Origin of the sequence: Microcoleus sp. ARI1-B5 (assembly GCF_036705795.1) — a bacterium.
GTDB lineage: Bacteria > Cyanobacteriota > Cyanobacteriia > Cyanobacteriales > Microcoleaceae > Microcoleus.
Genome location: NZ_JAUBVK010000008.1, coordinates 1 through 57,671, shown reverse-complemented (window position 1 = coordinate 57,671; position 57,671 = coordinate 1). Strand labels below are relative to the sequence as shown.

Genomic DNA, 57,671 nt, shown 5'->3' with positions numbered 1-57,671 from the left:
GATCGCCCGTCCATTGCGCAGGGCCCGCCTAGAGGCCAAATCCAAAACTAAATCGCCAAACCTCAATTGTTCGTTGCTGCCGTTATCCGGCTGCAAATACAAGCGCACCAACTGCAAAAACTCCTCAGTGCGGTAAGGTTTGAGAAAATAATCGTCCGCGCCAGCTTCTAGACAAGCTACGCGATCGTCAACTGTATCGCGACCGATCAATAGCAGCACCGGCACCCGATTGCCACTACTTCTGAGGTGAGAACACAGTGACAGCCCCGACTCTGGCCCGAGTATCCGGTCAATTACAATCAAAGCTGGGTGCAATTCACGGGCTAAATGTTGGCCGGTGGCGGTATTAGAAGCCACTACAGGTTCGTAGCCGGAGGATTTTAAGTCGAGACTCAAGTGTCCGGCGAGAACTTCGTCTGTTTCAACCAGCAGGACACAGGGATTGCGATCGAGAGTAATTGCAGCCATTGAATTGACCTGTGAAGACCATAACTGTTCTAGCACGTTTGAGGCTTGTTGGCGGTTGGCGGTTGACAGTTGGCTGTTATTAGACTTCTCCTAAAAAGCAGATTTTGAACAGGCAGGATGCCTGTTCCACGATAATTATGGGAGATGTCTATTCGTTATGGGTTATTTGCGAGTTGCTACCCATTACCAATTCCCAATTCTACAATGCCCCATGCCCCATGCCCAATTCCCGATGCCCCATGCCCCATCCCTCCGCTTCGCTCCGCCCAATTCCCAATTTAAATTATGACAATCATCGTATTCGGCAGTATCAACATCGACCTAGCAGCAAAAACTCCCCGGTTGCCCCAACCTGGGGAAACAATCATCGGTAGCAATTTTTTCACGGCCGGCGGCGGCAAAGGAGCAAATCAAGCCGTCGCGGCCGCCCGTCTCGGCACTTCTACTAACATCATCGGCCGCGTCGGTAACGATAAATTTGCTGAAGAATTATTGACTAATTTACAATCTTATGGTTTAAGTACAGATAATGTATTAATAGACCAAAACACTCATTCAGGTGTGGCAATTATCGCCGTAGACGAGACAGGTCAAAATAATATTATTGTGATTCCGGGCGCGAATAACAATGTCGGTGAAGCAGATATAGAACGTCTCAAAAAACTCTTAACAGCAGCTACATCTTTGCTGTTACAGTTAGAAATTCCCCTGGAAGTTGTCCAAAAAGCTGCGAAAGCTGCTCGTCAAGCGGGGGTGCGAGTTATTCTCGATCCAGCACCGGCTAGGGCGGATTTGCCGATCGAACTTTATCCGCTAATTGACATTATGACGCCGAATGAAGTGGAAGCGGGTCAGTTAGTCGGTTTTCGGGTGAATGACACGGAAACCGCGATTGTAGCTGCCAAACAGTTGCAGGAGCGCGGTGTCAAGAATGTTATTGTCAAATTGGGCGATCGCGGCGCTATTGCTGTTACTGCAGAAGAAACCTTTTTTGTACCGGCTTTTGCTGTGGAGGCGATCGACACTGTGGCTGCTGGCGATGCTTTTAACGGCGGGTTGGCCTCTGCATTAGATGCCGGTCTGTCCTTGTCAGAGGCGGTGCGGTGGGGCGCAGCAGCGGGCGCTCTGTGCACAACTAAAGTGGGTGCTCAAGGTGCTATGCCCGATCGGGCAACTTTTGATAATTTTTTGCAGAATTTAATTTGAATTGGTCAGGTGCGCGTTAGTTGAATTTGTCAGGTGCGGAATGCGCGCCCTACTTTGACTTGTAAAGCGCGCATTAGTTGAATTGGTAATTTGTCAGGTGCGGAATGCGCACCCTACTTTAACTATTTTTATTTAATCGCCGTCTTTGAATTCTTTGGCTAGGCGATCGAGTCTGTCGTTATTTTCTTTCGCCAACATGACCAGCAAGCTAACAATATTTGTTGTTAAGCCGCTAGTGGCGGTAATTGTTCCTTCTGGAACTTTGCCAAAAAACAACAATCCGATGCCTAAAATATTGACAAAAGTGCTGGCAATGATGAGTACAAGAGTTGCGTGAGAAATCAAAGGCGCTTGTTGATGCCCACTGTCTGGAATAATCTTGCGATCGAGCTTGGCAGAGTCATCGGAGGATGGTGCTTGCTTGGGAGGTAATTTATTGTCCGACATTTGTCTAAATTCCACTCTACAATCCTATTAAAAATCAAGCAAGGTTGAGTTCAGAGTCGATCGCGAAGGTTGAGCGAGTTGACTTGTTGGTTGACTTGTAGTTGAGATTAAATCTATAATTCGACTTAGTAATTTTCTGTAGAGGCATCATGGGGCGATCGCTCAAAGTTTCTCCAGGGTGGATCGAACAAGTCAAATCGGCTTTAGGACGCAACGGCTTTCCGAGTCAGAAGGCTTTGGCTGAAGAATTGGACATTGGGCTATCCACAGTCAAGAAATTTCTGACGGGACAACCTGTTGATTACTCATATTTTCTGGAAATTAGCGGAAGATTGGGGTATGAATGGAGAAATATCGTATATATAGACGAAACTATCCCTAAGCCTCTCTTCGAGGAAACCTCAGCTTTCATCACTGGCACTCCCATCACTCATCCGCGCTACTTTTTCGGGCGGCAAAAAGAACTAAAACGCCTATTCGACTTACTCAAACGCCGTCCCCTGCAAAATGCTGCCATTATCGGCAAGAGGCGCAGTGGCAAGACTTCTTTGCTGCACTACTTGAAAAATATTACCACCACCCCAACAGAACAGTTGCGTTCCGGTCAAAAATCTGACTGGTTGCCCTCTCCAGAAAACTATCGTTGGATTTTCGTAGATTTTCAAGATGCGCGACGGCAGAGTCGGGAAGGGCTGCTGCGCTACATTTTAGAATCCCTAAAAATGCCAGTACCTAACCCTTGCGACTTAGATAGATTTATGGATGCGGTTAGCAGTAATTTACGTCAGCCTACAGTCATCCTATTAGATGAAATTGGGGCAGGATTGCAACGCTGTCCCGAATTAGATGATGGGTTTTGGGAGAGTTTGCGCTCTTTGGCGACTAACCAAACCAATGGGAATTTAGGCTTTGTCTTGGCAACTCCAGAATTGCCGATCGACTTAGCGCGCAGCACCGGGCATAGTTCGCCTTTTTTCAATATCTTTGGATATACCACAACTCTGGGAGCTATGACTGAAGCTGAAGCGCGCGAGTTGATAGCCAGTTCGCCCATTCCTTTTCCGGCTGAGGATGTCGAGTGGATTTTGACTCAAAGTAAATGCTGGCCTCTGCTGCTGCAAATCCTTTGTCGAGAACGATTATTTAGTCTGGAACATGGGGAAATGGGGGATAAGTGGCGTGAAGAAGGGTTACAACAGATGCAGCCCTTCACTCATTTATTTTAGAAACTTGTCTAGCAATACTCCGGACAGTTTTTGGAACGATACTACAAGTTTTACAGGGCAAGGATCATAAAAAAGTCGAATTAAATGTAAGTCAGGGGTGGAGCTGACATTGATTTAATTATCCACAGTGGCTCAAAGTCAAGCGAGCATAAGCCATTGGGCCATATAAAAACAGTCCGGACTATTGGTCTAGGGCTCGTTATATTTATGAAACTACTCAAAATTAAGTAAGTAAAGCAATTTGATCGCAAGCCCTCGCATTTATCTGTGGGCTCAATCTAAAATCTAAAATCTAAAATCTAAAATCGGATGACCTCCCCAAATGTGCCGCGCAACGCCTACACGAATGCACCGGAAAAGCATCCCAACCTAATTCTGGGTAGCTTGCAATTGCTGTTCTGGCTTTTCTTTCGTCCCTCGGCTTGGCGAAACTATCTCAAGCGCAATCCAGCTTTGGGGAAATTACTAATAGAAGTATTCCTAGTCGTGCCTGTTCTAGCCAATTCAATTGTTGTTGCCTTCGTACTTTGGTTATTAGGTGCGCCAGTAGAAAAGATTGCGTCGGGCGTAGTGTTAGGTGTGGTGTCGAGCGTGGTGTCGGGCGTGCTGTTGACCAGCTTGGGGTTGATCTCACGAAAGGACAAGAAGTTGAACGTGGCGCTCGGCATAGCGTCGGGCATGTTGTTGGGCATGTTGTTGGGCGTAGCGTGGGGCATGGCATCGCACTGGGTGTGGGGCGTGGCATCGAACTTTATGGGGGGCGTGGCATCGCACTGGGTGTGGGGCGTGGCATCGAACTTTATGGGGGGCGTGGCATCGAACTTTATGGGGGGCGTGGCATCGAACTTTATGGGGGGCGTGGCATCGCACTGGGCGTGGGGCGTGGCATCGGACTTTTTCTGGGGCTTGGTGCCGGACGTGAGGTCGGAGCAGTGCCCCGTGATGTTCGAGTGGAAGAAAGAAAACTTGCGCTGGTGGCTCGGGACGTTGAGCCAGTGCCGCGTGATATGGGAGTGGAAGAGATGGGACTGGAGCTGGTCTATCCCGGTGGATGGGCGGATGCTGGTGTGGTTGCCAGTAGTGTGCAGCGCGGTGTGGGGTACGATCAGGTACCTGTGGGGCGTGGTGAGGAACGTGGTTTGGGGCGTGGTGAGGAACGTGGTGTGGGGCGTGGTGAGGAACGTGGTTTGGGGCGTGGTGAGGAACGTGGTGTGGGGCGTGGTGGTCGTGGTGTGGGGCGTGGTGGTCGTGGTGTGGGGCGTGGTGGTCGTGGTGTGGGGCGTGGTGAGGAACGTGGTTTGGGGCGTGGTGGTCGTGGTGATGGGCGTGGGCTTGGTGGTCATAGCCTTATGCCTGCCAGTGGCACTGTATCCCTTCCTAACAGGATGGAATATTCTGCTCTACCAACTCGATAAACAACCCACAGCTACTAAACCCAGTTTCTTACGTCGGCATTCTGCTTTCTGGTATGAGTGGCAGGGCCTTCCCCTACAAGGCTTAGACCAGCACATTCTCTTAGTAATGAGGCGGAATCCAGAAGAGGGCCAAGCTGCACTCAAGTATTTAAACACAAGCCGCCAGCGTTGGGCTGCACAAGCTGTAGAAATTGAACTTAATGCACCGAAATTAGAATGTTGTAAAGATGTAGCTGCTATCGGTAACGCCTACCGCAATCTAGTCCTTGTAGAACTGAATAGTCCAGTTAGTCCTCTCCTAAGTAGGTTTAGTCGCATCAGCGAGGATGTAGCAGCAGCCCTCAACCAAAATAGTGCTTACAACCAGCGTTTAGCCCTCAGTACTGTAGCAGAAAGATTAAATGGTTTAATTTTTCAAGAATTGACCCGCAGTGGTGACAAATATGCAGTACGTTTTCGCCCTATTGCACATAGTTGGTATGAAATTGTCACCAACGAGGTACAATTTGGACTTGATGCACGGGAATTAGAACGTTGTACGGATGTAGCTGCTATCGGTGACGCCTACCGCCATCTAGCCCTTGGAGAACTCAATAGTCCAGTTGATTCCCTCTTAAGTAGCTTTAGTCGCATCAGCCAGGACGTAGCAGCAGCCCTCAACCAAAACAGTGCTTACAACCAGCGTTTAGCCCTCACTGCTGTAGCAGAAAGATTAAATGGTTTAAGTCGAGAATTGACCCGCAGTGGTGACAAATATGCAGTACGTTTTCGCCCTGTTGCAAATAGTTGGTATGAAATTGTCACCAACTATGTGCAAGAACAGGCGAAAGCAGTTGAACTACGACAAGAAATCAACAACCCTTATATCATCGGCGTACCCCTGACAGAACAACAGGAAATATTCACCGGACGTACTGATATTGGCACGCGCATGGAGCAATTACTGCTAGACCGCCGCCGCCCTCCTTTGTTACTCTACGGTCAGCGGCGCATGGGCAAAACTTCCCTACTCAACAACTTGGGGCGCTTGCTACCCAGCAATATCATTCCCATGTTTGTAGACTTGCAAGGCCCAGTTTCATCAGCAAGTGATTCTGCTGGGTTTCTCTACAATATCGCTAGGAGTATGGCAGACTCAGCCAAGCGCCAAAGTGCGTTAACTGTTCCATCTCTTAAGCGCGAAACACTGCAAGATGATCCTTTCACCCGCTTTGATGAATGGCTGCGCGAAGTAGAAAAAGCGCTACAACAAAATATTGCCCTGCTTGCCTTCGATGAATTCGAGGCGCTAGATAATGCCATCACAAAAGGACGCTTTGATGAGGAGGATGTTCTGGGAATGTTGCGTCACCTGATTCAACATCGTCCCCGCTTCAAAGTGCTGCTAGCTGGTTCCCATACAATAGAAGAATTTCAGCGTTGGGCTAGCTATTTAATCAATGTCCAAGTCGTTCACATCAGCTACCTGAAACAACCCGAAGCGCGTCAACTAATTGAGCAACCCGTCCAAGATTTTACCCTGCGTTACGAACCCAATGCGGTCGATCGAGTTTTGCAACTCACCCGCTGTCACCCTTTCCTAATCCAACTCCTCTGCGCTGAAATTATCGCACTAAAAAACGAGCAAGATCCATCTATCCGCCGACTCGCAACTTTAGCCGATGTCGAAGCAGCAATCCCAGAGGCTTTAAGTGTTGGGAGTTTCTTTTTTGCAGATATTCAAAACAACCAAGTAGATGCCGCAGGATTAGCTATTTTGCAGTTTTTGGCAGCACGAGGAGAAGGGGCAACAGTCAGCCGACCAACTATTTTGCAACACTTTCCCGATAAATCCGATGCTCTCAATTTACTTTTGCAACGCGAATTGATTGAGGAAGTTAGTGAGGGCTACCGTTTCCAAGTAGAATTAATTCGCCGCTGGTTTGCATCATCCTAATTTTTTTGATTAACCGCAGAGAACGCAGAGGACACAGAGTTTTTATTCTTAGAGATTTTGTCAGGTGCGCTAGGCGCACCCTACTTTAACTTTAAAAATCAACCCTTCGGTCGCTGAATAATTGTTTCAACTACCCTGCGCTTGACTTTTGGATCGATACCAATCAGCCGCACGTATTCGCCGCCGTGTTCCGCCAAACAATTTTCTAAAGATGCAACCACATCTTTTTCCTGTGCTGTTTGAATCGTCGCGCAACTTTGCCAAGAACCAGTTTTAAATCGGCGATTATCTGCATATTCCATGCCTATTTTGCAGCCTCTTGCTAACAACTGCTTTACTTGTTCCAATACCTCGGAACTCAGCCGCGCTGCATGACCGTTACCCTCTTCAGAACTTGGCTCGACGTAAGCTTTATAATATTTGGACGACGGGTCGTTTAATTGACTTGGCGTTGGCGCAGCAGCAGCAGCATTGGGGGTTCCTTTAACGTTGAACAGGCGCGATTGGTTGTATTCATCTACTAAGCGCATTTCCTGAATCCGCTTTTGTTGGCCCACCATCAAACTGCCCATTTCTATTAAATGAGCGAGGCTGAAATTCGGGTTCGGAAAATCGGGCGCTGCTTCCACAGTGTTTACCAAACGCTTGGAAACTCGCTCGATTCCTATTTGGTGAATGAATTCGCGGACTTGTTCGTCGTAAATGCGCGATCGCAAAGCGCTAAAAAAGTCGATCGCCTGATCGGGAAAATTATCGACTAACCCCACAATCTCAGTTTTTGACAATTTGTCAGACTCAAAAATTCCCCCAACAATCCCAATTTTATCATCCCGGCTCGGTTCCCAATAATACTTTTCCATCCGCCCGTCGCGAATCAGCGGCGCGTACAGCGTAGAAAAATCATTTCCCGTGACAATAATCGGCACTCTGTGCAGCGGCGTGCTGTCATAACTTCCCGGTAACTGCACGTTAGTTGGATTATCAGCAATATTCATCAGAGTGGCATTGACCATCTGAGTATTGACAGTATATTGAGTAGTAGAATCGAACCTGCCAGCACCAGCATCCAAATCGTTAATAAAGATGGCGCACATCTCGCCGCGCACGCGAATTTGCTCCGCAGCTTCCCGGTAGCGCAAGCGAATTAAACGCGCCGGATCTCCTGCATCCGGGCTTTCTAATTCGCCGCCAGATATCATCACCGGTTCAAAGCCCATCCGCCGAAAAACCAGTTCGGTTTGAAAAGTTTTGCCTTCTCCTTTGCGGCCGTGAATTCCCAAAATTAGGGGTACTCTTACTCCGGGCAAATTTAAAAAGTTTTTAGTAATGTGCACCGCAACGCGATCGAGAAAGTCAGGAGAAATGTAATAACTCATCAGTAGATTTGTCAGGGATTAATTGCTGTTACTGTTATGATTTTATGACAAAAGTAACAGGCTGCACCGCTAACCTGGATTTTTACCGTACAATCGAGGTCTGCATATTATTTGTTAAGGAGCGATTCGTGAGTCCAGAAACCTTACTAAAAGAACCGATCGTGCAAGCCGAAGCCAGTCCCTTCAGTTCTGAGAGCTTCGACAGCTATGTAATGACAACTTACGGGCGTTTTGCGATCGCCCTGGAACGGGGCCTCGGCTGCCGCGTTTGGGATACCGAGGGTCGCGAATATCTCGATTTTGTGGCGGGTATTGCTACCTGCACTCTGGGACACGCCCACCCGGCAATGATTGCAGCGGTAACTAAGCAAATTCAGACCCTGCACCACGTTTCTAATCTTTATTATATCCCCGTACAGGGCGAGCTGGCGAAGTGGCTTGTAGACCATTCTTGCGCTGACAGAGCCTTTTTTTGCAACTCCGGCGCGGAAGCTAATGAAGCGGCAATTAAACTCGCTCGCAAGTACGCTCACGAAAAATTACATATCTCGAATCCGACAGTCATTACCGCTGTTGCTAGTTTCCACGGGCGGACTTTGGCGACAATTACGGCGACGGGACAACCTAAATATCAGAAGGGTTTTAGCCCGTTGGTGCCGGGATTTCACTACGTGCCTTACAACGATATTAGTGCGATCGAACAAGCGATCGAGGAACTCGACAAAGACGAACGCCAAGTGGCTGCAATTATGCTGGAAGCGCTGCAAGGTGAAGGCGGAGTTCGCCCGGGAGATATCGCCTATTTCCAGCGGATTCGGGAAATTTGCGACGAAAAAGGCATTTTGCTGATTCTCGATGAAGTGCAAGTCGGAATGGGACGCAGCGGCAAATATTGGGGTTACGAAAACCTGGGTATTGAACCGGATATCTTTACCTCGGCGAAGGGGTTGGGCGGCGGTATCCCGATCGGCGCTATGCTGTGCAAGTCTCACTGCGATGTATTTGAACCGGGAAGTCACGCTAGCACTTTCGGCGGCAATCCTTTTGCTTGCGCTATAGCTTTGTGCGTGTGCCAAACTTTGGAACGGGAAAACCTTCTGGAAAACGTCCAGCAGCGCGGAGAACAGTTGAAAGCAGGCCTCAACAAGCTGGCGGCGGCATATCCGCATTTGATTGCTGAAGTGCGCGGCTGGGGCTTGATTGTCGGGTTGGAATTGCAGGCTGATATTGAACTGACATCGGGCGATATCGTGAAATCTGCGATCGCCGCTGGTGTGCTGTTGGTTCCCGCCGGGCCGAAAGTGCTGAGGTTTGTTCCGCCTCTGATTGTCTCTGCTGCTGAAGTCGCTCGGGCTTTGCTTGCAGTTGAGGAAGCGCTGCGCTCTCAAGCGGTACATTAAATCTACTGGGTTGATTTTTGTGAGCTGTAGCGCTGCAACTTGCACAATATGCAGAGGCGCTATTCCTGAGAAACCCGGTTTCTTTCGAGATTTCTCGTTACTAAACCCGATAGTTTCCCAGAAACCCGGTTTCTTAGCCTCATATTGTGTTCGATCGATTAACCGCAATCTATCAGATGCGTCCGCAAAAGCGGACTTCAGTCCGCAGCGTTTTGCGGACTGAAGTCCGCTTTTGCGGACAAATCCGGCAGATGCGTCCGCAAAAGCGGACTTCAGTCTGCAGCGTTTTGCGGACTGAAGTCCGCTTTTGCGGACCTTTTTTGTGATGGTAATCGACGGGACATGATATCAGTCCCGATCGGGATAAAAGTAAAGCCGCTCCGCTGCAAGTCAGTCGGGGCGGGTTTTATCCAGTTTAGGAATTGCCCGGAAACCTGTTTTTTTAGGCAAATGCACTGCGTTATGGCGATGTGTGTGCTGGAAAAACCCGGTTTTTTTAATCTTTCTAGGTAAGTCTTAAAGTTAATAGACTCCCGGTTGGGATTTTTTCACCGCTCCCGAATGCCGATCGACTCCAATATATCAAGATAAAATTGAGTTTTATCCTCGACTCGAATATTGTCTGTGAAACCCGCCCCGAAAGACTGACGGCGCCTTTGACCGGGATTTTACCCTCATCCAACGCGCAAAATAATAATACTATTAGCGATTGTAGGCGCTAGTCTCGCTATCTGCCTGTCCGTTGCGACTTGTGAATCCAGGTTTAACTGATTCCATCCTTTAAGCTCTATAATCCGTCCCAGACTCGTACCTCGGGTTCGGGAGCCAAATTTAAACAGTTCCTGATTTAATTGGCTGCACGGAAGCAGCAATCCTATCGTTAATAGTTCGGCGGAATGCACGATGGACGAACAGCGTCGCGAAACTGATGTTAATATGCTCCGAGCGCTGCTGGAAAATCCTGTGGACTCAGGAATAAATTGGATTTTGAGGACTGACTCAAAGTCGATCGACTTTGGGATCGTGCAAACGCTTTACTTGGAAGAGCCGGCACTGACGCGAGACAGTTTGCTCAAAGCTGCCAAATTTTTCCAAAGGGCGATCGCACCCTTAGAATCTGCCAAGGGCAATGCTAAATTATCCGCAACCGGGGCCGCATATCTGACTTTTTTAGCAGAAGTATTGCAGGCAGTGGCGCGCAGCCCTGATTCGCAGCACGTGTACGCGCTGCTGAGAAACAATTTAGACAAACTCGACCAGAATTTTGCACAACTGCTGCGCCGCTGGGCAACTTTGGTACTCCCTACTGCCACAGAATCGGAGGCTAGGCGCATTGCAGCCCTCATCGGCAATCTGAGCAACAAAATTGGGCGGTTTCCCCTCGGCACCAAGGCGAATAACTTGGAAATCGAAATTGCCGGTTACGAAACGGTGGCTAAGGTTTTTACTCGCAGAGAATTTCCCCAAGAGTGGGCGACGCTGCAAAACAATCTGGGCAACGCTTATACCGATCGCCCCAAAGGCGATAAGGCTCAAAATATCGAACTTGCGATCGCTTGCTTTGCAAATGCCCTGCAAGTGCGCACTCCCGAACAGTATCCGGAACAGTGGGCGACGCTGCAAAACAATCTGGGAAACGCTTACAGCGAGCGCCGCAGGGGAGATGCGGGAGACAATCTCGAAATTGCCATCGCCTGCTATCAAAACGCGCTGCGAGTTCGCAACCGCGAGGCTTTCGGGGGAGAGTGGGCGAGCACTCAAAACAATCTCGGCCGCGCTTACAGCCGCCGGCTGCGGGGCGACAAAGCTCAAAATCTGGAACAGGCAGTCGTTTGCTACCACAATGCTTTGCAAGTCTACAACCGCAAGACTTTTCCCCGGCGCTGGGCCACGACTCAAAATAATTTGGCAAATGCTTACTGTGAGTTCCTGCGGGGCAACCGAGCCGAAAATCTCGAATACGCTGTCAACTGCTACCAGAGAGCTTTGCAAGTGCGGACTAAGGAAGCTTTTCCGCTGCAGTGGGCGACGACTCAAAGAAATTTGGGCCGGGTGTTTGTCGATCGCATTAAAGGCGATCCGGTGGAAAATCTGGAAATGGCGATCGCCTGCTATCAAAATGCTTTACAAGTCTACACCCGCATCAAATTTCCCGAAGCCTGGGGTTCGATCCAAACTTACCTCGGCAGGATCTACAGCCTGCGGGTGAAAGGGGAAAAAGCCGAAAATATCGAACTGGCGATCGCCTGCTATCAAAATGCTTTGCTCTTTTGCAACCGCCAAAAAACTCCCGAACGCTGGGCAATGCTCTGCGCCTACCTCGGGCGCGCTTTCTGCCAACACGTGAAAGGGGAAAAAAACCGCAACCTCAAAAGCGCGATCGCCTGCTATCAAAATGCCAGCCAAGTCTACACCAGGCAGGGTGCTCCCAACCGCTGGGCAATGCTGCAAATTTATCTCGGGCGGGCTTTTTCGGAACTGACTGAGACGGAAAAGTCGTCTCACCTCGAAAGCGCGATCGCCTGCTATCACAGTGCCGGCCAAGTCTACACTCGCGAAACCTATCCCCACAGATGGGCGCAAATTTTATTTTATTTGGGTGAAGCTTACCGAGTTCGAGGCGACTTGCTTGGCGCCTACGGCGTTTTTAGTGCTGCTGTGGATACTGTTGAATTCTTGCGCAGCGAAGCTGGGGTTGATGCGGCCGATTTGGGCGATCGGGCAAGTACCGCCAAAGTCAAGTTAGCCCCCACCTGGACAGGCCTCTATAAATGCCTGGTGCAAGTTTGCCTGGAACTCGGCAAAACCCAGCCGGAATATGGCGCTAAAGCCCTGGAATACGCCGAACGCCACAAAAATCGGAATTTGGTAGAACTGCTGGTTAAATGCCACCTGACGCCGAAAGGCGACATTCCCGCAGCGGTGCTCGGCGAGTTGGACTCGCTGCAACTGGAAATCGCTCTGGAACAGCGGCACCAAGAACAGCGAGAGTCCGATCCGAGCACTACCTTGATTTCTGAGGGCGACAGCCAAGGTTTGAACAGCGGTTCTCTGCTGCCGAACTCGGACTTTATGCACTTAAATCAATTGTGGCGGCAGTTTGATGGGTTGATTGCTCGCTCGGTGCAGCCAAATGACCCTTTCTTCAGCTTAGCTCGCAAAGTTGAACCCATTGCTTTCGAGCAAATTCTCCAATTGTTGCCTGATGCCAATTGCGCTGCTGTGGTGTGGGCGAGTTTCGGGGATTTGCTGGTGGCTTTTGTGGTGGTTGCTGGCGCGCAATATCCCGCCGTTCACCTGTGTTCGGCCCAAAATGCTTTGGCTGCCGAAACTTGGGCCCGAGAGTACAAAAGCGCTTATTCTGAGCAAAAAGGTCGCTGGATCAATCATCTCCCGGGTCGCCTCAAACGCTTGGCGGCGCTGCTGGAAATCGATCGAGTGGTGGCGCTGATTCCGGAAAATTGCGATCGGCTGATTGTTGTGCCGCACCGATTTTTGCACGCTTTGCCGCTCCATGCTTTGCCTCTGTTGGCCAGAGACGGGTTTGAGGACACCGGGGGAATTTTCCGATCTCACTGGGGCGATCGCAGCGGTTTCGATCTCGATACCCACAACGGTTCGGATTTTTCTCAAAGTTCGGCTTTTGGGGAGGTTTCATTCCCTGCTGGTTATTTGAGCGATCGATTTCCGGGAGGAATTAGCTATGCTCCTAGCTGTCAGCTCTTGCGGTTGAGACAAATCGCGCGCAGCGCAGCTATTGGCAGGTACAGGCCGCGTTTGCAGCACCTGTTGGCAGTTCCCACTTTTACCAGAGATGCGCTCTACAGCAACCTTGAAATCGGCAATATTTCCCAGTATTTTTCCAGTGCAGAAGTTTTGCGCCACAAGCAGGCAATTAAAGAGGCTTTTTCCCTAGCAATGTCTGCTAATGATGGGGATTTACCCCGGGAAATAGGGCATTTGCAGCAGAAAAAATGCGCTCACTTTGCTTGTTTGAGTGTGCTTAATTTGGCGGATTCGCTCAAATCCGGCGTGTTTTTGAGGAATGATTTTCTGAGTTTGGAGGAAATTTTTAATCTGGATTTTCGCGAATACTTTTTAGTGACTTTATCGGCTTGCGAAATTGCTGCCGGCGAAGAGGGCGGTGCTGAAGATTTTGTCGGTTTGTCGGCGGGTTTGTTGTATGCTGGCACGTCTAGTGTTGTCAGCAGTCTTTGGAAGGTGAACGATGTTTCGACGCTGCTGCTGATGAGCAGGTTTTATGAAAATCTCGGACGGTTTCCTCGGTTGCAGGTGGGAGATGTGGCGCGAGCACTTTCGGATGCTCAAAGGTGGCTGCGGGATTTGACTGGCGAGGAATTGGAGGTGTTGCTGGCGGATTTTCAGCCTCAAATTTCGCAAATGTTTGATCGGCTTTCTCAAAGTTCTCGCCTGATTGCTGAAGCATCTTTGCAGCAAATTCGCAACCGCAAACCCTGTCCTTTTGCCAATCCCTATCACTGGGCTGCTTTTACGGCTGCTGGGGTTTAGTCAATTGACCTGTGACAGTTGACCTGTGACCTGTGACAGTTGACCTGTGACAGTCGTAGGGTGCGGAGCCATTGAAAATACCTCGCATCCCATCGAAAATTTGATGGCTCCGCACCTGACACTAAATCCCGGTTAGCTACCACCAGAATGATTTCACCGTAGGGTGTGTCGCCACCAATGATTATCGGTATAAACCAAGATTAAGCTCGCGACGCACCAGACAATTCATAACGGGGATGAATAACCAGGATTTGGTATGAAACGATAGTTAAGCAAACAAGACAAACAGTTGTTTTGTTTGCAGTCTGCTCGCTATGGCTGGTGCGGATCTGTCAGATTCTCGGTTTGTATTGAGGGATTTTCCTTTCTTCGACGCACCCTACGGCCATTGCTGAGATTAATTGGTAATTAATCTTCCTTCTTCCTTCTTCCTATCCGTTACATCCGCTACATCCGCTACAAAATCCGTTGCCGAACTTCCTTCTTCCTTCATTGAAAAACCCGACACTGACAACAGATTTAAAATTGTCAGTATCGGGCACAAAATCAACAAATTACCAGCAAAAATTTAGGACTTTTTGCCAAAAACTTGTTCTTTCAAAGCTTGAATTTCTTGACCTAATTGTTGGCGGTTGGAAGAGCGCAACAAATAGCGGTAGACAAACCACGCGGTGTATCCGATACCTATTAGCTCGAATGTAGGTGCTAGCAGGGGAATGTCGTTGAGTTCGTCTACTACGCCCAAAAGCACTTTCAAAGAGACAATCGACGCTAAAATGACACCGACAACTGTCAGGGGACTTTTGTACTGCTCGTAAAAGCTGCCGATGTAAGCGGGAAACTCGGACAAAATTGAGATAATTTGTTCTTTGATTTGCTGGGTCTGATTTGGCGGTTCTTCGGTAATTATGACTTTTGTTGTACCGATCGAACTGTCTGCTTCATCCCCTGCAGGAATTTCGGTGATGATAACGGTTGTTTCTGGTTCGTTTGATGAAGTCATTTCTCCACTCGCAATAGTTTTTTGCTGGTTGGCGGCAGGTATTTCAACTGCTGCTGCGGCTGTTTCAACTGCCGAAATATCGACTGCTGAAACCTCCGTTCCGACTGTTGAAACAGCCGGTGTTTCGACTGCTGTAACTTCCGCTGCTGTTTCAACAGTCGGCGTTTCGACTGCTGTAACTTCCGCTGCTGTTTCAATAGTCGGCGTTTCGACTGCTGTAACTTCCGCTGCTGTTTCAATAGTCGGCGTTTCGCCTGCTGTAACTTCCGCTGCTGTTTCAATAGTCGGCGTTTCGACTGTTTCAATAGTCGGTGTTTCGACTGCTAAAACCTCTGCTGCTGCTGGTTCAATAGTCGGTGTTTCGACTGCGGAAACCTCTGCTGCTGGTGTTTCAATAGTCGGCGTTTCGACTGTTGAAACCTCGACTGCTGGCTGTTCGAGCGCGGGAGTTTCGGCGGGAGTTTCGGCTTTGGGTTGTTCTGGGGTAGGATTTTCGGCCGCGACACCAACTGCCGGCAAATTCAAGTTGCTAATGGCATCAAGCAAGCGGGTTTTAGCCGTCCCCCGCTGGTGAAGGATTACCCAAGATTCTATCAGGTCGGGGCCGTGCATTGCACCTGTCAGAGCGGCTCTGAGCGATCGCATAATCAGCCCTTTGTTAAGATTTTTCTCTTTACTGAGCTTTTTAGTGATTTTCTGAGCTTCTGCTGATGTCAGGGTGGAATGAGTTTCGAGAACTTCTAGAACTGCTTGCAGGGCCTGTGCAGCCCCTGATTGCTGCAACTGTGCGAGTGCTTCTTCTTCGTATTCCACCGTCGTGGAGAAGAACACCTTGCACATACCGACAGCATCGGTTAAGCGAACGAGACTCGGGCCGATTAAAGCAGCTATTTGTTCGAGCCAAGGGCGATCGGCCTCGGAGTCAAACTCGTAACCGGCTTTCTGCCAATAAGGTACCAGCAAATCTGTCAATTGCGGCACAGGCATCTTGTGCAGGTATTGACCGTTGAGCCAATTCAGTTTATCCCAATCAAATTTTGCACCGGCTTTGTTGACTCGATCGAATGTAAATACTGCGGCAGCTTCCGACAATGTAAATATTTCTTGCGTAGAATCCGGCGGAGTCCAACCCAGCAAAGTCATGTAATTGACTAAAGCTTCGGGGACGTAACCCATATCTTTGAAGTCAGAAATCGAGGTTACGCCGTCGCGTTTAGAAAGCTTTTGCCCCATCGAGTTTAAAATCAGCGGCGTGTGGGCAAATTCTGGGATTGTCGCGCCCAAAGCTTCGTAAAGTAATATTTGTTTCGGAGTATTGCCGATGTGATCTTCGCCGCGGATGACGTGGGTGATGCCCATGTCGATGTCATCGACAACTACGGCGAGGTTGTAGAGGGGTTGGCCGATGGCGCCGCCGCTGGATGCCCGGGCAATTACCATATCGCCACCGAGGTCGCTCGCTTTCCAGGTTACGGTGTCGCGTACCATGTCGTTCCACGCGATCGTGCGATCGTCCTCAATGATAAACCGAATCACAGCTTGTCGCCCTTCGGCTTCAAAAGCTGCGCGCTGTTCAGGAGTCAGGTTGCGGTGGCGGTTGTCGTAGCGGGGGGCTTGTTTGTTGGCTTTTTGTGCTTCCCGCATCTCGTCGAGTTCTTCCGACGTGGTGTAGCAGCGGTAGGCGAGTCCTTTGTCTAGAAGGGTTTGGACTGCTTGGCGGTATATTTCCAGACGCTCGGACTGAAAACTCGGGCCTTCGTCCCAGTTCATACCCAGCCATGTGAGTCCTTCGAGGATGTTGTCGGTGTATTCGCTTTTAGAACGTTCGACATCTGTGTCTTCTACCCGCAGGATGAATGTTCCGCCTTGGTTGCGGGCAAACAGCCAGTTAAATACGGCGGTTCTGGCGGTACCGATGTGTAGGTTTCCGGTGGGACTGGGGGCTAGACGGACTCTGACATTCATGTAGATTTTTGCTTTGAGATTGGGGGCAATTTGCTGGTTGGGGGAATAGCTGATGTTTAAGACTTCAAATTTTATTATATTTTGTTGCCGGCTTAAAAGTTGTGCTTGGCAGTTGGTTTGCCTGGAATTACCCGATAACAGGCCGTCGAGCGAGCGGGCGAAAGTGTCGGGTCTTGCACCAGACCGCATCTTGACGATATTAGCACTGCAGGCGCCCAAGACTGGATTCACCTTTGGGCCTATTTTTTAAAGTACCAATAACTGCAGCAGGGGTGTTCGAGACGCGCCCGATAATTATTAATTCTTGTAAAATGTGTGTGTGCGATCGCAATTAAAATATATTTCCCTATGTCTGCTCCTAAAACTGAGTTTCCCGAATCTGTTGAGGTTAAGCCGTCTTGGCAGATTGAGCTGCTGTACGACGGTGAATGTCCCCTGTGCGTGCGAGAGGTCAATTTCTTGAAAAAACGGGACGCGGGGCGAGGTTTGGTGTCGTTTGTGGATATTGCGGATGATAGCTACAACCCGGAAGCCCACGGCGGAATCGACTACTACACGGCGATGGGCCGGATTCACGCGGTGTTACCCGACGGTACGACGGTGAAAAATGTTGAGGTTTTTCGCCGGATTTATGAGATTTTGGGAATGGGCTGGATTTATGCAGTTACTAAATTGCCCGTGATTGGGGCGATCGCCAATTGGCTGTACGGAATTTGGGCCGATTGGCGGCTGAGGTTGACCGGAAGGCCGGATTTAGCAAGTATTATGAGCGATCGAACTGCGCGGAGCGAGTGCGACACTGAAGGCCGCTGTCGGTCTAACTGAAAATGAGTCATATTGAGTAAGTGCGATCGACCGATTTGCAGATGTCAACAGAAACAGACTGCAACTAACATTAAAGATTGATATTGAAAGCAGGAAAAAAAATGGAAGATGCAGGATATACAGTCTTCATAGGCTTCGGCGCTCTCTGGGTAATTATGGGAATTTTCGCAGTGACTTTCCTGTTCAAATCTGACGGTCAAAAGCTGAGGTTTGGCAAATGGGGACTGCTAGTAGCTATTCCGATCCTCGTGCCGATCGCCCTAGTGTTACTTTATCAAATAGCCCGACCGTTGATTGTCTCGCATCTTTGAGGTACTGAATGTCAGAGAATATCTAGGATTTAAGTATTATTGCTCAGTTGTTTCGGGCGATCGCAACTTCTCTCTGACCCATACTCGCAAAGCATCAATTATCGTCATATCATCCTCCGTCTCGGCCATCTGCAAAAACTGATTGATTATTTCTGAAGAAACAATCGGAAAAGTGCTACTATATTCACAGATTACATATTCTCCCTTCTGAAGTTGAAAAATTTGTATAGCTTCTCCGAGATATCTCCATATTTCAGGAACGCCCAGGTTTTGGTAGATAACAAACCGATTAGTAGATGGAGTGGTGAGCTCGACTTCAATGATTAAATCTGGTGGCGGATCGTTTGATAAGTTAATTTTTCTGCCGCGAATGCGCTCGACATTTTGGATATAAAAACACGAATCTGGTTCTGCACCTTGTTTTAAATCTTCACGGTTGAGAGTCGTCGAACCAAATCCCTTACGTTTCAATTTTAATTCGTCACTTAACGTCGTCACAAACTGTTTGAGCAAACAGTTAACAGTTTCATGCAAGTCTGATGGCATGATAATTTCTAAGACTCCTTGAGAATATGAAAATCGCGAGGATCTCTTGTCTCCTGCTTCTGCTAATAAGCTTTCGTAAGTCTGCCAACTGATATTAGATAATACTATCCGTTGTGTAGTTGTTTCCGGTGACGGCTTAATGGGTGTAACGAGCATATTTTCCCACTCCCCAGACAATTTTTGATTTTTGATTTTAGATTTTAGATTGGAGAATTGAAAAGGACTGAAAGCGTTTGGAGTTTGCTTACAGTTTTACCGCAGATTACAAATCAACCTACTACAGAAAGATGTCTATCAAAAGCTTAGACTATCTATTTACGAGAGAACGGGACAGACGGGGCTCGAACCCGCAACTTCCGCCGTGACAGGGCGGTGCTCTAACCAATTGAACTACTGTCCCTCGTTTTGCCTTTGTTTCAGGCACAATTTCTATTATGCCTATAACCTCACCCTTTGTCAAGAGGTTTTTTGAACTTTTATTTGGAAGCCCAAAATTTGAGTCTCTTGCAGGGGACTGAAGTTGTTGTCGCTCACCAAAATCAGCGCTCTGCTAGCATCCGCTAACTCGGGGCCAAATGTCAAGCCCTCAATGTTGTCCAGGGGAATTTTCAGGGTTTCCAAATCTAGCAGCAGCCGTTTTTGAGCGGGAGAAACTTCGCTGATACGGCTTTTGAGGCTTTCGAGTGCTTCAATTCGATCGGCTTTTTCCAAGGAAATCTCAAAAATTCTGATAGTCGTGCCGGTTTCGAGGGAGAAACCGCGCTCTAAACTCAGCAAGCGCTTGTCGTCGATCGCCAGCAAATCCACTAAACCGTTGCTAGTTAATTTTCCCACAGGATTCGCGCCGGCGGGTAGCGGTTCCGTGAGGTAGAGAAAAGAGGCATCTGGATTGCCGCTTACCGCATCGTACCGCAGAATCCGGCACGGGCTGCCTTTTTCCAGGGAAGGTACGGCGCCATCTTGAACTGTAGCGTTTTCGGTGGCGGTGAATAGGTATTTGCGATCGCCAGTTAAAGTCAAACTTTCAAAAGCGAGATTGTTGCGGATGCCTTTACTGCCTTTGTCGTCGGGCAAAAATAAGTCAGGAATTAACAGCGTTTTCAGCAGTTTACCATCAAGGGAGAATTCTTTGATGAAAGGAGCAATGTGGCGATCGACATCTCCCTCCGAAGAAACAAACACGCTGTTGCCCGTAAAAGCTATCCCTTCCGGATCTAAACTAAATTCAGGAAAACTCTTGCCGTTTTCATCCAATAAAGTAGTTACACCAGTAAAAGCCATATTTTCTTTTTCCAGTTTACCAGATTGCCAGTTAATTTTGAGAGTGTAGAAACGCGCCGGAGCCTTGCTGCTGCGGTCATCAGAAATGGCATAATAAACTTGTTTTGTGGCATCGTAAGTAATTCCCGAAAGCCCCCCAATTTCCGTCCCCTGAAACGGAGAACCAGTCGGAAATATTGCTCTACCGATAAAATCTATTTTAGTGACAGCAAAAGATTGGGCTGACAGGTGGAGCGAGATAGCAACAGTTGCGGCCATCAAAAAACAGGCAATAAATATAGTTGCTTTTGCTAAATTTCGCATTTTACTTAAGAATTAATGGTTGAATTCGATCGCGCGTTTCCCCATAGTCCGGCAGGGGTTTAAACCCCTGCCGAGAGAGCGAAAGTCGGTTTTAACCGACTGTGGAATTTGACATAAATTGTTGTCGGTGGAATGTGACGAAAAATGTGAGTAATCTTAGTCCTCTTTTAGAGGACTTTCGCTATGAGACAGGGGTTTTTAACCCCTGTCGGACCATCGGACAAGCGCGAAATTTATGGCGGTTTTGGATCGTTAAATCCTGTCTAACAAGCGTCAACCTTCCCATTTAACTATCAACTATCAACTATCAACTATGTTCGATCCAACAAAAAATTTGTCAACCAATCTTTAACGACGTAAGTAGCACGACAGTCGTCCTCATTGTAACGGACGATCGCCTCCAAGATCGATCGATCGCCCGTTTTGAGCCAATCATCGTACCAGCAGACACACTGAGCACCGTTAGCCTTAGCATCACGCCAATCAAAACCCAGCCAGCGCGCAATTGGCTTAAGCGCGTAACTTTCCACCGGCATAATCGCTTGTTGCGTCACTTGTTTGTGAATATCTACAAACCGTTTCAGCACCGGTTTCCACAAATATGCTGGAGTGTTGTAAAGTTTAGCCAGCCGCTTAAAAGTCTTGACTTCGTAGTCGCAAAAGTGGAAAATAGGAGCAATGGGATAAGCCCACATTAGTTCTAAAAACTGCTCCCAGATTGCACCTTCCTCGGCTGCTGATTCTGCCAGGAAGCCGTGGAATTTTTCAGTATTGTTGTACCTATCCACAACTAAGACTCCGTGGAGGTAATCTAGGTTTAACTCGGGTTCCGCTTCGATGTCAAAGTAGAGTTCGATTGGGGCGATCGGCAAAAACACCGATTGAGAATAAGGAATTGGTTTGCTGCGGAGAATTGGGGCAGGCTTGGCAGGTGCAGCCGGCTTATTTTCTGTAGTCTTGACAGGCTCAATTTTAGCTATTACTAAACTATTTCCTGCAACTTCTGGTATTCTGATAAACTGATTAACTGCTTCTGCCGCCGAACCTACATCCGTTACCTCCGTTACATCTCGTAAAGTGCTCGCTGCCGAATTTCTATCCGTTACATCCCCTACAAAATCCGTTGCCGAACTTCCTTCATCTCGCAACAGCGGTTGATTAAGCAAGTGCGATTGAGCTTGCCGCACCACATCAAAAGCCACTTGATCGGGAAATTCTGGATAAATACCTAGCAATTCGGAACTAGCATTAGCGAGAGATTCAACATCAGTAATTTCGAGACTTTTTAGTCTTGCATAGCGACCCGCAGTAACTCCCGGCAATAACGAAAGATGTTTGATTGATTCGGCTTCTGCATGACAGACAGTATACCAACCGCAAAGATTGCACTTTTGCCGGGAAATAAAAACCTCCGGTTTATCCCGATTTTCTATCATCTGAATGCAGCTATCCAATATCTCGAACATCTGAGGAGTTCGCTGGTGGAGATTCACCTGCCACAGACCTTTTTTGCGCAGCATCAACCACGCAGTCTCGGGCATAGTTCCCTGTACGGAAGCTAACACTTGTGCGTGAAAAGCTGCGATAATTTGATAGTCTAGTTTTGGCCGCTTGCTGAGCCAAATATCCGCAGTAGCATAACTCCAATCGCCAAATTTGGATTGTCCGGGCTGTTTGATTAATAAATGCGGGCGGCTGACAAGGGTAATGTTTGAAGAGTGAAGGGTGCAGGAGGAAAGATGCACGGGAGTTTCGGGAATTTCGCCAAATTCGGGCAAATATTGACTGTCAATTCCTACCAAAGAATCTGTTGCGTCACTGGTTTTGCCCAATTCGCCCCGGACAAGAACTCCTCGATAAATGCGATCGACTCCTTGCTGCATTAAACTCAAGGTAGCGGCCGCCCCAGATTCCCAATCCCCTCTAGGATATGATGGTTGTTGGTAAGTCTCGTGTTCTAAAACCTGCTGCTGATACGTCCCGCTGTCGCGCATCAGTTTCAGCAAAAAGTCGCTGGGGGGGTCTAGTTGTTTCCAGTCTCCGCAGGTGTCTAAAAATGCTCGGAGATTGCATCGCTGATAGGAAAGTAGCAGTTTCTCGGTTATTAACATTTAGTGTACGCAAGGCATAGAATAATTAGAAGTCATTAGTCATTGGTCGTTAGTCATTAGTCAGGAGCATTTCTGCGGCATCCAAAAAGTATGTTTCACGACGACTTACTGTCCTCAAATAGCACTACAAATGCCCAAAAGAGATGCTGCCGGAGGAAAAAGGAAGAAGAAACCTTTTTTAGAGAGGTTTTTGACGATCGACATTTATGCAATATTAACGCTATCAATAATTCCCCAGAAAAGTATGACAAAGGACAATCACCGGCAACAATTCCCAGCTTTGGCCAATAAAGCTTATTTTAACTACGGCGGACAAGGGCCGCTCCCTGAGCCTGCTTTAGAGGCGATTTATGAGGCTTACAAGCGGGTGCAGCTTGGGGGGCCGTTTTCGGGGGAGGTGGGGGCTTGGGTGGTTCAGGAGGCGATGCTGACGCGACGGGCGATCGCATCTGAGTTGGCCGTACCTGCTGAAACCATCGCCCTGACTGAGGATGTCACCGTGGGCTGCAATATTGCGCTGTGGGGCATTGACTGGCAAGCGGGCGATCGACTGCTGCTTTCTGATTGCGAACATCACGGCATCATTGCTAGTGTAATGGAACTTCAGCGCCGTTTCAACATTGAGGTTGATGTTTGTCCGCTGGCGGCAACTTTGAATGAGGGAGATCCGGTGCAGGTAATTGCTAATTGTTTGCAGCCAAATACTCGCTTGTTGGTAATCAGTCATATTTTGTGGAATACCGGTCAAGTTTTGCCTCTGACTGAAATTGTGAAAGTCTGTCATGAACCCCCCCTAACCCCCCCTTGCCAAGGGGGGGGAGAAGAGAGTTTTAATGCTAAAAGTCGCAAAGTTAGAGTGTTAGTTGATGCGGCTCAATCTGTGGGGGTTTTGCCTTTGAATTTGATTGAGTCGGGGGTTGACTTTTATGCTTTTACTGGTCACAAATGGTGGTGCGGGCCGGAAGGTTTGGGCGGGCTTTATGTAAGCGCTTCAGCTTTGGCAGATTTGCATCCGGTGTTTATCGGTTGGCGGGGAATTGTGACGGATTCTAGTGCTAAAGTGCTTGGATGGAAGCCTGGATCTCAACGTTACGAGATTGCGACTTCGGCTTATCCTTTGTATTCTGGTTTGCGAAGTGCGATCGCGCTGCAACACGAATGGGGTACGATCGAGCAAAGGTATGCAGAAATTTGTCGTTTGAGCAAGTATCTCTGGGAGCGTTTGTCGGAACTTGCCGATGTGGAGTGTTTGCGGAAATCTGCACCGGAAGCGGGTTTAGTTTCGTTTCGATTGACTAATGGGATGCCGCACAAGCAGCTAGTTGATTTGTTGGAAAAACAGGGGATTATGGTAAGGACTATTCTGAATCCTGATTGCGTGCGGGCTTGCGTTCACTATTTTACCACTGAGGCGGAGATTGATAAGTTGGTTGGGGAAATAGCCATTCAATTAGTATAGCCGGAGCTGGTTTATCTATAGTCCTGGCCGCACGGGTAGTCAGAAACCGGGTTTTGGCGATAATACTTGGTTACAGCCCTTTAACCGGGCAAAAAACCCGGTTTATGCAGGTTTTGATGCGGAAGTTTCGTTACATTTAGTTAAACAGTGATGCTAGCCTAGATTTCGCAGGCGACTGAGCTGTATACTAAAAGCAGACCGTATTCGGATACCACTAAATTACGGAGGAAAACAAACAATGAATTTAGAGCAAGCTGTTTTAGATAAGTTGCGGACATTGCCCCCGGATAAGCAGCAAGAAGTTTTAGATTTTGCTGAATTTCTTCAAAAAAAAATTCTGCCTAAACGAGCGCTAAAGAGTGTCAAAGGGTTGTGTGCTGACTTAAAAGTAGATATTACGGAAGAAGACATCGCCCAAGCCAGACAAGAAATGTGGGGAAATTTTCCCAGGGAGATTGTTTGATGCCCTCAGTCGTAGCAGATATCCATACCCTAATTTGGTACATTTTTGAACTGCCAAGATTGTCACCAGCAGCATTAACGGCATTAGAACAAGCGGTTAATGAAGGAAATTTTATCTACTTTTCGGCAATTTCAATTGTAGAAATTTCTTACTTGATTGAGCGAGGGCGTTTGGCAGGCGAGGTGCTGACACGAGTTTTAAATGCTGCGGACGATCCAAATGTGGGGATTCTGCTAGCACCTTTGGATCGCAATATCTCGGCAACTATTCAACAAATTGACAGGGCAACAGTTCCTGATATGCCAGACAGGATTATTGCGGCTACTGCTTTATCTTTGAGTCTGCCGTTAGTCACCCGCGACGCGAAAATTCAAGCGTTAACCACTATTCAGACAATTTGGTGAGTATGAGTGGAATTTACCATGCAAGAGATTGAGTGGGAGTTTGCGGAAATTTGGACTGATACTCTGATATCTCCTCCTTATATCCTGATGTTAGTTAAGGAAAAGTCAGGGAAATTTTGCATCCATAACCCAGCACAAAATTATAAAGTTATTTTTTATAGTGACAATTACGAAGCTGCTAAAATGTGGCTGCTAGAGGATGAATATGAGCGTTTGAATAGTCGCATTTTACAAGAAGCATAAAGAGATGTAGCTAATAGGGATTTGATTGTGTCACCAAACTTCGTTCCCCACAGCAACTCCACTATCAATCTCATTATGAAGATTCTCAGGCGCGATCGGCTCAACCAACTCCTCAAGGGAATAACGCCGACGAGTTATCGGCTCGATCGTCAGCCTACCATCTATCAAGACAAGCTGCACTTCGGAACCCTCAGCCAAGTTAATCTCTTTAGCTAAATTCTGTGGAATCCGAATAGCAAGACTGTTTCCCCATTTTGCGATCGTCCCAACCATAGCCTAATCCTCTAGCTAATGATATCACTCTGAGGACTTCACCCTTTTTTTAAGGGCGTATATACAGAGTATCTACAGTGTAGCAACTAAGAAGAGGGTTGACAAGGCGTTGGTTTTTCCTAGGCCGTTGCTCCGAAGCCGAGACTTTAGTCGTTAGGCTGAAAATATCGATTTTTAATATACTGTTTCATAACTGAATTGAGACTAAAAAATGTTGTTTTACCCTGCTCTTCCGCATCCATAAATAACCGCATCCCCAATGATTGCATGGCATTTAATAAATCTGATGTCGATAACTGTACTGTCTTTAAAATTTGCGGCAAAGAAACGGGTTCATTTTCCTTAGCAAGCTGAAGCATTATTGCCTGTTCCGGCTGCGTTAGACGCTGGAATTGTTGGTCTAATTGTGCTTGCAGAGATTCGCTTAAAATCACAACGTCGCATTGTAAAAACTCGGAGACGCTACCACCAAACAAGTCTTGTACGATCGTGGTGGTTAACTCTAACCAGAGAGGATTTCCTTGATAAGTATTAATCAAAGTTTCCCAAGCATCCTCATCTGATAATTTCTGCTGTTTCAGAATTTCTTTGGCGGCGATTCCTAAGCTACCCAAGACTAAGGAATGCACGTAGTTATTTACTCTTTCTAATTTAGCAATTTCTCTCGATTTTTCCCAACTAATCAAGATCGAGCAACTGTGGTGACAAACTTCGGCGATTAGTTTAAAAAATTGCTGATAATCTTCATATCCAGTTTTATATTGTCCCGCCAGTTGTCCGCTGCTAAAAAGCATTTGTACGTCATCGAGGATAATCAGACAGCGATACTTCCGCAGGTTGTCGAGGAGTTGGGAAATTTGGGTTTCGATGTTCTGGGGGATGTCTGTTTTGTCGGAGAAGATTTGCAGGAAATTGGTAAGAGTTGCATTGAGGGTGGGGGAAAAGCGGAGACTGCGATAAATTACGTAATCAAAGTTAGTTTTGATTTGTTCTATTAGTCGGAGTGCAAGGGTTGTTTTGCCTATTCCGCTGATTCCCAGAAGTGCGATGAGGCGAGATTGATCGTGTAATATCCAGGTTTCGAGGGTGGTGAGTGAGGGAGTGCGATCGTAAAAGCTGAAGATTTCGGGTGCGTCGCCTAAGTCGATGTGGAGTTGAGTTGGGGTTTGTTCGGAGTTTTGGGGAGAGGCGGGCGAGCGCGCCCTTTCTGGACAGATATTGACATTATTAACTGTTACATCTCCTTTAACGGTAGCCGATGAAAAATTGTTAAACTCTACCTTTTCTATTATTGCTCGAAAATTTCTTTTAGTAATATCTTCTCCGAATCCTTCAGAGAATATTTTCCATAAGTCTGAACCGACATCCCTAACATGACCTTCACTGGAGTGAGTTGCTTCGGCAATCTTCAAGTATGTTTGACCTTGAAATGTCCCTTCGAGGATAGCCTTTTGCAGATAGTCTAGGTGTTCTCCCCTCTTGGCGAATATTAGTTCGTCCGCGAGTTTTAAGACTGCTGCGATGTCCATAGGTCAGGGATCAGGTGGAGTTTGCCCTATTATATCCGATCTTTCCGACATTTCCGACATAATTCCGATCTTTCCGATCTAGTTGTCGGGGAAACTCCCGACATTACCTGAGTCATCATTGTACTAGACTGAGCTTTAGTTAATAAAAAGTGAAATATGGCAACACCAAGAGGCTGGCAGAATATTGGTAATGTTGATGGTATTGATTGGGAAATCAAAGAAAAGCAGCATGGTCGATATTTTATGATGCGACCAGTTGGAACTGTATATGATCCAAATGATCCTGATTATCCGCATACTCTAGTTGAGCTCGAAAACGGTCAACCAACTGGTTTTCAGCACAACTCCGAAGGTAGAGATTATAGCATGAAGTTTGGAAGCCGTGATGTCATTATGGCTGCGGCAAGGCTTGCTTTGAGTCTCTAGTAGCTAAAAAAGTAATTTATAAATGATATGCAAAAATGGGAAAATCATCATTTTAGTATCATTTTTTCTGAGTTTTATATCTACACAAAACGACTGGTTAGGAGCTTAGTCATGGCTAAAGAAAAAATTGGTGAAGTCCAAACGCCAACTGGTGGTACATCTTATGTCTATTGGGACAAGGACACGGGCAAAGTATATACTGCTAGCGAGTATGCTGGTACAGCATCATCAGAGCAGCAGGCTATGATTGAAGCTAATTATTATGCAGCAACTAAAAAGCCACGAAGCTAGAAAGTTGTTAAAATCACCAAACTTAATCAATCTGTTATGTATTAGCAGAAAGGATGGGGAAGGGATTAAGAGGAGGCGATCGCACTTGATCGCCAAAAGCTAGGTCAAATCTGACTGATGACTAACAATGTTTGAAATCAAAAAAGAGTTTTTCTTCAATGAGCCAAAATTCAAGGCCAGATGCTAACGATGCTGACAAGCTAAAAGAGTGGGTAAACCAACAGCTAGAGAATAAAAGCGATTCAAGTTCGCGTAACTTTACTAAAGGTGTTGCTGAGGAATTTGGGGCTATTGGTGCGGGTGTAGCTAACGAACTGGGGCGAATTGCTTTAGGAGTTGTCACCCTTGGGCTTTCTGAAGAGTCAAAAGATAAAGATTGATTAACATCAGTAGCGATCGCCAACATCGACAGAAAAGGTTAAAGGTTAGGCGATCGCTCTCTCGAATCTACTATGCGCTATTAGGTGATAAAAATGACTGAGAATACAACAAAAACTAGATATCAAAACAAGTATTTAACTATTTGGATGGTAACAGGTGCAGTATTATGGGGATTAGGAACTATTTGTCTTTTAATATCAGGTGAACTTTCAAACCTTAGTTTGAATGAAATAATAATGTTTCTTTTAGTTGCTCCTATAGGAGGTAGTATTATATTTCCATCCTGGGCGGGTTTTGGAATGTTATTTGAGGCATCGACTAGATACAATTGGAAATTTGGAGCTATCGAGCATCAAACTTTGGTTTGGTATATTTACCCCATATTTACTATATTTGACATAGTATTGAGCATGACTGTTGGATTTTTTATTTATATGGTAAGAAGTGCATTATTTAGGTAATTTATTAATAAGGATGGGAGATGGTTAAGAGATAGCCATCGCTAAGAAAGTCGATCGCCCCTTCTCCAATACAACCACAGGACGATCGACCTTTTCACCTAAATCAATCTCGATTTACGCACTCCGACAAAGAAACCGGGTTTTTTACTTAATCTGTCGTCTTCAACGCAGTATTGTCGCAAAAACCCGGTTTCTCAGATCCTAATTAATGACTGTGGCCGTGCCCGCCATGAGAATGACCGTGTTCACCATGAGAATGTCCGTGCCCGTGAGAATGACCGTGCTCCCCATGAGAATGCCCGTGTCCTTCATGAGAATGCCCGTGCTCGCGGTGCGCCGCAGCCAAACTCGGATTAACAGCAACCGCAGTCTCACTCAACAACGCTTCAATCTGCGGATTTGCCCACTCAGCCGCCATTTTCAGAAACTCTGGATGGTCGTTAACGCAAGGCAATTTGCGGTAAGTAACTCCTTGACGCTGTTTCTGCAAAGACTCAATAACGTGATCGACATCTAACAAAGTTTCGTGATTTTCTGTCGCAAATCCGATCGGCATAAACACGATCGCAGTTGCACCCAAATCGATCAAATTCTTCGCAGCCAACGTCGCATCCGGCTGTGTCCATTCAATCAGCGGCGTGTCGTGATTCAGCCAACCCACCGAAATCAAAGGATAGCGATACATCAAACGTTCCCGCACGCGATCGTACAAAGCTTGACTTTCCACAATTCCCGAAGTAAAGCCCTTCGCCTTGTGCGGACAACCGTGATTCATCAGCACAATCCCAATCTGAGAAGGCAAATGCGCTACAGCTAAATCGTTCTTAATTTCCTCTTCAACCAAATCCGCCATTAGCTGGATGTAAGCAGGTTCATCGTAAAAAGAAGGAATGTAGCGCTGTCCTTTTACCCAATGTTCCTTACCATCAAAGGTTTGTGCTAAAGCTTTATTCACCTGTTCGACTGCAATGCCGCTGGTGAAAACAGAATCAACTACCAACAGCGGATAAATCAGAATTTTGTCAAATCCTTCTGCTTGAATTTGAGGGATTACTTGTTCCGGCAAAAACGGCGCGCAAAAGTTAAAAGCTTTGAAAACTTTTACCCGGTCGCCCCATTTTTCCTGTAAATTCTTTTCAATCCCGGCGCGCTGCTGTTCAAAAATAGCATTGTGCGGCGAAACAAATTGACCGTGTTGGTGACTCCACTCGTGCAAGTCAAAGATTGCTAAAATCTTCGCCAGCGGCGGATAAATCCAAAGCGGTACTGGCGCAAACTTTGCCGTAAGCAAATTTAAAGCTTGTTCGTTGTAGTTGGCAAAATCGTCGTAGCTTTCGACTTCGCCGTAACCCATCAGCAATACAGCAACGCGATCGTTACTTGCGGGTGCACCAGATGTTTTGAACTCAATTTTTTCGGGAGAAGCAACCACTGTAGTATTCCTCAATTTTATTTATTCTAAGAGATCCAGACAGGATGAAGGGTGAATCTGAGATTTTTGATTGTTTGCGATCGCGCGATTGGCGATCGCACCGCTGATTCCCGGCTTCTGCACCGATACTGCCCGGTCAAATCTTTTATTTATCCAAGAACACCGGGTGGATGAGCATCAGTCCTTGCATCAGCTTTTTAACTCCAACCCGAAACCCACAGGGTGGCTAGAACTAGGATCGGACTTTGCTAAGCCTGACAGGGAATCCGGCCGGGGGGGTTAAGTTTTATGTTTTCTTAAGACTCCCTTACCTTGCCTCAGATGCCAGCCGTTTCGAGCCTTACCCGCGCTATACTTGGGGGGATACTCTGCCAACTTGACTCTCTTATAACTTTAACACCCTATCCCCCGGGATGGTATCTGATATAATAGATATATGATAAAGTTATGTTGCGAACTATATTAACTTTCTTGACGAACTATGAGACTGGTAATTTGCCCGGGAGTTCACGAACCAAAGCTAACCGACTGTTTCCTGGCGGGACTTTCGGGGATTTGGGGATTGACTGCCGATCGCCCTTCCCAGCAAATAGTCGATCGCGTCAAGATTTTTCCCGCTCATAAATATCCGCCTTTTTCAGCTATTGACATATTGCACTTTTTGTGCAGCCAAGACTTAGCAGGAGAAAGTCTAGTATTTGTCAGCTTTTCGGCAGGAGTAGCCGGGGCGATCGGGGCGGCTTGGATGTGGCAGCAAATCGGCGGCCGAGTTGGGGCATTTTTTGCCCTAGACGGCTGGGGAGTACCCCTGGGGGGCAATTTTCCCATCCACCGCATCAGCCACGATCGCTTCACGCACTGGAGCTCGGCCATTCTCGGCAGCGGTGGAGACAGCTTTTACGCAGATCCAGCGATCGCACATTTAGATTTATGGGGCGATCCCCAAACGGCACAAGGCTGGCAAATCAGCCAAACCTCCGCCGGCATCGAGACAGCCGCACCCACAACCGCAGCACAATTTTTAGTCCACCTATTGAAACATTACGGAGTCCAGTCAGTTGTTTAATTTAGATTTAGTATCATCGGCGATCGCACCTATTGTCACCGTTTCTCGCCTAGAAAATCCTCTTTCTTCAGGCAGAACAAACAGCATCAAGCAGTGGTTAATATTTAGCGCCTCAGCCTTTTTAGTTTCAATTCCCGTTTTCGTGCAAGCACCATTAGTTCGCTTGTATCCAACCATCAGCTTGCTCTCAACAATTCCCTGGTTCGTCGTCAGTTTAATCCTAATTTTCCGCCCCAAAACCCAAGTTTGGGGAGACTTATTATTAGGATTTGCCGGATGTTGGCTGGCAGGTTCCATCTATTGGGGCTGGTTTAGATGGGAACCAATTCTGCACTTACCTATAGAAGCAATTGGCTTGCCGTTTGCAATTTGGTGCTTGAACAAATCTTGGGGAAAAGTTGGCGGCTATTTTTACTTGGGTTCGCTATTTGGCACTGCGATTACTGACTTATATTTTTATTTAACTGGTTTGATGCCCTACTGGCGCAAAGTCATGCACGCGGAACCGGAATTAGCGATGCCGATTTTTCAAAGTGCGATCGGTCAAATCGACACTCCTTGGGGCATAGGCTGCGCTTTAGTTTTAATCGCTGTGTTGCTAACAGTCGGTTTGCTGAGTTTGCGCCCTAGCCTGCACTGGCGGGCCTTCAGCGGTGCAGTTTTGAGCACGCTTTTGGTGGATGGTTTGTTTTGGTTGGCTGCTTCTGCTGTTTGAGATTTTTGGGGATTTTTGACCGCAGATGTGGGCTGATTGACGCGGATGGACGCAGATGTTTTGATGAATCAGTTGTAGGGTGCGTCAGTTTTCGGTTTAGTACAAAAAATTTTGGTTTCTCAACTGACGCACCCTACTTATTGTGGCTGGGTATTCTGTTTGTTTAGTATGCCCGCGTTCACTTGATATAAGTCACAGGATAATCAGGATTGCTCGGATTCCCGATTAACTGCTGATTCTTACAATCCACAAGCAAATCTAACTTCTCCAAAACCACCTGACCAATTAACACCTCATCACCTGTCACTAAAGCATCCTCCGTAGTCCTGCGTCCATCAATTTCAATTAATATAGCCTCCGTTACTCCTACGGTTTCTTGACGACCACCAGCATACTTAACAACTTGCTGTCCTATAATCCGCAAACCTAGCTGCTGTAACATCTCTGCTGAAATTACTAGGTAAACCGATCCTGTATCTACTAGAGCTTCTGTTTCACACTCGCGCAACAGCCGAGGCGCGAGCAACCCGCGGCTAACTAGAGCTTCATCTATGGCATTTGTCAGCTTTACCTGAGTCTTGACTGCCCCCATATTCTTGATTCCATCCAATTCTAATTTATTTAATTCTTTCATACTAAATTTTGTTTTAATCTTTTCCTGCTTACATTATATGAGTTTTGCTAACGCAGACGCGATCGCCCCTGATTAACCCAGATTTTTTGAGATGAGTATTTAGTTAACAATCATGAGTTACAATCTAAAATCTAAAATCTCAAATCTAAATCATGGCTTTCATTTCTGTTCGCGGTGTAGAACATTATTACGAGTGGATTACAGCAGACAACAGCGCCCAACCCAGCGGCAAACCAGTAATGGTATTCCTGCACGGCTGGGCTGGCTCGGCTCGCTACTGGGAAAGCACGGCGCGCGCTATTGCTGGCGATTTTGATTGTTTGCTGTACGATATGAGAGGTTTTGGCCGATCGCCCTTACCGCCATCACCTCCTGAGTCCAGCTACGAACTCGAAACCTACGCCCGCGACTTAGCCGAATTATTAGAAGCTCTGAATTTAAGCCGCGTCTTTCTCAACGCTCACTCCACAGGAGCATCCGTTGCTACTTTATTTCTCAACCTTTACCCCGAAAAAGTAGAAAAAGCCATACTCACTTGCAGCGGGATTTTTGAATATGACGAGCCAGCCTTCACCACCTTTCACAAATTCGGCGGCTATGCGGTCAAATTTCGCCCGTCTTGGCTGGCTTCTATCCCGTTTGTCGATCGCATCTTCATGGCCCGGTTTTTGCGCCGTTCCCTCCCCACAGAGGTCAGTCTGGCGTTTCTCAAGGATTTCTTAATGGCCGACGAGGAAGCTGCGATCGGTACAATGGTGACAGCAGTCAGCAAAAGAGCAGCCGAGGAAATGCCCCAAGAATTTGCACGGCTGAGCGTTCCCACGCTGCTTGTGGCCGGAGAATTCGATCGAATTATCCCCGCCGCCATGGGAGAGCAAGCAGCCTCCCTCAGCAAAAAAGTAGAATTTGTTATAATTCCCAATACAGCTCACTTTCCGATGCTGGAGGATGCCGCAACATATTTGCAGCGAATCCGAGACTTTTTGCCAGCAGCGGCTTAGCTGAGTTGTTGTTCATGTAATGTACGATCGGGGAAGCAAGCTTTTACAGCAGCTTTTGCTCCGATCTTAATTTTTAATTCCTAATTTCTTAAAGCGAAAGGTGGTATCATGAACGACCTCGACCAATACTATAAAGTGCTGGGACTCTTGCCGGGAGCTTCCCGAGAAGAAATTACTCAAGCCTACAAGGATTTAGCGTTCATTTGGCACCCCGATCGCATCCCTAAAGATAATCCTAGACTACTCCAAAAAGCTGAAGAAAAGATTAAGGAAATTAATCAAGCTCGGGAACAATTGCGATCGATTCACCCAAGAGGTCAGAATCAGAACGTTCAGCACAAAAATACTCAGCACAAACACGCCCAGCAACAAAACACCCAGCAACAAAACACCCAGCACAAACACACCCAGCAGCAAAACACCCAACAAAATACTCAGTACCAAAACACTCAGTACAGAAATACTCAGTATCAAAATACTCAGTATCAAAACACTCAGCAACAAAACACTCAGCAACAAAACACTCAGTACAGAAACACTCAGTACCAAAACAATCAGCAACAAAACACTCCGTACAGAAACACTCAGCACCAAAACACCCAGCAGCCGCCGACAAGCCCAAAAGAACCCCGCTACTCTTCTGAAACCTCTTCAGGAAAATCTCCTAGCAATTATGCGGGAAACTATGCTGGAAATCCTTCAGGGCCCTATTCAGATGCCTCTCGCTACCAATCGCCACAGCCGCAACCATCTCAGTCTTACCGCCAAGCTGCGCCGCAAGCTCCCGATTTGAGCGGTTCTAACTTCAAAGGAGCTTCCTTAAAAGAAAAGGATTTTTCAGGGAGAAACTTGAGCAATGCAAACCTGAGTGAAGCCGACTTAAGCGATACTTTTCTGCACAACGTCAACCTCACAGGTGCGAATTTGCACAAAGCTAACTTGTTTAGGGCAAACTTGTTAGGAGCTTGTCTGATCAATGCCAATTTGAGAGAAACTAATTTAATCGGAGCGGATTTGAGCGGTGCAGACTTGAGCGGTGCGGATTTAACGGGTGCTAAAATCGGTTACGGCGATCGGGTTATGGTAAAACTCACCGGAGCTAGATTAACAGGTACAATCTTACCCGACGGTACGGTTCACAGCTAAAGAATCTAGTTTTTCGTTCGATCGTTCGGAATGCGAGTCCTCTGAATTTGAAGAGGACTCGCATTCCGAACGATCGAACTTATAGCGTTGGCGTTAGCTGCACAAACCGAGTTTTTTGTAACGGGTTCAAGGACTGCAACTAAGTCTTTTCGTTCATCAAACCCCGTTTCTGCCTCCAAGACTGTTAATCTAATTTAATATTAATTATTTCCGATCGCGCAACTTTCGCCCAGCAGCCAGCATAGCGCCTCCCGCCATCAAACCTCCGACAGTCATCGGTTCGGGAACCGGCTCAGCTTTTAGCGTCTCCAGAGAACTGTCTTTAATCAATACAGCCACCGATTCGGGAACCGCCTCAGCTTTTAGCGTCCCTACAGAACCGCCTTTAATAAATACAGCAGAATCTAAATTACCGTCGCCCGCATCTTTAATGCGGATGCTGAGAACATTCGTCTGATTTTGCTTGAGCAAACCCTCAAAACCTAAAACTTTAGTAAAACCGTCTAGCTTAATGATGTTAGCAGCAATACCTGTCAAACTTGGGTTGTTAATATAGTCCGAGTGATCTGTAGAGCGATTATTTGGATTAGGAACAAGATTATTAATCGTAACTGCTTTCCCGTCGCTCAATTTTGCCAAATTACTACCATTCAGCAACAGTTCAAAATCGTCATTAAATCCAGAACCGCCGAACTCAGGAAACTCCTCTGAACCAAATACATATTCAAAAAACAACTTTTCAGCAGTACAGTCAGCAAAAAAGCTGAGGTCTAGCTGAGTTAAATCCCCAACTTCGCCCTTTGGCCCAAAGTCCGTGTTTAAATCGCTGCCGTTGGTCATTACGTTATCTTTCAGATTCTGACCCGGTATATCGGTGACTTTGCCAGTGCTGAGAACCACACCTGATTTCAAACCGAAGGGGTCATTAGTGAAAGTACCAAAAGCAGCCTCGTTCCCCGTAACTGAAACAGAGAAATTACTCAAGCCCGCTCTGTTATTTCCCAACAAATTATTTTTCAAAGTCTCAGTGTTATTAGTTGCCCCTACTGAAAATGCCGTTGCTGGCGCTGCCAACATGGTCAGAGCAGTAGTCAATGTAGCAGTTAAGGCAGCAATTTTGTGAGGATTTATCATAAAGTTTGTGTTTAAAAGACAAAGCTGATTTAAGGCATAACTTCATTTTCACATTAGATAAGCATAAATGTCTAGTGCCTTTACAATGACTTTACATATACGTAGATTTACGGCTTTGGTTGTTAATTGTTTTGGGTAGTTCTTAGCAGTTAGTCAATCAGTAAACCTCAGCGCACAAACAAAAATGCCAAAATACACCTACACAGACTAATAATTTCAGGAATTACGCACAGGATACCAAAAAAAACTGGGTTTTTATACGGTTTGCGATCGCCCACTCGCGAGAGATTTTGCTGAAAAACCCCGGTTTCTGCGTAAGTGGGCAATTTATATCAAGTCCGGGCGATCGACCTCACTTGATATTACAACTAATGACTGATGACAAATGACAAATGACAAATCACTAATCGCTAATGACTGACAACTAAAACCCCCTTGCTTCTCCTTCCCCGCGCGGATCGGCAGCCCCTTCCAACCAACCGTCCTCAGTCTGGACGATCGCATTCGCATTTCCCCAGCCGGATCGTTCGACAATCTGGTGTCCCCGCCTGCGTAACTCCTCAAGCGTCCCAGCCTCAAAACCTCCGCGTTCCACCATCAGGCGATCGGGCAGCCACTGATGGTGAATCCGGGGTGCAGATACAGCCTCACCCACATTCATGTCGTAAACCAACACGTTGAGGACAATTTGCAGCACCGTGGTAATAATCGTGCTGCCTCCGGGAGCCCCCGCAGCGAGGCGAAATTTGCCATTTTGCGTCACGATAATCGGTGTCATGCTGGATAAAGGAGTCTTCCCCGGGGCGATCGCATTTGCCTTACCGCCCACCAAACCAGACAAATTCGGCACTCCCGGCGCAGCAGCAAAATCGTCCATCTCGTTGTTGAGCAAAATTCCGGTACCCGCCGCCACAACCCCAGCACCAAAACGGCCATTCACCGTAAACGTCAAACTAACAACATTGCGCTCAGAGTCAACTACCGTCAGGTGCGTAGTTTCCGGCGACTCGTACACAAAGCGGCTCAAAGTTTGAGCGTCAACAGCTTTTACCTCCCTCGAAGGTTTGGCTTTTGACATTTGGATTTGCGATCGGCGAAATTTGCCATAATTCCTGCTAGTCAGAGCTTTGACAGGTACGCTGACAAAATCTGGATCGCCCAAATATTCGGCCCTGTCAGCGTATGCAATCCTCATCGATTCCGCCAGCAAGTGTAGCGCATCTGAACTTTGCCTCCCCAACTTTTTGAGATCCGTCTCTCCGAGAATATTTAAGATTTGCAATAAATGAACGCCGCCGGAAGAAGGAGGCGACATCGCGCAAATTTCGTAAGTGCGAAACTTGCCACAAATCGGATTTCGCCAAATCGGCGTATAGTTTTTGAGGTCTTCGAGAGTGATAATGCCACCATTTTTAGCCATGTCTGCGGCGATCGCCCGCGCAATATCCCCGGTATAAAAACTTTGGGGATTTTGTGCAATTTGCCGCAAAGTCCGCGCCAAATCCCGCTGCACCAACAGCTCCCCCGGCTTGTATAAAACGTCACCGCGAGTAAAAATATCCCGTGCCGCGCGGTTCTTGTTAATCGCATCCTTGTGTTGCAGAGTAGCCTTTGTGAAGCGGGAACTTACTGGAAAACCCTTTTGGGCAAGGGCGATCGCCGGAGCCACCACCGCCGCCCAAGGCAACTTACCGTACTCGCGTTGCACCGTATAAAGTCCAGCCACAGTACCCGGAATGCCCGCCGCCAAATGCCCGTCCCGACTTGCCCGCTCGCGCACCTTGCCTTGCTTGTCCAGGTACATATCGCGCGTTGCTCGTTTGGGCGATCGTTCCCGGAAATCCAGCGCTTGCACAGTCCCCGTTTCGGCCCGCCGCAGCAGCAAAAAACCCCCGCCGCCGATACCCGCCGAAAAAGGCTCCACCACCGAAATTGCCAAAGCCGTAGCAGCCGCCGCATCCACCGCATTGCCTCCCTGTTGCAGCACGCTCAGCCCCGCAGCGCTCGCCAGCGGGTGAGCCGAAACTGCCATAGCCTGCTTGCTGCGCTGCTGCTGCAAGTTTGGCTGTAGTTGCTGCTGGCACCCCCCTAACAGTATTACTGTTAGGAAACCAGTATAAATTCGCACTTTACAGATTAACTTTGAAAACATTTTTACCCCATTGAAAATTTTATTTTACACTAAAGATTGAATAGCATCATCCTAAAGACATAGATTTAATTTTACTTCTGAGAACAATCATTGACAGCCACAAGTTTACTCAAATCTGTCCAGTAGCTTAATTGTTAAATACACTACATTTTTAGTCGAATTTTTATGGGAAAATTTAAGCATTATTAAAAAAAACTTATAGCTAAAACTGTTGCAGGCGATCGGGAATAGTGCTACTATGCCTATTAATTATTAATTTTTTGTTAATCAGCATCTATTATTGAACCCCAAAATCATCTCAAATAAACATCTCCATCAACCTTTATGAACGCAGAAAATATCGGCGCATTCATCCCTGATGTCAACCCCAAAAACCTCGCGAACAGAGATATCGCAGGTGCGAGCGAGAAAAAGTTAAACACAGAAAAAGTCACTACGGCGAAGCCCGCCGGGCCCGGAGCCAGCACCGCCCTAGAATCAGCAGCGCCTGCAATTAGCACAACTTTTCACCCCGAAAAAGTTAGCATCATCATGCCGGCATTCAACGCCAAAGACACCATAGGCGAAGCGATCGCCTCCGCACTCAAAGGCACTCACCGGAATATAGAAATCCTAGTAATTGACGACGGTTCCAGCGACGGCACCGACAAAATAGTCACCGGCATGGCGCTGCAAGATTCGCGCATTAAGTATTGCAAAAACCCGAAAAACTTAGGAGCTTACAAATCTAGAAATTTAATGCTCCAAGCAGCCACCGGAAAATTTATCGCATTTTTAGACAGCGACGACACCTGGGAACCAAACAAACTAGAAGAATGTTTGAACATCCTCAAACAGCATCCAGAAGTTAAAGCAGTCGGTCACGCCCTCCGCTATCTAAACAAGGGAGGCGAGAAAGTCAGCTACATCCCCACATATCCCACAAATTCAGAAGAATTGCAGGACGTTCAAGAAAAAGGCGCGCTTCCCTGGGTTTTTCCCACAGCTTTAGTAGTAGAACGAGAAGCTATCCTAGAAATCGGAGGATTTTTAGACGACTGGAAAGTACCAGCAGATACCGAACTGATGGCCAGACTCGCTCAAAAGCACGGGATGCTAGCCACAAAAATGCCCTTAGGAAACTACCGAATTTTGGGCAACTCTTTAACCGATAAATATTGGTTCAACAAGCGTCTAGCCATAGACTGCGTTAAAGAAAACCAGCAGCGCAGAATTCGCGGTCAATCAGAGTTAACATTGAGCCAATACCGAGAAATCTTTTTCCAAAACCTGCCTCCGTTGAAAAAACTCAATAAGTTAAGAGAAATTGCGGCAACTCGCTTCATGAGAAAAGCGGGAGAAAGCTGGTTAAATCGGGAGATTTTGCCTGCGCTCCTTTACGGAATTGCCACGACAGCGCTGAACCCTCAAGCCACTGTGCACAAAATTCAGTGGATGAAATATCAGAAGCGATTAAATCAAGAATTTCACTAATTGGCGGTTGGGCTGCTACACATACCCGACCGGACGCTGCCGCTTTCTGGCAGTAGCTAAACAGTTAACTTAACTAACGCAGAAATTCTGCTTGTAGGGTGGGCAAAGCCCGCCTTTTTATTGACTGCACGACGGGCGCACAGATTCTGCTTGTCGTGTAAAAATTGGTTCTTTGCACAGGTCCTCTCAAAATGCGATCGCCCTGGCGAAAGCCCTCAGAGCGTTCAACAGACGGCAATCCGTCAGAAAAATTAGCCGTCAAATCGGCTGTGATACCCATCCGGACGGTTCTCCCCCCCCTACGGTCGATCGCACTCAGGCTTCAAGCCTGTTATATTGGCTATACGTAGGTAAGCCCTGTGCAACTTTATAAATAAAGAGCCAAGCAAGTAGCGGAAAACACGGCAAAAATCCCAATTATCCCCCTATTCCCTACCCAACTCTGTCTCTCTTCTTTCCCCCTAGGCAAGGAGTTTGATATAGGAAGTTAATTTGCACAATTGCCTGTAACAAAACTTAACAAAGCTGTATAATGCTGTACGTCAAGCATTTTTGATTGTATGTAGATACACATCATCAGAAACAGCATCCCATTGATGCCCTTGCTGGCATACACGCCAGGGGGTGGAAGCTGGAATCATCCAAGCAATAACAACATTCTGCCTTGGAACTTAACAGCTCGCACTCGCGCCAGCTTTCATCGCACCCGATCGCAGTCGGTGCATTTCAAAACAGGAAATTTTCAGTTTCAGCAGAAAATCCTTACTTTCTCAGTATTCCAATTCAGGGGTCATATGTGGCGAAGACTATACTTCGGCGAACTACTACCAAACCACAACTAATTCAAGTTATGAACAGCCCAAAAGTCAGTGTAATCATTCCTGCATTCAATGCAGCCGAAACTCTGGCAGAGGCCGTTGCCTCCGTAGTTAATGGCAGCCACAAGCATCTAGAAATTTTAATTGTTGATGACTGCTCGGCGGACGATACTAGCAAAATTGGTGCTAGGCTGGCCGAGCAAGATTCGAGAATTAAGTTCTGTAGAAATTCCCAAAATTATGGGGTTTCTAAGTCAAGAAATTTAATGATAGAGCGGGCAACCGGCGAGTATGTAGCGTTTCTAGACAGCGACGATACCTGGGAACCCAACAAGCTAGAAGTTTGTTTGAAGATGCTCGCCGACAATCCCGAAGTCAAAGCCGTTGCTCACGCTTTGCGGTATTTAGACAAGCGCGGCAACAAGTTGAGTTACGTTCCCACCTATCCTACAACTAAAGCAGAAATGCAGGCGATTAAGGAGACAGGCGAAAGTCCTTGGGTTTTCCCGTCTTCTGTGGTAGTCGAGCGCTCTATTCTTCTCAAAGAAGGCGGCTTTGCAGAAGATTGGCAAGTAGGAGAAGATACAGAGTTATTTACCAAAATTGCTCAAAAGCACGGCTTGCTAGCGGCGACAGCACCTTTGGGAAATTATCGAATTAGAGGGAACTCTCTCACAGATAAGCACTGGCTGAAAAAGCGCATAGCTTCTGAGTGTGTCAAGGAAAACCAACTGCGGCGCTTGCGGGGAGAAAAAGAGTTATCGCTCAACGATTACGAACAGTTGTGCTTTAACAATTTGCCGCTTTTGAAAAGGCTCAACAAATTCCGACAAGTTTTGGCGCTGCACTGCATGAGAAAGGTGGGACAAAGTTTGTTAAATCGGGAGGTTTTGCCGACTCTTATTTACGGCATCGCTACCACAGCGCTCAATCCCATCGCTACTCTGAACAAGTGGAAATGGATGAAGTCTCACGAGCAGTTGAGTCAAGAAGCTAGGTGATATTAGCGATCGCAAAATCGAGGCGATCGGGCGGCCGGGCGGTTTGTATGTATTCAGACTGCCTGTTAAGCTTGCAAGCAGCATTCAGTGTTAGCGATCGCACCCAACATTTTCAGCAAGTTCAGTTAATTGATGGTGTTGCTGAAACCATTACTTTTATGGTCTTCAGCGTAGCTATCCTTCTATATAACTAAATTTTTCAGCCTAGTTGCCTTCTGCTTTTAAAACAGGGGAATCCGTTGTTGCCTTGGCTGACGGTATGGCAAAATATCGCCTTTGGGTTGGAACTCAAACATTGGCCAGGCGCGATCGCAGATTGGAGAGGCGATCGCCTTTAGTCACTTTTTATACAAATAGGTGGCAAATCTCTACAGCCAGAGCCACATCTGCCCAACCAGTCAGAGCATGACAAACCATTACCGCACAATCACGATGGGCGATCGTACCCCAAAATATTAAGATATGTAAATTAATAACTATTAACTCCGGTAAATTGATCGACTTACAGTGGTATACTGCCAGTAAAGTTACTCTCAATCCCTTCCCGGTTGGCATTTATGTTGATTAAGCTCGCAGAAACCCTGATTTTAGGCATTTTGAGCTACTGCCGCCAAATTTTCCTTTCTCGGAGAGTTCGCAGTCTTTCCCTGCTATTTGCAATCGGACTCGGCTTGAGTTTAGTAGTGGCGGCTTGTTCTACAACCGCTACCACACAGGACACAGCCACTGCGAACACTTCCGCACCTACAAAAAGCGTTACAGTTAGCATCGGCTATCAAAAATCAGCTACCGTTCTCAACGCTCTCAAAACCAAAGGCGACTTAGAAAAAGCCTTAGCAACCTCCAAATCTTCTGTAAAATTTGTAGAATTTCCTGCTGGACCTCCCCTACTCGAAGGAATGAACGCAGGCAGTATTGACTTTGGCTACACAGGAGAAGCACCGCCAGTTTTTGCTCAAGCTGCCGGAACGCCATTAGTTTATGTTGCTTACGAAACTGCAAATCCTAAGTCTGAAGGTATCGTAGTTCCCAAAGATTCACCCATAAAAACTGTTGCCGAGCTGAAAGGCAAAAAAGTTGCTTTTGCCAAAGGATCTAACACTAATTACCTCATAGTTAAAGCCTTAGAAAAGGCTGGACTTCAATACAGCGACATCACTCCAGTTTTTCTCAAACCAGCAGATGCCCGCGCCGCTTTTGAAGGAGGAAATGTGGATGCTTGGGCGATTTGGGACCCGTACTTAGCAGCAGCAGAAAAAACCGCAGGTGCTCGACTGATAACAGATGCAACAGACATCGCTGCCAATCGAGGTTACTATCTCGCCCGCAAGGGTTTTGTTGACGAACATCCTGAGATTTTGAAACTCATTTTAGATGAAGTCAAAAAGGTAGATCGGTGGGCAGCGGGAAATCCGGTAGAAGTTGCTAAGTTTTTGGAGACGCAATTAGGGATAGAAGCCTCTGTGTTGGAAGTGTCAGAAAAGCGACGCAACTATGGCGTTTCTCCCCTGACTGATGAAGAGATTGCCGGACAGCAGCAAATTGCTGATACTTTCCAAAAATTGCAGCTTATTCCTAAGCCAGTTCAAGTTAAAGAAATCGTTTGGAAAGACAGTAAGTAGATTGCCAATCCCACCCATGAAGGCAGGGCTGTTTCATTTTGTTAACCGAATCCCCAAAGAACTTATGAGTCATTCTGAAAAATTTCAAAAAATCGCTGATGAAGCTAAGGCTAAAATCCAAGAAATATCCATCGACGAACTTAACGTTTTAGAGCCAGAAAACCCCCCTATTTTGGTAGATGTTCGTGAAGATAGTGAATGGCAAAAAGCCCATGCTGAAGGGGCTATTCACCTTAGTCGAGGCATTATTGAACAAAAGATTGAGGAAATTATTCCCGATCGCGAAACTCCAATTGTTTGCTATTGCGGCGGCGGGAATCGCTCGGCTCTAGTGGCTGAAAGTTTACAAAAATTAGGGTATACTCGCGTCCAATCCTTGGTTGGGGGTTTTAAAGCTTGGAAAGAGGCTGGCGGGCCGATCGTTGATAATTCGGATTCTTCTTTACCCCCTTCCTAGTTCCCAACTCTCATCTAAACTCTGCCTAATTTTTTGTTGATTTAAAGCAATCTCTCCTCAATCTGAATTTCTATGACTCTTTCCGATCTGACTATCCCAACCCAATGGCTAACAACCGATATTTTAGTCATCGGTGGCGGCACCGCTGGCACGATGGCTGGCATCAAAGCTAAACAGGCAAATCCTGACAGCGAAGTGCTGATTTTAGAAAAGGCAAATATTCGCAGAAGTGGCGCGATCGCAATGGGCATGGATGGCGTAAATACTGCTGTCATTCCCGGTCATTCTACACCCGAACAGTACGTCCGCGAAATTACCCTTGCCAATGACGGCATCCTCAACCAAAAAGCCGTTTATCAAACAGGAAAATTAGGCTATGAAGTCATCCAAGAGTTAGAAAGTTGGGGAGTAAAATTTCAGAAAAATGCTCAGGGTAACTACGACTTAAAACAAGTTCACCGCGTCGGTAAATATGTTTTGCCAATGCCGGAAGGCAAAGACCTCAAACAAATTTTAACCCGACAGGTGAAACGCCACAAAGTTAAAGTTACCAATCGAGTCATGGCAACCCGTATTTTAGTGCAAGCAGGACGTGCTACTGGAGCCGTTGGTTTTGACGTGCGGAATGGCGATTTTGTAGTAATTCAAGCGAAAGCTGTCATTCTTTCTACAGGTGCTTGCGGTCGTTTAGGATTACCCGATTCTGGCTACCTTTACGGAACCTATGAAAATCCGACAAATGCCGGAGACGGCTATTCAATGGCTTACCACGCTGGAGCAGAACTCACTAACATTGAGTGCTTTCAAGTCAACCCGCTAATTAAAGATTATAACGGCCCTGCTTGCGCTTATGTTGCCGGCCCCTTCGGTGCTCATACTGCTAATGCCGAAGGTCATCGCTTCATTAGTTGCGATTATTGGAGCGGTCAAATGATGCTGGAAATCTGGAAGGAATTAAACTCCGGTAAAGGCCCGATTCAATTAAAAATGACTCATCTCGATGAAGATACTATTGCTGAAATCGAGTCAATTCTTTGGTCAAACGAGCGTCCGAGTCGAGGCAGATTTCACGAAGGTAGAGGGGAAAATTATCGCTCTCACGGCGTTGAAATGCACATTTCAGAAATTGGGCTGTGCAGCGGTCACAGCGCCTCTGGTGTTTGGGTGAATGAAAAGGCAGAAACAACTGTGCCGGGACTCTACGCGGCGGGAGATATGGCAAGCGTTCCTCATAATTATATGATCGGGGCGTTTGTCTTCGGTAGATTGGCAGGAACTAATGCCGTTGATTACATCCGAGATTTAGATTATGTCCAGCCTGATGCTGAATTTTTGGAAGCAGAGAAAGCGCGGATTTATGCACCTTTAAATCTACCGAATGGAATTCCTCACACGCAAGTAGAATATAAGTTGCGGCGCTTGGTGAATGATTATTTACAGCCGCCCAAAGTAGGGAATAAACTTGAAATCGGGCTGAAGAATTTTGTGCGCTATCAAGAAACTCTAGAGGAAATGGGCGCTCGCGATCCTCATGAGTTAATGCGCTGCATGGAAGTTCACTTTATTCGAGACTGTGCAGAGATGGCGGCGAGGGCTTCTTTGTTCCGCCGCGAGACTCGTTGGGGGCTTTATCATTATCGATTGGATTACCCTGACAAAAATAATGAAGAGTGGTTTTGTCACGTTAATTTGAAAAAAGAGGAGTCGGGAGAAATGAGATTGTTTAAGCGTCCAGTTGAACCTTATATTGTGGAGGTAGATTTGCATAAAGAGGATTATAATGTTGTAGCGCGTTAAACTATCACTAGAGCGGCGAAAAATATGGTCTGTAGGGGCGGGTTCATTACTATCTTTAGTTGCCCATCATAAACTTCATAAACCCGCCCTCTTTGACTGCATCTTTCGCTTTGAAGTATCATCAATCTATTCACGATTAACGATCGCAACTAACTATGGCTTTAATTACACAGCGAGTTGATGTTCCCGTCACTGTAGATGAGTCTAAGTGTTTGGAAAAATGCCATGTCTGCATTGATGTTTGTCCATTGGACGTACTGGCAAAAAATCCAGAAACAGGGAAAGCTTACATGAAATACGATGAATGTTGGTTTTGCTTGCCCTGTGAAAAAGAATGTCCGACAAATGCGATTACGGTTAACATACCTTTCTTGTTGCGCTAAATTTGTTCTAGTTTTTAGGAATTGTAAAACCCATGAATGCTGAAACTGACAGTGAATTAAATCAATGGCTGGAAATGCTGCGATCGCCCGAACTAAGCGATCGCCTCGTTGCCGTTAAAAACCTGCAATATTTGGGCGATGAAGAAGCTACAAATGCTTTACTTATTGCCCTGTCTGATGACAGCATTGCCGTTCAAAAAATTGCCATATCTGCCCTTTGGGAAATCGGCACTCCTGTCGCTATTCCCGCTTTAATCGAGTGTCTAGGTTCCGCTGATGTCGATATTCGCCAAGAAGCATTATCGGCGTTGAGTGAATTAGTTTCACCCACTGACTTACAGCTACTGCTAGACGCACTCCACCGCGATAATGTTAATATCCAACTCAATATCTTAACTTTGTTGCGGAAGATTCACGATGCTCATTCTTTACCCGATATTTTACCATTTTTTGCATCAAAAGTTCCTGAAGTGAGAGCAGCAGCAGTCACCACTCTCAGTTATCTCAATCAGGTGGAAAAATGCCCCCAAGCTTTGACTTTAATATCTGATGCAGATGTAAACGTTCGCCGTGCTACGGCTTTAACTTTAGGGCATTTAACAGATCCAGAAGTCATTTCAATTTTGTGTCAAGCACTCAAAAGCGATACTGACTGGCAAGTGCGACGAAATGCGGCTAAATCTTTGGCAATTCATGCCGATTCTGCGGCAATTTCCACCCTGGAAACGGCGGTAAGTGACGAAGACTGGCAAGTTCGCAAATTCGCGTTACAAGCTTTGCAAAAAATGCCAGATGAACGAGTGATGCCTGCTTTAATTAGATCCTTAGCTGATGAATATTCAGACGTGCGGAAAGAAGCCGCGATCGCGATCGGCAATCTCAGCAATCCCGCTGCGCTCAATGCGCTGCAACAATCTCTCGACGATCCCGATAAAGAAGTTTCCATAAGTTCTCAAAAAGCAATCCAAAAGATTCAAAAATTACTGCAAATTTCCCCCAATGGTTAATTCTTCATCGCCAAAAACTAACTCACATCCACCCTCAGAAAACCCAAATTCGCTGGAAGAAATGAGGAAGCAAGAAGTTGTAATTTATCTGAAGCAAGTCATTGAACCTACTCTCAAAAATGATATTGTCAGCTTGGGAATGGTGCGAAATTTGCGAATAGTTGATGATTACATTTACTTGCGCCTTTATATTGGTTCGCATCAGCAAGACTTACCAGAAAAAATTGAATCTGTTTTATCACCTATAGCCTGGTGCAAAAAAACTTACATTCAGATTTGTACGATTGCCAACGTGCGAACTACCTTGGCTGTTTCTAGCGGCAAAGGTGGGGTTGGAAAATCTACAACTGCTGTCAATTTAGCAGCAGCTTTAAAATTACAGGGAGCCAAGGTAGGCTTGCTAGATGCTGATGTTTACGGCCCCAATATTCCTCAAATGTTAGGCTTAGGACAAGCTGATGTAGAGACAGTTAATACTGCCAAAGGGCAGAAATTTTTACCTTTGGAAGCACAGGGAATCAAACTGATGTCGGTGGGTTTGCTAGCCGAACCAGAACGCCCTTTAGCATGGCGAGGTCCAGTTCTCCACAAAATTATTACTCAGTTTATTCAAGATGTAGAATGGGGCGAATTAGATTATTTGCTGATAGATTTGCCGCCAGGAACAGGAGATGCTCAAATTACAATTGTCCAAGAAAGTCCGATTTGTGGAGTGATACTTGTTACTACGCCACAACAAGTATCTATTGCCGATGTTCGCCGCAATATTTATATGTTTCGCCAAGTGGGAGTTCCCGTTCTCGGTATTATTGAAAATATGAGTTATTTAATTTGCGATCGCGATCGAGAACCGCTGGCAATTTTTGGGAGTGGTGGCGGTAAACAGCTAGCAGAAGAATTGCAAGCGCCTCTCCTAGCCCAGATTCCTCTAGATCCGCGTATCTGTGCGGGCGGTGATACAGGTAAACCTTTAACCTTAGCAGATCCGAACTCGGCGATATCTCAGACGTTTATACAGATCGCGATCGGCCTCAATAATCACCGGAAATTTGGGTCTGAAGCCCCGTCCTTCTAGGACGGCTTTAATTATCTTTAAACTTTCCCGAGTGTATTAGCAAGTCATAGTATAATAGAGCAAGTAAACAACAGAAAACAATGAAAGCAAGATATCAATACAGATTCTATCCGACCGACCAACAACGACAGAGTTTAGCTCAGTTGTTTGGTTGCGTTCGCGTAGTCTGGAATGATGCTTTGGCGTTGTGTAAGCAGTCCGAGAAAAAGCCAAAATCGGCAGAACTTCAAAAAGTAGTAATTACTCAGGCAAAGCAAACCGCTGAAAGAGCTTGGCTGGAAGATGTTTCATGTGTTCCTTTGCAGCAGTCTGTAGCCGATTTAGAAACGGCTTTCAAGAACTTTTTTGAGTCCTGTAAAGGAAAGAGGAAAGGGCGCTCCTTTGGCTATCCCAAGTTCAAAAAAAAGACTAGCAGCCAATCGGCAAGACTTACTCGTCGTGGTTTTTCTATGAAAAAGAACGGCGGTGTTTATTTAGCCAAAATTGGAATTGTCAATCCTATATGGTCTAGAGAATTGCCCTCAGAACCCAGTTCAGTTACGATTATCAAGGATTGCGCTAATCGTTATTTTCTCAGCTTTGTAGTGGAAGTTGAACCCATCAGTATTGATGCCAAAAACCCAAGTATCGGAATTGACTTAGGGATTAAAACTTTCGCAGTAATGAGCAATGGGGAAAAAGCTGAAAATCCTAGTTATAAAAAGCTAGACCGGAAGATTCGCAAACTCCAAAAACAGTTAGCACGTCAACAAAAAGACTCAAATCGTAGGAACAAAACCAAGATTCAGATAGCTAAAACACACAATCAAATTGCAGACTTGCGTAAAGACTTTTTGCATAAACTATCAACCAAAGTAGTAAGTGAAAACCAAACTATTATTTTGGAAGATCTCAATGTATCGGGCATGATCAAAAATCGCAAACTTGCCCGAGAAATTGGCTTGCAGGGATGGTACGAATTCCGAGCTTTGTGTGAGGCTAAATCTGATAAACTTGGTCGCGAGTTTAGGGTAATTAGTCGCTGGGAACCTACCAGCCAAGTCTGTTCGGACTGTGGTTTTAAGTGGGGGAAATTAGACCTTTCTATTCGTTCAGTGCTTTGCCTAAACTGTGGCATCGAACAAGATAGGGATGAAAACGCAGCCAAAAATATAAATAAAGTCGGGATAGGGCATTGCCACGACTCTAAACGGACACAGAGGAAGAGTAAGACGACCTCGGTTGCATCATCCGATGAAGTGTCAAGAATCACCGCCCTAAAAGTGCGGTGAGTATGTCAACTTAATCCATAGAATTACAGCAACCGTTCCCGAAAAACTATTAATCGATCAGTTGTGGTGTGGGAACTTGGGCATTAATCTCTGCTTGAGAGAAGGAAGGGATCGCCCAATTTGTCTGACCCGCTTTAAAAACTTTAGCTGGCGTAACATTCACCTCAACTCCACCCGTTGCTGCATTGGTTCTGGCAACGAGTTGCGTACCATCTACAACCTTAATAGCAACCGATTCAGTCAAATTTTGCGCTTGAGCTTTCGGGCCTAAAGTCGCTTGAGTTCCTGCGGGCAAGTAAATGCCATCACAGTCCCAATCGTCATCGGTAATCTTCCCTGCTCCCAAAAAATAAAGTTGGGTGGGAGATTTTTTAGGCTTATTAGCATAAACAGCTAGAGTTTGCCCTGTTTGATTGCGACACTGAGCTCGCTTTGAAGCTGTTTCTATGGTGTACTTCTGCTGTTGTAACTCTGCCAGACGCTCTTGATACTGTTCGGGTGTATAACCTGCTTGCTCTGGTGTATTCTGGGCTTGCAGTAGTTGATTGAGTTCTTGAGTTACTTCTGCGTAGTCAGAACCTTTTGTGAAATCTTTGCCGGCCCAAGAAGGCTGAGCCATAGCTAAGTTCACTAACAGCACTAAGACGATCGCAATGACCTTGAAAAACCCGCTCATTTTCTTTCTCCTGTATTTGCTTGCGTTTTCTTTAGTTTAATAAAGCTTTCCCATAACAACAAATGTTCTTTTTTATTAAATTAATAAATTAAATTGATGATTGAGGCGATCGCACCAGCAAAAATCTAGAAAATCTGCTTGCATTTTTGAAGCTATCTGTGGAATAATAGGAGCTTGTCAGAGTTAACTACGGTATATCGGTCGGTTTATCGTAAATTTTAATCGATCGCGATTAGCTCAGCTTTTGCATGGCTATTGAGTTTTTTAGTTTTCAATACTTAAAATTTAGGGAGTGACAAGTGTTAACCCAATTGAGAGAGACCCTATTTCCAGCTAAGTTGAGGCATTTTTGGAGCCAACTCAAACATAGTTCTATCAAGACCTTTGCTTTGCTTTTTGCAGTTGGTTTCAGTTTGAGTTTGACAGTTTCCGCCTGTGCTCCTACTCAGCAAACAAATTCAACTACTGCGCCAACTTCTGCTGCCACATCGGTGGCCACTTCTAAGGCACAACAGAGCAATGTAATTCGGATCGGCTATCAAAAATATGGAACTCTAAGCATCCTTAAATCACGGGGAAGTTTAGAACAACGTTTGGCCTCCCAAAATACTTCTGTACAGTGGCTTCAATTTCCCGCAGGGCCTCAACTACTAGAAGCTTTAAATGCAGGCAGTATTGACTTTGGGCATACAGGAGAAGCTCCGCCTATTTTCGCACAAGCTGCTGGCGCACCATTGATATATGTTGCTAACGAGCCTCCAAATCCCAAAGGCGAAGCAATATTAGTACCGAAAGATTCTCCAATTCAAGATGTGGCGGGGTTGAAAGGCAAAAAAGTTGTATTTAACAAAGGTTCAAATGTGCACTACCTAGTAGTAGAAGCATTAACAGCAGCCGGATTAAAATATAGCGACATTCAGCCTGTTTACTTACCGCCAGCAGAGGCGCGGGCAGCTTTTGAACAAGGTAGCGTCGATGCTTGGGCGATTTGGGACCCGTTTTTTACAGTAGCAAAACGAGCTACAGGTGCTCGCGTTCTTAAAGATGGAGAAGGGCTCGTAGCTAATCGGGAATTCTATCTAGCTGCTAAACCTTTTAACGACCAATATTCTGACCGGACTAAGGCAGTTTTAGAGGAACTTCAAAAAGTCGATGAATGGGCGGCGGCTCAACCAACTGAGGTAGCAAAACTGCTGTCTCCCGCTCTTGGTATTGACGTTCCAACTTTAGAGGAAGTGGCACGGAGACGGCCTTACGGCGTGCAGCCCATTACAGAGGAAGTCATCACTTACCAGCAAAAAGTTGCGGATACTTTCTTAGATTTAAAGCTGCTTCCCAAACAGGTAAAAATTAGCGAAGTGGCTCAGGTAACTAAACAATAAATAGTGATGGAGACTCTGGCAAATGGAATTATTTTGGTTTATCCCAACTCACGGAGACGGACGCTATTTAGCTACAGGAATTGGAGGGCGGTCTTGCAGTTACTCCTACTTAAAACAAATCGCCCAAGCCATTGACCATTTAGGATTTACGGGCGCTCTGCTTCCGACTGGGCGCTCTTGCGAAGACGCATGGGTAGTGGCTTCATCCCTAATGTCTGTAACCGAAAAAATGCGTTTTCTAGTAGCAATTCGTCCGGGATTAATGTCGCCGGGGGTAGCAGCACGGATGGCAGCAACCTTTGACAGATTATCTAACGGACGCTTGCTGATTAATGTGGTTACAGGCGGCGATCCGGTTGAATTAGCAGGAGATGGAGTGCATCTGGGTCACGACGCACGTTATGAATTGACGGATGAATTCTTGACTGTTTGGAGAGCAATGCTTGAAGCTAGTAACTCCACTAACGTGCGAGAGCAAGAAGTCGATTTTAGCGGTGAATATCTCCAAGTTAAGGGCGGTAAAGTTCTATTCCCACCTGTACAAACTCCCCATCCTCCGTTATGGTTTGGCGGTTCGTCGCCGATCGCACAACAAATTGCGGCTAAACATATTGATGTTTATCTTACTTGGGGAGAGCCGCCGCAACAAGTGGCAAAAAAAATTGAAGCTGTGAAAAAATTAGCAGCAGAACAGGGTAGAACTTTGCGGTTTGGGATTCGCCTTCACGTCATTGTGCGCGAAACTGAAAGCGAAGCTTGGGAGGATGCAAATCGATTGATTAAATATGTAGATGAAGATGCGATCGCGGCCGCCCAAAAATCTTATGCCAGGATGGACTCTGAAGGGCAGCGCCGCATGACTGAACTGCACGCAGGCAACCGCGAAGCTCTACAAATTAGCCCCAATTTGTGGGCGGGAATTGGGTTAGTAAGAGGCGGTGCCGGTACTGCCTTAGTGGGAGATCCCGATACCGTTGTCGCGCGAATATTGGAATATTCCGAATTGGGGATTGAAACTTTCATTTTCTCCGGTTATCCCCACTTAGAAGAAGCGTATCGAGTCGCTGAATTGCTATTCCCCCGCTTGCCGTTGAAAAACCAACCGGCTGTAAATCAACCGCAAATGTTTAGTCCTTTTGGCGAAATTGTTGCCAACGATAATTTTCCCACACAAAAACAAGTTGTTCCTACAAGTGCGTCATGAACAAAAAATGGCTCAAAAACCCATATTTTCAGCAGGTAATTCCCTGGATTGTACCGATTGTGCTGCTTCTTAGCTGGCAACTTTTAGTACAGGTGGGTTGGCTTTCCACAAGGGTTTTACCCGCACCAACAGGTGTTTTAAGTGCAGGAATTAGATTGGCAATTACCGGGGAACTGTTTCACCATATCGGAATTAGTGCTTGGCGTGCCGTCGTTGGTTTCATCATCGGCGGAGGAATTGGTTTGACTCTAGGTTTCCTCAACGGTCTTTCTCCAATCGCCGAACAACTGCTGGATACTTCTGTACAAATGGTTCGCAATGTTCCCCACCTCGCCTTAATTCCCCTAGTGATTTTGTGGTTTGGAATTGGCGATGTAGCTCGGTTATTTTTGGTGGCTTTGGGTGTGTTTTTCCCAATGTATATCAATACATTTCATGGCATCCGCAGTGTCGATGCCGGATTGATTGAAATGGGAAAAGTCTATGGTTTGAATTCCACGTCTCTTTTGTGGCAAGTGATTTTGCCTGGGGCTTTGCCTTCAATTTTGGTAGGCGTGCGATATTCTTTGGGAATTATGTGGCTGACGCTGATTGTCGCAGAAACAATTGCTGCGGACTCTGGTATTGGTTACATGGCAATGAATGCTCGCGAGTTCTTGCAAACTGATGTGGTGGTGTTGAGCATTATCATGTATGCTTTGTTGGGTAAGTTTGCAGATGCGATCGCCAGGAAGTTAGAAGAGAAATGGCTGGCTTGGCATCCCAATTATCAGCCATCTTAGGTTGAAAAAGTAAGCAATAAGAAAGAAAGATGAGAGTGTCCCATTTTTCTTTCTTAGTTCCTCGATAAATTACGCCATACTATGGACGCTCGTCTCGATCCAGCAAAATATGCTGGGCTGGCAGAAGGGAATGCCCATGTCATTCGTAATGCTGGAGGACGGGCAAGCGATGACGCAATTCGATCGCTCGTAATCTCTTACAAACTATTGGGAACTGGTGAATGGTTCGTTGTCAGAAGCTAACTTTGGGCTGGCAATAGTGGGCTGTCAAGGTGCGCTGGAACGAAACACCTGAGACCCTCAAAAATTAACTCAGTAGCAACCTTGACACCGCCATTGAACTCCCATAAAGTAAATCTACTGTTATTCGATAGATTATTAGGAGTATAACGTGCGCTACATCATTAAGCTCAGTCGCCTTACAGTTAAGCGTTTTGGATTATTCGCTTCAGCCTCTCTACTAGCGGTGGTAACGGCGATCGGTCTGTTACAAATTTCTGCTCCCACCCAGGCTCAGACTGCTCAGATTGCTCAGGCACAGCCAGCAAAACCTGCTTCTAGCGACGCAGTGCTAGATTGGAATGCGATCGCGCAGACTGCAACCCTGGCAGCCTCCGCCCCTCCGCCCCAGCAGTTTCGCGCTCTAGCGATCGCGCATGGAGCAATTTTTGATGCCGTAAATGCGATCGAGCCCCGCTATACTCCCTATGCAGTCAAGATTGAAGCGCCCACTGGAGCTTCGGCTGCTGCTGCTGCTGCTGCTGCTGGGCATGGCGTTTTGACACGCCTTTATCCAGCGCAGAAAGCCACCTTTGATACGGCGTTAACTGATTCTTTGGCAAAAATTCCTGATGGGGAGGCAAAAGTTAACGGCATCAACGTGGGCAAGGAAGTTGCAGAAAAGCTGATAGCAATCCGCAGCACCGACGGCGCCGATGGGAAAAGTGAGCATAAAGCTGAGAAAGCTGTGGGCATCTGGCAGCCAACTCCCCCTCTGTTTGCCCCGGCCTTATTGCCGAATTGGAGCGCAGTCACCCCTTTTGTGATTAAGCGTGCTGACCAGTTTAAGATTCCTGCGCCGCTGCCCCTGAACAGCGATGCCTACGCGAAAGACTTAAATGAAGTGAAACGCCTGGGGGGGCGATACAGCACTGCCCGAACCGCTGACCAAACTGCGGCGGCAATTTTTTCTGCTATTTCCCCCGTTCCACTCTGGAATACCCCAGCCAGAGCAGCCGCAACAGCCAAGGGTAATAGTTTGATTGAAAATGCACGGCTGTTTGCGCTGCTGAATTTCGCAGGCGCAGATGCCTACATTGCTGGATACGAGGTTAAGTACAAATACAAACTTTGGCGGCCCGCAACGGCTATTCCCAATGCGACACAACTTGGCAATCCTGCGATCGCTTCCGATCCAAACTGGGAGACGCTAATCGTCACTCCAGCTCACCCCGACTATATCTCCGGGCATTGTGTAACAGCAGGTGCGGCAGAGCGCGTTTTGCAACGTTTCTTTGGCAGTGACGCAGTGAAAGTCAGTCTCATCTTTCCAGCAAACGCAGGAGTTACCCGCAGCTATAACAGTTTTTCGCAGATTTCTAAAGAGCTTGGAGAAGCGCGGATTTGGGCAGGTCTTCATACCCGTACTGCTGACATCCAAGGCGATGCACTGGGTAAACAAGTTGGTGACTATGTTTTCCAAAATGCCTTGCAACCGCTCAAGAGTTAGCAGTAAGTATTTTGAGGTAATTTTTACCCAAAGAAACCGGGTCAGGACTTACGCAGACACAACATATAATGTGTCCATAACTACGATCGCACCCCGCTTGACTATGAGGGCGATCGCCAGATCGAGGGCTCAGGTGTGCTTGGTATAGCAACCCCCAAGGCGGTTGCTATACATTTCAGGGCATCCGCAGTGTCGATATTATGTATGCTTTGTTGGGTAAGTTTGCAGATGCGATCGCCAGGAAGTTAGAAGAGAAATGGCTGGCTTGGCATCCCAATTATCAGCCATCTTAGGTTGAAAAAGTAAGCAATAAGAAAGAAAGATGAGAGTGTCCCATTTTTATTTCTTAGTTCCTCTAGAAATTACAGCTAATAACCCAGAAAGCCCACCCTTTTTAGTGGTTCGAGTGTCAGATTAATAAGTCCAGTTTTGCTTAGTCTGCAAGCTATAGGTTCCATCTTTCACATTCACCCGCTCAGGAATCAGCTCTAAATCTCTAAAAATATTTGCTTGATGCTGTAGGGCCGCGAGCGATTGGTCGTCGATCGGGACGATCGCGCGTTCGGCACTGCGTTGCTGTAAAATTTCTACGATCGACGGATCGATTTCATGGTGTTCTGCCAATCGCACAGCCGCTTCTAATTCCTGTCTCTTAGCCCAAGCTCCAGCTTCGTTTACTTCTTCTAAAATCACCTTGAGCAGGTCGGGATAGTCGCGTACCAGCTCTGGAATCGCGTAGTAATAGGTGGGAACTTCCACGGAAGCTTTGTCACCAAATATGCTCTCTAGATCTGCGATCGATCGCCCTGGGTAAGCGCTTCGGGCGATCGTTGCTGTGTAGGGAACCCAAATCACCCAAGCATCGACCTCACCTTGTCGGAATAAAGGCAACGCCTGTGGCTGAGTCAGATAAATTGGCTCAATGTCACTAAACTCTAGCCCTACTTTTGCCAATGCTCGCACGAGTACGTAATGGGCGCTTGAGCCTTTGTCAAAAACAATCTTCTTACCCTTGAGGTCGGCCAGCGTCTGAATTGACGAATCGGACGGTACCAGAATCGCTTGACCTTTAGGAGCGGTATATTTTTCTTTAGCCACCCGCACAAACACATGATCCGCTGCTTGAGAGAAGATGCTAGCCGTGCCACCGCCACCGCAGAAGTCAATCGTCCCGTTGCTTAGGGCCTCTATTAGAGAAGAGGCTGATAAAAAACTTGACCAGGCGACACTCAGCCCGAATGGTTGCAAACGAGTTTCGAGCAAGCCTCGATCGCGGAGAACTTCCAGATTTGTCATCCCCTCTGGATAGCCTATTTTGAGTTGTTTGAGCCGCCGGGCTTGCTCAGCTAAAGGCGTGTTGCCAGATTGAGCAGAACGGTTAGAAAACCAGCGATCCAAAACTACACAGAAAATTATGCCTCCCACAAACAGTCCCACGGTTTCTAATACCCGGATTGTTGAGTCTTTAGGTAGTGCGACCTGATTTACCTGATTTATGAGAGGGGAGAGTACATTGCCAGATTCAGAGGCGGCAACAGAATGACGGTCAAAAGCCAGACTCAAGACCAAAATCGTGGCAAGACCGAGCCCAAATCGCACTGCAAACTTGGAGGCAAGCGAGCTGCGAATGGTCGGTCTGAGCGATCGTAAGATGTGGCGACCTGTGCCTCTAGGCAAACGGTCAATCAAACGGCTAATCATAATGACTCCTTTGATAAACACAGGTGATGGACATTCCTGGATGAATTGAAGATGGGGGATCAAGTCAAAGACCGCTTGACACGTATAAACTACCAGATTTGCTCCGAGTTACACCCAATATGCGATACTCACATTATCATATCGATATTATGTAGATTTGCTTCCACGATTGAGCGATCGCTAGTTTCGGCGATCGGATAGGTGTTGACTGAGGAATGGTAATGGATTGGTTAATTGCAACAATTAAGATCGGGCTAGCTGCTGCTGTGGCAACAACGTTTGACGACAACATTTATCTGACTGCCTTCTTCAGTGAGGTCAATCGTACTTTTCGTCCTCAACATATTGTGGTTGGTGAGATTCTAGGGTTCACGGTATTGGTGATGGTAAGTTTGGTTGGCTTCCTAATGGGGCTAGTGATTCCGTCAACTTGGACTGGTCTACTGGGGATTCTGCCGATACTCATTGGCTTGAACAATTTGCTCAACCTCAATAAGGATGATTCAGCCGAAGACAAGTCAGCCAATCTCAAAAGAAACTCTAAACTTCGAGGATTTGATTCAAGAAAGCGATCGCTCTGGGATGTAATCCGCGATCCGCAGACCTATCGCGTCTCCTCGGTCACGATTGCCAACGGCGGCAACAATCTTGGGATCTATATACCCCTGTTTGCCAGTAGCTCCATCCAAAATCTGGCTGTGATCGTACCCGTTTGCTATTTTATTCTTGGCTGCTGGCTGTGTATGTCCTATACTCTGACGCATCTACCTGGTATTGCTTTGGTACTCAGCCGTTATGCGAGCAAGTTTTTCCCTTTTGTACTGATGTGGCTGGGTTTCAGAATTCTGATGGACAGCGAATCCTATCGTCTTTTTCTACCGAACTCTTGACAGACAAAGGCACTCAAAAAATCTATGGCAACATTACCGTAGATTGCAAGTTTATAGATAACAGAATGTATCAATCATTAGATGATTCTCAAATTCCCGTTATCGATATCAGTTCCTTGGTATCGGATAATCCCGTAGATACAGTTGCAAACCAAATCCGACAAGCTTGCTGTGACACTGGTTTTTTTTACATTGTTAAGCATGGTGTAGACCGAGGATTGCAAAACCGTTTGGAGCAACTGAGCCGTCAGTTTTTTGCTCTAGATTTAGAAACTAAAATGCAAATTCGGATGGCGCTGGGAGGTCGGGCATGGCGCGGCTACTTTCCGGTTGGAGGTGAACTGACGAATGGTAAACCAGATTTGAAAGAAGGCATTTATTTGGGAGCGGAATTGAATCAAACCCATCCGGCTGTTCAAACAGGCGTTCCCATGCACGGAGCAAACCTGTTTCCAGATATTCCCCAGTTTCGCGAAACAATACTGGAATATCTGGCGGCGATGACCCAACTGGGTCACACGTTAATGACTGGAATGGCCCTGAGTTTGAACTTAGAAGCATCTTACTTTCGCGATCGCTACACGACAGATCCCCTGATTTTATTTCGCATCTTCAACTACCCACCCGAAAGCAATCCGCAAGGGCAATCTTGGGGAGTGGGAGAGCATAGCTAGTAAAAGTATAGTCATTTATCGCATGACATGGGAGGCATTAAGTCCCTCCCCTTTCGCTTGTACTTTGAGCGGATTGACCCGCCTCGGCCCAAGTACGCAGCTCTCTATCCCATTGCTAAAGGCATAAGGGAAAAGCTTTTCTCAGAATATTGTAAGCACCGTTAACATCG

General features: G+C 46.6%; 53 protein-coding genes, 1 tRNA gene and 2 pseudogenes (1 of these 56 running past the window's edge). 37 read left to right on the top strand and 19 right to left on the bottom strand.

Translation table 11 applies throughout. The features are described 5' to 3' along the window. Positions 1–468, bottom strand: the 5' portion of a protein-coding gene (gene nblR / locus QUB63_RS14705; RefSeq protein WP_332945995.1) for a response regulator transcription factor NblR. It extends 228 nt beyond the left edge of the window; only the first 468 of its 696 coding nucleotides appear in the window; it begins with the start codon at positions 466–468; its stop codon lies off the left edge, out of view. A 285-nt stretch (positions 469–753) separates the two neighbouring features. Here nblR and rbsK point away from each other — a divergent pair, with 285 nt between their 5' ends. Next, positions 754–1,674, top strand: a complete 921-nt coding sequence (gene rbsK, locus QUB63_RS14700; RefSeq protein WP_332945994.1) for a ribokinase — start codon at positions 754–756, stop codon at positions 1,672–1,674. A gap of 132 nt (positions 1,675–1,806) precedes the next feature. Here rbsK and QUB63_RS14695 read toward each other — a convergent pair whose 3' ends face one another. After that, on the bottom strand, positions 1,807–2,121 hold the full coding sequence (locus tag QUB63_RS14695; protein WP_332945993.1) for a TRADD-N-associated membrane domain-containing protein: 315 nt from the start codon (positions 2,119–2,121) through the stop codon (positions 1,807–1,809). 149 nt (positions 2,122–2,270) lie between these two features. Between QUB63_RS14695 and QUB63_RS14690 the strand changes: the two genes are divergently transcribed. Together QUB63_RS14690 and QUB63_RS14685 are read left to right on the top strand one after the other, a co-directional pair. Continuing rightward, positions 2,271–3,347: an ATP-binding protein gene (locus QUB63_RS14690; RefSeq protein ID WP_332945992.1), complete on the top strand. Its 1,077-nt coding sequence runs from the start codon at positions 2,271–2,273 to the stop codon at positions 3,345–3,347. A gap of 309 nt (positions 3,348–3,656) precedes the next feature. Next, entirely contained in the window at positions 3,657–6,698 is a 3,042-nt protein-coding gene (locus QUB63_RS14685) for an AAA family ATPase (RefSeq protein WP_332945991.1), read from the top strand. Between the two features lie 98 nt (positions 6,699–6,796). On the opposite strand, the gene QUB63_RS14680 is transcribed toward QUB63_RS14685, so the two are convergent. After that, positions 6,797–8,074: a ribulose bisphosphate carboxylase small subunit gene (locus tag QUB63_RS14680; RefSeq protein WP_332945990.1), complete on the bottom strand. Its 1,278-nt coding sequence runs from the start codon at positions 8,072–8,074 to the stop codon at positions 6,797–6,799. A gap of 128 nt (positions 8,075–8,202) precedes the next feature. Here QUB63_RS14680 and QUB63_RS14675 point away from each other — a divergent pair, with 128 nt between their 5' ends. Next, complete coding sequence (locus QUB63_RS14675) at positions 8,203–9,474, top strand: aspartate aminotransferase family protein (RefSeq protein WP_332945989.1); 1,272 nt, start codon at positions 8,203–8,205, stop codon at positions 9,472–9,474. Positions 9,475–10,377: 903 nt separating this feature from the next. Beyond that, positions 10,378–14,004, top strand: a complete 3,627-nt coding sequence (locus QUB63_RS14670; protein ID WP_332945988.1) for a CHAT domain-containing tetratricopeptide repeat protein — start codon at positions 10,378–10,380, stop codon at positions 14,002–14,004. 568 nt (positions 14,005–14,572) lie between these two features. Here the strand turns inward: QUB63_RS14670 and QUB63_RS14665 are convergent. Next, positions 14,573–15,007, bottom strand: coding sequence for a CAAD domain-containing protein (locus tag QUB63_RS14665; protein WP_332946150.1), 435 nt, complete (start codon positions 15,005–15,007; stop codon positions 14,573–14,575). A gap of 543 nt (positions 15,008–15,550) precedes the next feature. Continuing rightward, positions 15,551–16,972 (bottom strand): annotated as a pseudogene (gene gltX / locus QUB63_RS14660) (glutamate--tRNA ligase); the annotation flags it as partial. Positions 16,973–17,320: 348 nt separating this feature from the next. Between gltX and QUB63_RS14655 the strand changes: the two are divergent. Both QUB63_RS14655 and QUB63_RS14650 read left to right on the top strand, forming a co-directional pair. Beyond that, positions 17,321–17,797 carry a thiol-disulfide oxidoreductase DCC family protein gene (locus QUB63_RS14655; RefSeq protein ID WP_332945987.1) on the top strand — a complete coding sequence of 159 codons (477 nt, stop codon included), beginning with the start codon at positions 17,321–17,323 and terminating at the stop codon, positions 17,795–17,797. A 101-nt stretch (positions 17,798–17,898) separates the two neighbouring features. Further along, complete coding sequence (locus QUB63_RS14650) at positions 17,899–18,108, top strand: hypothetical protein (protein ID WP_332945986.1); 210 nt, start codon at positions 17,899–17,901, stop codon at positions 18,106–18,108. Positions 18,109–18,144: 36 nt separating this feature from the next. On the opposite strand, the gene QUB63_RS14645 is transcribed toward QUB63_RS14650, so the two are convergent. The 4 genes from QUB63_RS14645 to QUB63_RS14630 form a co-directional block, all read right to left on the bottom strand. Next, positions 18,145–18,810 (bottom strand): Uma2 family endonuclease, encoded by a 666-nt coding sequence (locus QUB63_RS14645; RefSeq protein ID WP_332945985.1) that lies wholly within the window; start codon positions 18,808–18,810, stop codon positions 18,145–18,147. A gap of 170 nt (positions 18,811–18,980) precedes the next feature. Next, a tRNA-Asp gene (locus QUB63_RS14640) sits at positions 18,981–19,054 on the bottom strand. Between the two features lie 56 nt (positions 19,055–19,110). After that, positions 19,111–20,238, bottom strand: coding sequence for an esterase-like activity of phytase family protein (locus QUB63_RS14635; RefSeq protein WP_332945984.1), 1,128 nt, complete (start codon positions 20,236–20,238; stop codon positions 19,111–19,113). A 311-nt stretch (positions 20,239–20,549) separates the two neighbouring features. Further along, positions 20,550–22,349 (bottom strand): TM0106 family RecB-like putative nuclease, encoded by a 1,800-nt coding sequence (locus QUB63_RS14630; RefSeq protein WP_332945983.1) that lies wholly within the window; start codon positions 22,347–22,349, stop codon positions 20,550–20,552. 244 nt (positions 22,350–22,593) lie between these two features. Between QUB63_RS14630 and QUB63_RS14625 the strand changes: the two genes are divergently transcribed. The 4 genes from QUB63_RS14625 to QUB63_RS14610 all read left to right on the top strand — a co-directional run bounded on the left by QUB63_RS14625 (position 22,594) and on the right by QUB63_RS14610 (position 24,918). Further along, positions 22,594–23,808, top strand: a complete 1,215-nt coding sequence (locus tag QUB63_RS14625; RefSeq protein WP_332946149.1) for an aminotransferase class V-fold PLP-dependent enzyme — start codon at positions 22,594–22,596, stop codon at positions 23,806–23,808. A 238-nt stretch (positions 23,809–24,046) separates the two neighbouring features. Continuing rightward, positions 24,047–24,271, top strand: coding sequence for a DUF2281 domain-containing protein (locus QUB63_RS14620; RefSeq protein WP_332945982.1), 225 nt, complete (start codon positions 24,047–24,049; stop codon positions 24,269–24,271). Further along, positions 24,271–24,675, top strand: coding sequence for a type II toxin-antitoxin system VapC family toxin (locus QUB63_RS14615; protein ID WP_332945981.1), 405 nt, complete (start codon positions 24,271–24,273; stop codon positions 24,673–24,675). The genes QUB63_RS14620 and QUB63_RS14615 overlap by 1 nt, the downstream gene beginning before the upstream one ends. An 18-nt stretch (positions 24,676–24,693) precedes the next feature. Then, positions 24,694–24,918, top strand: a complete 225-nt coding sequence (locus QUB63_RS14610; RefSeq protein ID WP_332945980.1) for a hypothetical protein — start codon at positions 24,694–24,696, stop codon at positions 24,916–24,918. Positions 24,919–24,948: 30 nt separating this feature from the next. Here QUB63_RS14610 and QUB63_RS14605 read toward each other — a convergent pair whose 3' ends face one another. After that, the gene (locus QUB63_RS14605) at positions 24,949–25,191 is read right to left on the bottom strand and encodes an AbrB/MazE/SpoVT family DNA-binding domain-containing protein (RefSeq protein ID WP_332945979.1); all 243 of its coding nucleotides are present in this window, start codon (positions 25,189–25,191) and stop codon (positions 24,949–24,951) included. A 146-nt stretch (positions 25,192–25,337) separates the two neighbouring features. After that, positions 25,338–26,720 (bottom strand): AAA family ATPase, encoded by a 1,383-nt coding sequence (locus QUB63_RS14600; RefSeq protein WP_332945978.1) that lies wholly within the window; start codon positions 26,718–26,720, stop codon positions 25,338–25,340. A 156-nt stretch (positions 26,721–26,876) separates the two neighbouring features. On the opposite strand from QUB63_RS14600, the gene QUB63_RS14595 reads away from it, so the two are divergent. From QUB63_RS14595 to QUB63_RS14580, 4 genes are all read left to right on the top strand, one after another. Continuing rightward, positions 26,877–27,146, top strand: coding sequence for a hypothetical protein (locus QUB63_RS14595; protein ID WP_332945977.1), 270 nt, complete (start codon positions 26,877–26,879; stop codon positions 27,144–27,146). Between the two features lie 111 nt (positions 27,147–27,257). Next, complete coding sequence (locus tag QUB63_RS14590; protein ID WP_332945976.1) at positions 27,258–27,437, top strand: hypothetical protein; 180 nt, start codon at positions 27,258–27,260, stop codon at positions 27,435–27,437. A gap of 158 nt (positions 27,438–27,595) precedes the next feature. Continuing rightward, positions 27,596–27,817, top strand: coding sequence for a hypothetical protein (locus QUB63_RS14585; RefSeq protein WP_332945975.1), 222 nt, complete (start codon positions 27,596–27,598; stop codon positions 27,815–27,817). 93 nt (positions 27,818–27,910) lie between these two features. Further along, complete coding sequence (locus QUB63_RS14580; protein ID WP_332945974.1) at positions 27,911–28,279, top strand: hypothetical protein; 369 nt, start codon at positions 27,911–27,913, stop codon at positions 28,277–28,279. 205 nt (positions 28,280–28,484) lie between these two features. Here the strand turns inward: QUB63_RS14580 and QUB63_RS14575 are convergent, their stop codons facing one another. Then, positions 28,485–29,711, bottom strand: a complete 1,227-nt coding sequence (locus QUB63_RS14575; protein ID WP_332945973.1) for a ferrochelatase — start codon at positions 29,709–29,711, stop codon at positions 28,485–28,487. Between the two features lie 481 nt (positions 29,712–30,192). Between QUB63_RS14575 and QUB63_RS14570 the strand changes: the two genes are divergently transcribed. Further along, positions 30,193–30,777, top strand: coding sequence for a hypothetical protein (locus tag QUB63_RS14570; RefSeq protein WP_332945972.1), 585 nt, complete (start codon positions 30,193–30,195; stop codon positions 30,775–30,777). Next, positions 30,770–31,492 (top strand): DUF3120 domain-containing protein, encoded by a 723-nt coding sequence (locus tag QUB63_RS14565; protein ID WP_332945971.1) that lies wholly within the window; start codon positions 30,770–30,772, stop codon positions 31,490–31,492. Before QUB63_RS14570 ends, QUB63_RS14565 begins: the two co-directional genes overlap by 8 nt. A gap of 178 nt (positions 31,493–31,670) precedes the next feature. Here QUB63_RS14565 and QUB63_RS14560 read toward each other — a convergent pair whose 3' ends face one another. After that, positions 31,671–32,126: an aspartyl protease family protein gene (locus QUB63_RS14560; RefSeq protein ID WP_332945970.1), complete on the bottom strand. Its 456-nt coding sequence runs from the start codon at positions 32,124–32,126 to the stop codon at positions 31,671–31,673. A gap of 152 nt (positions 32,127–32,278) precedes the next feature. Between QUB63_RS14560 and QUB63_RS14555 the strand changes: the two genes are divergently transcribed. After that, positions 32,279–33,127, top strand: a complete 849-nt coding sequence (locus QUB63_RS14555; protein ID WP_332945969.1) for an alpha/beta fold hydrolase — start codon at positions 32,279–32,281, stop codon at positions 33,125–33,127. 108 nt (positions 33,128–33,235) lie between these two features. Further along, positions 33,236–34,273: a pentapeptide repeat-containing protein gene (locus tag QUB63_RS14550; RefSeq protein ID WP_332945968.1), complete on the top strand. Its 1,038-nt coding sequence runs from the start codon at positions 33,236–33,238 to the stop codon at positions 34,271–34,273. Positions 34,274–34,477: 204 nt separating this feature from the next. On the opposite strand, the gene QUB63_RS14545 is transcribed toward QUB63_RS14550, so the two are convergent. Together QUB63_RS14545 and ggt are read right to left on the bottom strand one after the other, a co-directional pair. Further along, positions 34,478–35,407 carry a choice-of-anchor L family PEP-CTERM protein gene (locus tag QUB63_RS14545; RefSeq protein ID WP_332945967.1) on the bottom strand — a complete coding sequence of 310 codons (930 nt, stop codon included), beginning with the start codon at positions 35,405–35,407 and terminating at the stop codon, positions 34,478–34,480. Positions 35,408–35,831: 424 nt separating this feature from the next. Further along, positions 35,832–37,559, bottom strand: a complete 1,728-nt coding sequence (gene ggt, locus QUB63_RS14540) for a gamma-glutamyltransferase (RefSeq protein WP_332945966.1) — start codon at positions 37,557–37,559, stop codon at positions 35,832–35,834. Positions 37,560–37,883: 324 nt separating this feature from the next. Between ggt and QUB63_RS14535 the strand changes: the two genes are divergently transcribed. Then, positions 37,884–39,032 carry a glycosyltransferase family 2 protein gene (locus QUB63_RS14535; protein WP_332945965.1) on the top strand — a complete coding sequence of 383 codons (1,149 nt, stop codon included), beginning with the start codon at positions 37,884–37,886 and terminating at the stop codon, positions 39,030–39,032. 73 nt (positions 39,033–39,105) lie between these two features. Here QUB63_RS14535 and QUB63_RS14530 read toward each other — a convergent pair whose 3' ends face one another. Beyond that, a complete protein-coding gene (locus QUB63_RS14530) occupies positions 39,106–39,312 on the bottom strand; it encodes a hypothetical protein (RefSeq protein ID WP_332945964.1) in 207 nt (68 codons plus the stop codon). Between the two features lie 570 nt (positions 39,313–39,882). Between QUB63_RS14530 and QUB63_RS14525 the strand changes: the two genes are divergently transcribed. From QUB63_RS14525 to QUB63_RS14480, 10 genes are all read left to right on the top strand, one after another. Next, a complete protein-coding gene (locus tag QUB63_RS14525; RefSeq protein WP_332945963.1) occupies positions 39,883–40,851 on the top strand; it encodes a glycosyltransferase family 2 protein in 969 nt (322 codons plus the stop codon). Continuing rightward, positions 40,848–41,045: a hypothetical protein gene (locus QUB63_RS14520; RefSeq protein WP_332945962.1), complete on the top strand. Its 198-nt coding sequence runs from the start codon at positions 40,848–40,850 to the stop codon at positions 41,043–41,045. The genes QUB63_RS14525 and QUB63_RS14520 overlap by 4 nt, the downstream gene beginning before the upstream one ends. A gap of 14 nt (positions 41,046–41,059) precedes the next feature. After that, positions 41,060–41,260 (top strand): hypothetical protein, encoded by a 201-nt coding sequence (locus QUB63_RS14515; RefSeq protein WP_332945961.1) that lies wholly within the window; start codon positions 41,060–41,062, stop codon positions 41,258–41,260. Positions 41,261–41,408: 148 nt separating this feature from the next. Then, positions 41,409–42,473 carry a sulfonate ABC transporter substrate-binding protein gene (locus QUB63_RS14510; protein WP_332945960.1) on the top strand — a complete coding sequence of 355 codons (1,065 nt, stop codon included), beginning with the start codon at positions 41,409–41,411 and terminating at the stop codon, positions 42,471–42,473. Positions 42,474–42,537: 64 nt separating this feature from the next. Continuing rightward, positions 42,538–42,930 (top strand): rhodanese-like domain-containing protein, encoded by a 393-nt coding sequence (locus QUB63_RS14505; RefSeq protein ID WP_332945959.1) that lies wholly within the window; start codon positions 42,538–42,540, stop codon positions 42,928–42,930. A gap of 72 nt (positions 42,931–43,002) precedes the next feature. Then, positions 43,003–44,727, top strand: a complete 1,725-nt coding sequence (locus QUB63_RS14500; RefSeq protein ID WP_332945958.1) for a fumarate reductase/succinate dehydrogenase flavoprotein subunit — start codon at positions 43,003–43,005, stop codon at positions 44,725–44,727. Between the two features lie 155 nt (positions 44,728–44,882). Continuing rightward, entirely contained in the window at positions 44,883–45,110 is a 228-nt protein-coding gene (locus QUB63_RS14495) for a 4Fe-4S dicluster domain-containing protein (protein WP_332945957.1), read from the top strand. Positions 45,111–45,142: 32 nt separating this feature from the next. Further along, entirely contained in the window at positions 45,143–46,117 is a 975-nt protein-coding gene (locus tag QUB63_RS14490; protein ID WP_332945956.1) for a HEAT repeat domain-containing protein, read from the top strand. Then, the gene (locus QUB63_RS14485; RefSeq protein WP_332945955.1) at positions 46,110–47,192 is read left to right on the top strand and encodes an Mrp/NBP35 family ATP-binding protein; all 1,083 of its coding nucleotides are present in this window, start codon (positions 46,110–46,112) and stop codon (positions 47,190–47,192) included. The genes QUB63_RS14490 and QUB63_RS14485 overlap by 8 nt, the downstream gene beginning before the upstream one ends. 80 nt (positions 47,193–47,272) lie before the next feature. Beyond that, on the top strand, positions 47,273–48,463 hold the full coding sequence (locus QUB63_RS14480) for an RNA-guided endonuclease InsQ/TnpB family protein (RefSeq protein WP_332945954.1): 1,191 nt from the start codon (positions 47,273–47,275) through the stop codon (positions 48,461–48,463). A gap of 49 nt (positions 48,464–48,512) precedes the next feature. Here the strand turns inward: QUB63_RS14480 and QUB63_RS14475 are convergent, their stop codons facing one another. After that, positions 48,513–49,139 carry a hypothetical protein gene (locus QUB63_RS14475; RefSeq protein WP_332945953.1) on the bottom strand — a complete coding sequence of 209 codons (627 nt, stop codon included), beginning with the start codon at positions 49,137–49,139 and terminating at the stop codon, positions 48,513–48,515. 299 nt (positions 49,140–49,438) lie between these two features. Between QUB63_RS14475 and QUB63_RS14470 the strand changes: the two genes are divergently transcribed. The 5 genes from QUB63_RS14470 to QUB63_RS14450 all read left to right on the top strand — a co-directional run bounded on the left by QUB63_RS14470 (position 49,439) and on the right by QUB63_RS14450 (position 54,236). Continuing rightward, positions 49,439–50,521 (top strand): sulfonate ABC transporter substrate-binding protein, encoded by a 1,083-nt coding sequence (locus QUB63_RS14470; protein ID WP_332945952.1) that lies wholly within the window; start codon positions 49,439–49,441, stop codon positions 50,519–50,521. Between the two features lie 22 nt (positions 50,522–50,543). Then, positions 50,544–51,725 (top strand): FMNH2-dependent alkanesulfonate monooxygenase, encoded by a 1,182-nt coding sequence (ssuD, locus tag QUB63_RS14465; protein WP_332945951.1) that lies wholly within the window; start codon positions 50,544–50,546, stop codon positions 51,723–51,725. Then, the gene (gene ssuC / locus QUB63_RS14460; protein WP_332945950.1) at positions 51,722–52,507 is read left to right on the top strand and encodes an aliphatic sulfonate ABC transporter permease SsuC; all 786 of its coding nucleotides are present in this window, start codon (positions 51,722–51,724) and stop codon (positions 52,505–52,507) included. The genes ssuD and ssuC overlap by 4 nt, the downstream gene beginning before the upstream one ends. An 81-nt stretch (positions 52,508–52,588) precedes the next feature. Next, complete coding sequence (locus QUB63_RS14455) at positions 52,589–52,750, top strand: hypothetical protein (protein WP_332945949.1); 162 nt, start codon at positions 52,589–52,591, stop codon at positions 52,748–52,750. A 148-nt stretch (positions 52,751–52,898) separates the two neighbouring features. Continuing rightward, positions 52,899–54,236 carry a vanadium-dependent haloperoxidase gene (locus QUB63_RS14450; RefSeq protein ID WP_332945948.1) on the top strand — a complete coding sequence of 446 codons (1,338 nt, stop codon included), beginning with the start codon at positions 52,899–52,901 and terminating at the stop codon, positions 54,234–54,236. 414 nt (positions 54,237–54,650) lie between these two features. Here QUB63_RS14450 and QUB63_RS14445 read toward each other — a convergent pair whose 3' ends face one another. Continuing rightward, positions 54,651–55,937, bottom strand: a complete 1,287-nt coding sequence (locus QUB63_RS14445; RefSeq protein ID WP_332945947.1) for an aliphatic sulfonate ABC transporter substrate-binding protein — start codon at positions 55,935–55,937, stop codon at positions 54,651–54,653. Positions 55,938–56,158: 221 nt separating this feature from the next. Between QUB63_RS14445 and QUB63_RS14440 the strand changes: the two genes are divergently transcribed. Together QUB63_RS14440 and QUB63_RS14435 are read left to right on the top strand one after the other, a co-directional pair. Beyond that, positions 56,159–56,827: a cadmium resistance transporter gene (locus QUB63_RS14440; RefSeq protein ID WP_332945946.1), complete on the top strand. Its 669-nt coding sequence runs from the start codon at positions 56,159–56,161 to the stop codon at positions 56,825–56,827. A 65-nt stretch (positions 56,828–56,892) separates the two neighbouring features. Then, positions 56,893–57,501, top strand: a complete 609-nt coding sequence (locus QUB63_RS14435; RefSeq protein WP_332945945.1) for an isopenicillin N synthase family dioxygenase — start codon at positions 56,893–56,895, stop codon at positions 57,499–57,501. 15 nt (positions 57,502–57,516) lie between these two features. Here QUB63_RS14435 and QUB63_RS14430 read toward each other — a convergent pair. Continuing rightward, positions 57,517–57,671, bottom strand: a pseudogene (locus QUB63_RS14430) (RNA-guided endonuclease TnpB family protein); the annotation flags it as partial.

Bases quoted from the DNA above. Each gene is read 5' to 3' on its own strand.
- ssuC (WP_332945950.1), top strand. From the start codon at position 51,722: ATGAACAAAAAATGGCTCAAAAACCCATATTTTCAGCAGGTAATTCCC.
- QUB63_RS14585 (WP_332945975.1), top strand. From the start codon at position 27,596: ATGAGCCAAAATTCAAGGCCAGATGCTAACGATGCTGACAAGCTAAAA.
- QUB63_RS14510 (WP_332945960.1), top strand. From the start codon at position 41,409: ATGTTGATTAAGCTCGCAGAAACCCTGATTTTAGGCATTTTGAGCTAC.
- QUB63_RS14555 (WP_332945969.1), top strand. From the start codon at position 32,279: ATGGCTTTCATTTCTGTTCGCGGTGTAGAACATTATTACGAGTGGATT.
- QUB63_RS14670 (WP_332945988.1), top strand. From the start codon at position 10,378: ATGGACGAACAGCGTCGCGAAACTGATGTTAATATGCTCCGAGCGCTG.
- QUB63_RS14690 (WP_332945992.1), top strand. From the start codon at position 2,271: ATGGGGCGATCGCTCAAAGTTTCTCCAGGGTGGATCGAACAAGTCAAA.
- QUB63_RS14695 (WP_332945993.1), bottom strand. From the start codon at position 2,121: ATGTCGGACAATAAATTACCTCCCAAGCAAGCACCATCCTCCGATGAC.
- QUB63_RS14580 (WP_332945974.1), top strand. From the start codon at position 27,911: ATGACTGAGAATACAACAAAAACTAGATATCAAAACAAGTATTTAACT.
- QUB63_RS14560 (WP_332945970.1), bottom strand. From the start codon at position 32,126: ATGAAAGAATTAAATAAATTAGAATTGGATGGAATCAAGAATATGGGG.
- QUB63_RS14685 (WP_332945991.1), top strand. From the start codon at position 3,657: ATGACCTCCCCAAATGTGCCGCGCAACGCCTACACGAATGCACCGGAA.
- QUB63_RS14475 (WP_332945953.1), bottom strand. From the start codon at position 49,139: ATGAGCGGGTTTTTCAAGGTCATTGCGATCGTCTTAGTGCTGTTAGTG.
- QUB63_RS14625 (WP_332946149.1), top strand. From the start codon at position 22,594: ATGACAAAGGACAATCACCGGCAACAATTCCCAGCTTTGGCCAATAAA.
- QUB63_RS14455 (WP_332945949.1), top strand. From the start codon at position 52,589: ATGGACGCTCGTCTCGATCCAGCAAAATATGCTGGGCTGGCAGAAGGG.
- QUB63_RS14610 (WP_332945980.1), top strand. From the start codon at position 24,694: ATGCAAGAGATTGAGTGGGAGTTTGCGGAAATTTGGACTGATACTCTG.
- QUB63_RS14600 (WP_332945978.1), bottom strand. From the start codon at position 26,720: ATGGACATCGCAGCAGTCTTAAAACTCGCGGACGAACTAATATTCGCC.
- QUB63_RS14645 (WP_332945985.1), bottom strand. From the start codon at position 18,810: ATGCTCGTTACACCCATTAAGCCGTCACCGGAAACAACTACACAACGG.
- QUB63_RS14650 (WP_332945986.1), top strand. From the start codon at position 17,899: ATGGAAGATGCAGGATATACAGTCTTCATAGGCTTCGGCGCTCTCTGG.
- QUB63_RS14550 (WP_332945968.1), top strand. From the start codon at position 33,236: ATGAACGACCTCGACCAATACTATAAAGTGCTGGGACTCTTGCCGGGA.
- QUB63_RS14525 (WP_332945963.1), top strand. From the start codon at position 39,883: ATGAACAGCCCAAAAGTCAGTGTAATCATTCCTGCATTCAATGCAGCC.
- QUB63_RS14655 (WP_332945987.1), top strand. From the start codon at position 17,321: ATGTCTGCTCCTAAAACTGAGTTTCCCGAATCTGTTGAGGTTAAGCCG.
- QUB63_RS14605 (WP_332945979.1), bottom strand. From the start codon at position 25,191: ATGGTTGGGACGATCGCAAAATGGGGAAACAGTCTTGCTATTCGGATT.
- QUB63_RS14630 (WP_332945983.1), bottom strand. From the start codon at position 22,349: ATGTTAATAACCGAGAAACTGCTACTTTCCTATCAGCGATGCAATCTC.
- QUB63_RS14435 (WP_332945945.1), top strand. From the start codon at position 56,893: ATGTATCAATCATTAGATGATTCTCAAATTCCCGTTATCGATATCAGT.
- QUB63_RS14535 (WP_332945965.1), top strand. From the start codon at position 37,884: ATGAACGCAGAAAATATCGGCGCATTCATCCCTGATGTCAACCCCAAA.
- ssuD (WP_332945951.1), top strand. From the start codon at position 50,544: ATGGAATTATTTTGGTTTATCCCAACTCACGGAGACGGACGCTATTTA.
- QUB63_RS14480 (WP_332945954.1), top strand. From the start codon at position 47,273: ATGAAAGCAAGATATCAATACAGATTCTATCCGACCGACCAACAACGA.
- QUB63_RS14590 (WP_332945976.1), top strand. From the start codon at position 27,258: ATGGCTAAAGAAAAAATTGGTGAAGTCCAAACGCCAACTGGTGGTACA.
- QUB63_RS14495 (WP_332945957.1), top strand. From the start codon at position 44,883: ATGGCTTTAATTACACAGCGAGTTGATGTTCCCGTCACTGTAGATGAG.
- ggt (WP_332945966.1), bottom strand. From the start codon at position 37,559: ATGTTTTCAAAGTTAATCTGTAAAGTGCGAATTTATACTGGTTTCCTA.
- QUB63_RS14680 (WP_332945990.1), bottom strand. From the start codon at position 8,074: ATGAGTTATTACATTTCTCCTGACTTTCTCGATCGCGTTGCGGTGCAC.
- QUB63_RS14530 (WP_332945964.1), bottom strand. From the start codon at position 39,312: ATGGGTATCACAGCCGATTTGACGGCTAATTTTTCTGACGGATTGCCG.
- rbsK (WP_332945994.1), top strand. From the start codon at position 754: ATGACAATCATCGTATTCGGCAGTATCAACATCGACCTAGCAGCAAAA.
- QUB63_RS14665 (WP_332946150.1), bottom strand. From the start codon at position 15,007: ATGACTTCATCAAACGAACCAGAAACAACCGTTATCATCACCGAAATT.
- QUB63_RS14545 (WP_332945967.1), bottom strand. From the start codon at position 35,407: ATGATAAATCCTCACAAAATTGCTGCCTTAACTGCTACATTGACTACT.
- QUB63_RS14505 (WP_332945959.1), top strand. From the start codon at position 42,538: ATGAGTCATTCTGAAAAATTTCAAAAAATCGCTGATGAAGCTAAGGCT.
- QUB63_RS14500 (WP_332945958.1), top strand. From the start codon at position 43,003: ATGACTCTTTCCGATCTGACTATCCCAACCCAATGGCTAACAACCGAT.
- QUB63_RS14620 (WP_332945982.1), top strand. From the start codon at position 24,047: ATGAATTTAGAGCAAGCTGTTTTAGATAAGTTGCGGACATTGCCCCCG.
- QUB63_RS14615 (WP_332945981.1), top strand. From the start codon at position 24,271: ATGCCCTCAGTCGTAGCAGATATCCATACCCTAATTTGGTACATTTTT.
- QUB63_RS14440 (WP_332945946.1), top strand. From the start codon at position 56,159: ATGGATTGGTTAATTGCAACAATTAAGATCGGGCTAGCTGCTGCTGTG.
- QUB63_RS14485 (WP_332945955.1), top strand. From the start codon at position 46,110: ATGGTTAATTCTTCATCGCCAAAAACTAACTCACATCCACCCTCAGAA.
- QUB63_RS14595 (WP_332945977.1), top strand. From the start codon at position 26,877: ATGGCAACACCAAGAGGCTGGCAGAATATTGGTAATGTTGATGGTATT.
- QUB63_RS14570 (WP_332945972.1), top strand. From the start codon at position 30,193: ATGAGACTGGTAATTTGCCCGGGAGTTCACGAACCAAAGCTAACCGAC.
- QUB63_RS14635 (WP_332945984.1), bottom strand. From the start codon at position 20,238: ATGCGAAATTTAGCAAAAGCAACTATATTTATTGCCTGTTTTTTGATG.
- QUB63_RS14445 (WP_332945947.1), bottom strand. From the start codon at position 55,937: ATGATTAGCCGTTTGATTGACCGTTTGCCTAGAGGCACAGGTCGCCAC.
- QUB63_RS14490 (WP_332945956.1), top strand. From the start codon at position 45,143: ATGAATGCTGAAACTGACAGTGAATTAAATCAATGGCTGGAAATGCTG.